Genomic DNA, 57,437 nt, shown 5'->3' on the forward strand with positions numbered 1-57,437 from the left:
CGCCAGCCGGACCATGCTCATGGACCTCGAGACCCTCGACTGGGACGACGAGCTGCTCGCCCTCTTCGGGATCCCGCGGTCGATGCTGCCGAGGATCTGCTCCTCGAGCGCGCCCGAGGCGTACGGCAGGACCCTGGCGAACGGGCCGCTCGGCGGCGAGGTGCCGATCACCGGCATCCTCGGCGACCAGCAGGCGGCGATGGTCGGGCAGGTCTGCCTGTCGCCCGGCGAGGCCAAGAACACCTACGGCACGGGCAATTTCATGCTGCTCAACACCGGGACCGAGCTCGTCCGCTCGGACTCGGGCCTGCTGACCACGGTCTGCTACCGGTTCGGCGACGAGCCGGCGGTCTACGCCCTGGAGGGCTCGATCGCCGTCACCGGTTCGGCCGTGCAGTGGCTGCGCGACCAGCTGGGGATCATCTCCGGCGCCGCGCAGTCCGAGTCCCTGGCCCGCCAGGTCGAGGACAACGGCGGGGTGTACTTCGTGCCGGCCTTCTCCGGTCTGTTCGCCCCCTACTGGCGTTCCGACGCCCGCGGCGCGATCGTCGGGCTGTCGCGCTACAACACCAACGCCCACCTGGCCCGGGCGACGCTCGAGGCGATCTGCTACCAGAGCAAGGACGTGGCCGACGCGATGGAGAAGGACTCCGGGGTGCACCTGGAGGTCCTGAAGGTCGACGGCGGCGTCACGGCCAACGAGCTGTGCATGCAGATCCAGGCCGACGTCCTGGGGGTCCAGGTCTCCCGGCCCGTCGTCGCCGAGACGACGGCGCTCGGCGCGGCCTATGCCGCGGGCCTGGCCGTCGGGTTCTGGAAGGACACCGACGAGATGCGCCAGAACTGGAACGAGTCCAAGCACTGGGACCCGGTCTGGAGCGACGAGCAGCGTGCGACCGGGTACGCCCAGTGGAAGAAGGCGGTCCAACGGACGTTGGACTGGGTAGAGGTCGACTAGGTACACCGCATCGGCCTCCCGCTGGAAAGGAAGACCTGTCATGAGATCCGTCGCGCTCTCCCCCGCCGCCCGCACGCGGGCGCTGGAGGACATGGGCCGGGAGGAGCTCGACGTTCTCGTCGTCGGTGGCGGTGTCGTGGGCAGCGGTGCTGCCCTCGACGCCGCCACCCGCGGCCTGCGCGTCGGCCTGGTCGAGGCACGTGACTTCGCCTCCGGGACGTCGAGCCGTAGCTCGAAGCTCATCCACGGCGGCCTGCGCTACCTGGAGATGCTGGACTTCCGGCTCGTCGCCGAGGCCCTCCAGGAACGGGGGCTGCTGATCCAGAAGCTCGCCCCACACCTGGTCCACCCGGTGCCGTTCATCTACCCGCTCCAGCACCACCTCTGGGAGCGGCTGTACGCCGGCACCGGCGTGGCGCTCTACGACACCCTCGGGCTGCTCTCCGGGGAGTCCCGGGGCGTGCCGCACCACCGGCACCTCACCCGGCGCGGCGCACGGAAGATCGTGCCGTCGCTGCGCAAGGACGCCCTCGTCGGCGCCCTGCAGTACTACGACGCCCAGGTCGACGACGCCCGCCACACCATGTTCGTCGCCCGCACGGCGGCGGCCTACGGGGCGCGCGTGGCCAACCGGGCACGGGTGGTCGGGCTGCTCAAGGAGTCCGGCCGCGTCATCGGCGCCGAGGTCCACGACCTCGAGACCGGCGACACGATCAAGGTGCGGGCCAAGCAGGTCATCAACGCCACCGGCGTGTGGACCGACGAGACCCAGGGCCTGGCCGGCGAGCGCGGCCGGTTCCACGTGCGCGCGTCCAAGGGCATCCACCTCGTGGTGCCGCGGGACCGCATCCGCTCGGACTCCGGGCTGATCCTGCGCACCGAGAAGTCGGTGCTGTTCGTGATCCCGTGGGGCCGGCACTGGATCATCGGTACCACCGACACGGACTGGGACCTCGACAAGGCGCACCCGGCCGCGTCGAAGGCCGACATCGACTACCTGCTCGAACACGTCAACTCCGTGCTGGAGCAGCCGCTGACCCACGAGGACGTCGAGGGCGTCTACGCGGGGCTGCGGCCGCTGCTGGCCGGGGAGTCGGAGTCGACGTCGAAGCTGTCCCGCGAGCACGCCGTCGCCACCCCGGTACCGGGGCTGGTCGTCGTCGCGGGCGGGAAGTACACGACGTACCGGGTCATGGCGAAGGACGCGGTCGACGCGGCCGTGCACGGCATGGACGCCAAGGTCCCGGAGTCCGTGACCAAGGACGTGCCGCTGCTCGGCGCCGAGGGCTGGGAAGCGCTGCAGAACTCGGTGCACGTCATCGCCGAGCGCTCGGGCCTGCACCCGGCCCGGATCCAGGACCTGCTGTGCCGCTACGGGTCGCTGATCGACGAGGTGCTCGAACTGGTCGCCGAGGACAAGACCCTCGGCGAGCCGCTCGCGGGGGCGCCGGACCACATCCGCGCCGAGATCGTCTACGCGGCCAGCCACGAGGGTGCCCGGCACCTCGACGACGTCCTCACCCGCCGCACCCGCACCAGCATCGAGACCTTCGACCGCGGCCTCGGCGCCGCGCAGGAGGCCGCGGACCTGATGGCCCCGGTGCTCGGCTGGACCGAGGAGCAGAAGGCCAAGGAGGTCGAGCACTACCGCGGGCGGGTCGCCGCCGAGCGGGAGAGTCAGACCATGCCCGACGACGCCACCGCCGACTCCGCCCGCATGGGCGCACCGGACGTGGTTCCCGTCAACTGATCCCGCGAGACCGTCGCATCATGGTTCCATAACGCGAATTCCGACCGCGCCTTTTCGCGTTATGGAACCATAATGCGCTCTCGGGGGCCGTGGATTCGCGTTGTGGAGCCATACTGCGTGGCCGCATCCTGGCCCCTTCTCGCGGTACGGTGCCCGCCCGACCTGGTGTCCGACGCGAGGAGGCCCCCGTGACCACCATGCTCACCCGCGAGCGCGCGGACCTGTTGGAGTCGCTGCGCCGGCACCGCGGGTTCCTGCGGCAGACCGTGGCGGGCGTGAGCGAGGAGCAGGCCCGCACCCGGAGCACCGTCAGCGCTCTGACCCTCGCGTCGCTGATCAAGCACGTCGCCGACACGGAGCAGGGCTGGGTCGACTTCGCGCTCGGCAAGCCGGGGGCGATGGGCGGCGACGCCGACTTCGACGACGGGTTCGACGCGGACGCGATGCGGGCCGCGATGGAGTCCGGCGAGTTCGTCGACCCCCGGTTCGTGCTCACCGACGCCGACACCCTCCCCGCCCTGCTGGAGCACTACGACCGGGTCGCCGCCGCGACGGACGAGCTGGTCGCCACCGGCGACCTCGACGCCACCCGGCCCCTGCCCAGCGCCCCCTGGTTCGAGCCCGGCGCGGAGTGGTCGCTGCGCCGGGTGCTCCTCCACGTGATCGCCGAGACCTCCCAGCACGCGGGCCACGCCGACATCATCCGCGAGGCCATCGACGGCGCGAAGACGATGGGCTGATCCGCACGGGACCGCCGCGGCGGCAGCGCTCTCGTCCCACTCGCCGCGATCATGGGGCGTGATCCCCTGCACGTGGCCGGCAACATGGTCGATCCGAGCGGCACAGGACCGCGGTGCTGGTAACGCTGTGGTCACACTCGCAGTGATCATGAGACGGGCCTCGGTGAGGAGCGACCTCACCCACCACCATGATCATTCGAGCGCGACGAGGTTGTTGTGCCGGGAGCGCTCCCGGCACGCTCGCAGCGATCATGGGTGACGGGCCGGCGGAGCCGGCCACACCCACGAGATCGAGCCGAGCGGCACAGGACTGCTGCGCCCACAACATTGCGGTCACCCTCGGAGTTGTCCCGGGCGAGACGTCAGGGCCCGATCGGTGCGGGCGTCACCGTGCGGTGGTCGGCGAAGCGCTCCGGTCACGTTCGCTCGCTGCGGCGCGGTCGGTCTGCAGCAGGCCCGCGGCAGCCGCGGCGCGGGTGATGGTCTGGAGGGGGCCGTCGGTCTCGCCGGGGACGGCGCCGGGGGTGAGCAGGACGGCGAGGTCGACGCCGGCCTCGTGCATCGCCGCCGCGCGGGCGGCGACGGTCTCCCCCGTGCCGACCGCGCAGAGCCGGTGCACCGCCTCGTCGGGTACCAGGGCGAGGGCGGCGCGGCGGTCGCCCGCGCGCCACAGCTCGGTGGCGCGGGCGATCTCCGGGAAGACGCCGGCGAAGGAGCCCGCGTGGGTCGGGACCATGGCGTACTGCAGGCAGAGCCGGCGCAGCCGCTCCGTGCCCTCGGGCAGCCGGTCGCCGGCGTAGGCCCAGAAGGACACCATCGCCCACACGCTGCCCGGTTCGCGGCCGGCCTCGCGTTCCCCCTCGCGGACCAGGGCCAGCTCGGCCGCGATCTCGTCGACCGGGCACCAGGTGAGGAACACGCCGTCGGCGACCCGGCCGGCGAGCCGCAGCATCTTCGGGTTCATCGCGCCGACGACGATCGGCGGTGGCTCGGGCGGAAGGAGCGTGGCCCGGAAGCCCTGCGTGCGCGGATGCTCCACGGAGACCCGCTCTCCCGCCCAGGCCGCCCGCAGGACGCGGACGTAGCCCTCGATCGTCGCGAGCGGGCGGTGGTGCGCGCGGCCGTGCCAGTCCTCGGTGACCATCGGGCTGCTCGCCCCCAGTCCCGCGAGGATGCGCCCGGGAGCGGCGGAGGCGAGCGTCGCGAAGCCCATCGCGGCCAGCGCGGGCGAGCGCGGGTAGACCGTGGCGATCCCCGACCCGAGGCGGATCCGCGAGGTGCTCGCGGCCAGCACCCCGAGCATCGAGAAGACCTCGGGCCCGGTCACTTCGCCGACCCACGCGGAGTCGTACCCCGCGTCCTCGGCCGCCCGGACGAGCCGCAGGTACTCGGGGACACCGAGCCCGTCGTCGACGGGCAGGGCGACACCCAGCCTCACGGGAGCACCTGGCGCCGCACGTCCCGGGTGTCGTACCAGGTCGTCACCCCGGTGATCCGCCCGTCCCGCAGGTCGAACACGTCGAGCGCGGAGAAGCCGACGGGCCGGCCGTCGGCGAGCTTCCCCTCGAAGTCGATCTCGGTGACGATCGCCTCGGGGGTCTCGATCCAGCGCGTGACCCGGTCGGAGTGCTCGGCGTAGTCCGCCAGGACCTTCGGGAAGTGCGCGAGCGCCGCCGCCCGCCCCACGACCGGCTTCGCCCCGACCGTGTGGATCTCGACGTCCTCCGCGAAGACCTCGGCGAGGTCCGCGAACGAGTCGGCGTTGATCGCGGCGAAGTAGCCCTCGACCGCTGCCCTGCCCGGGGACCCGGCACTCACGACCCCACCAGCTTCCTCAGCTCCGCCATCGCCCGGAACGACCACTTGGCCAGCGACGGGTCGCCGAACGCCGTGATGTTCCACATGACCAGGTGCTCCAGCCCGGCCTCGCGGTACTCGTACAGCTCCTCGGCGACCTGCTCGGGGGTGCCGCAGAAGGCGTAGTGCCGCACGACCTCCGGCGGGATCGCGTCGATGATCCGCAGGGACTCCTCGCGCGGGATCGTCGTCGGGATGAAGTCGTGGAAGCCCGAGCCCGCCTCGAGGGGCGGCTCGACGCCCAGGTCCCGGAACACCTGCGAGGGCAGCAGCACACAGAGCGCCCGCACCAGCGGCGCCTCGGTCAGCCGCCGGACGGTCTCCTCGTCCGGGCCCATGAGGAGGTAGCCGAGCATCCCCGGGGTGATCTTCGAGGGGTCGCGGTCGGCGTCCTGCGCGGCCTGCTGGATCGTGGTGAGCGCCTTGCCGTAGTCCGGCGCGGTCATCTTGGTGGGCAGCCAGCCGTCCGCCTTCGACCCGGTCAGCCGCAGCATCCGCGGACCGTGCGCAGCGGTCCAGATCTCGGGCGGAGTGTCGCCGAAGGGCGACAGGCCCAGCACCGCCTTGTCCAGCGTGTGGAACTGCCCCTGATAGTCGACCGGACCGTCGGCCTCCCAGAGCAGGCGCATCACGTCGATGCCCTCGGACAGCCTGGCGACGGGCTTGTCGAAGGACATCCCGTACGGCGTGACGTTGAGCTTCTCCCCCGACCCCAGCCCGATGATCGCGCGCCCGCGCGTCACGTGGTCCAGGGTCAACGCCGTGGCCGCGGCCATCGCCGGGTTGCGCCGGATCAGGTCCGTGACGACCACGCCGACCTTGATCCGCTCCGTCTGCGCCCCCACGACCCCCATCATGACCATCGGGTCGAAGTACGTGTGCGGGTTGGCCTGGGCCTTCGCCAGCGGCGTGAGGTCGGGGGTCCACATGGTGTCCGCGTGCCAGCCCATGAGGTGGTCCGGCCACCACACGGCGTCGTACCCCTCGGCCTCGCTGCGCTGCGCGAACCTCACCGCCGCGTCCGCCGGGGGCATGATCTGGCCGGGGACGCCCAACTGCAGGCGGTTCACGTCTCTAGTACCTCCACCCGTCGCCGAAGGTCGGGATCCGGGCGCCGAGGTAGTCCTCGACGCAGGTCAGGGCGGCCCGCGCGGCCCGGTCGGTGCCGATGCCGCGGCTGCGGAAGGTCTCCGAGGCGAACCACAGCCCCTCGACGTTGGGCGCCCGCCAGTGCGGCCGGTACTTCCCCACCAGCCCGGGCATCTGGATCACGCCGAAGCTGGGCTCGAACACCAGGTGCCGGCGCCGCCAGATCGGCTTGGCGAATCCCGGCCACATGACCTCGGCGTCGCGCTCGAACGCCTCCATCGTGGCGCGGCACCACTCGCGGTCCCGGCCCTTGGCGCCGGGGATGATCGCGCCCATCACGTGCAGGTGCGTGCCCTCCGGCGAGCACGACGGGTCCATCGCGGACTGGTCGAACATGAAGCCCGAGCACTGGGTCGACGGCGTCGACGTCCAGGTCGCGAGCTCGCGCGGGTCGAACTGCGTGACCGGCTCCTCGGTGGCCAGGTAGAGCCCCAGCCACGCGATCCGGAACTTGTCCTGCGCCAGGAACTCGATCTGGCTCGCGTACCACTCGGGCAGCGCGGAGCGCGGGACCACGTTCAGCACGGTCCACACCGGCAGCGTGGAGATCACCGCGGGTGCGGTGAGGATCTCCTCCTCGAAGAACTCGTTGGGCAGCACCTTGGGCTCGCGGCCCACCGCCACGCCCTGCACCGCCCCGTTCTCGATGATCACCCGCTCGACCGCCGTCCCCAGCCGCAGCTCCCCGCCGTTCGACGTGATCGCGTCGGCGAGGTCGCGCCAGATCCCGTCCCAGCCCTGGCCGGGCCAGCAGGAGTAGGCCGCGGTGTTGCGCTCCTCGAAGTGCATCTTGCGCACGTAGAGGTTGTCGCTGGCGGAGTGGTCGTACCAGTTGTCGGTCATGCACTCCAGCACGGAGATGAACTCGAACAGGTCCACCACGCCCTGGTCGTCCGTGTACTGGTGGATCCACTCGCGCAGCGAGCGGTCGTCCCAGTCGTCGAGGTCCTCGTACGGCGTCTCGACGAGGGCCTTGATCACCTTCTTGAGCTCGGTCCGATCCGTGTACCGGTCCCGGACGGAGCCCCAGCCCTTGCCGTTCTCCCAGATCGGCATGTCGTTGCTGACCTCGCCGTGGATCAGCTCCTTGCCGACGTGGGAGAACACCTTCGTGATGCCCGACCCGCCGTCCTCGATGAGGTGCCCGCCGAGGTTCACGGTGAACCCCTCGTCCGGCACGGCCATGGCGCGCCCGCCCAGATAGGGGCTGCGGTCGAGCACCACGACCCGCTTGCCCTCCTTGGCCAGGAGCGCTCCCGCGGAGAGCCCGGCGGCCCCGGCCCCGATGACCACGACGTCGTAGCTCGGCATGACACCTCTCTCTACCAACCGACCGTTTGACACGGTGTCACGGCAGGACGGATCACGCAAGCGCCCGCTTCCGGGAACCGGCGTCCGGCTCACCGCGCACGGCGGATCCGCACCGTCCCCGAGACTGCCCGTGCCCCGCCCGTCACGTCCAGCCAGACCTCGCAGTCGACGAGGTCCCCGTCGACGGCCGTGACCCGGCCGCCCGCGACGACCCGGTCGCCGGCGACCACGTTCCCGTGGAACCGGAAGCGCGAGGCGACCACCTGCCCGTACCCCTCGAGCAGGGTGTGGACGTAGCCCAGGTTCAACGGCCCCTGGTTCACCACCCGCGATCCCATGCCCAGCCGCTCGGTCACGGCCGGGTCGAGATGGATCATGTTCGGGTCCCGCAGCAGTGCCGCGGCGATCTTCATCTTCTCCGGGTCGACCGACTCGACCACGCGCTGCGCCAGCAGGTCCCCCACCTTCACGCCCGCACCGCCGAACGACGCGGGAACACGTAGGTCGGCCGGACGGTCACGTGCACCCGCCCGTCCGGACCAGTCAGCTCGATCCGCACCGTGACCAGGTCGAACACGCCCGTCCGCGCGCCGGTCTTGCGGCAGGCGGCCTCGACGACACAGGTCACGGCGTAGTCCACGTCGAGCCGCAGCGGCTCCGCGAAGTCCACCGCCCACTCCCCGAGCATCGGGCCGTCGGCCGAGGACGCGCCGAAGACGGCGAAGACCTCCTCGAGGCTCAGCCCCACGCCCCCCTGCGCCGCGAGGAACGCGAACGTCGGGTGCGCGAGGCCCGGTTCGCCCGGCGGCGCCCCCAGCGCGTCCCGGAGCAGCCAGTCCGCGTAGTGCTCGACGCGTGCGGTGCCTCCGGGCATGCTGTGACCGACGGTGCCGGCGAGCTCCTCCTCGGTGATCACGGGGGCAGCGTACCTACTGGTCGGTTGATAGTCAGCTTCCTCGACGCACCCCGGCGCCGTTGCTACGGTTCGACTGTCAAACGGTCGTTGGACAGATCGGAGGCCGACGCGGATGCCGGACACCACCGTTCCCGACCTGCTCGAGCGCCGCGCGGTGGACGCGGCGGACCAGGGTGTCGTGTTCCCCGACGGCCGCGAGACCTATCCCGAACTGGCCCGGTCGACGCGCCGGCTCTCCGCCGCGCTCTGGGCGCTCGGCGTGCGGGCAGGGGACGCCGTGGGGCTGCTCCTGCACGGCTGCCTGGACAGCTACCGCCTCTGGCTCGCCGCGGCCCGGATCGGTGCGGTCACGGTGCCGCTCAACCCGAGGCTCAAGCCCCGCGAGCTGAGCTACATGATCGAGAACGCCGACCTGCGCCTGCTGGTCACCACCGCCGGGTTCGCGCCGGTGCTGCACGAGGCGCTTCCCGGGCTGGCGGACGGCGCATCGGGCCGGCTCGCGCTCGACGCCGCCCCGCTGCTGCGCGCGGTGGTCGCGCTGGACGAGCCCGCGGTCGGGCTCCTGCACGGGCTGGCCGGGTCCGCGGACCCGGCCTCCTCGGATCTCGACGCGGCCGACGAAGCCCGACGGGCGCTCCGGGCGTCCGACCCGATCCTCATGCTCTACACGTCCGGCACCACCTCGCGGCCACGCGGCTGCGTGCACGATCACGCCTCGCTGGTCGCCGAGGGTGGGGCCGTGGCGGAGCGACTCGGCCTGCGGCCCGACGACCGGTTCTGGGCGCCGCTGCCGATGTTCCACTGCGGCGGGTTCGACGTGGCGATCGCCGCGCTCGCCGGGCGCTGCGGGATGGTGCACGTCGGCACGTTCGAGCCCGGCCGGGCCCTGGACCAGCTCGAACGGGAGCGCTGCACGATCGGCTTCCCCGCCTTCGAGACGATCTGGGTGCCGGTCCTCGAGCACCCGCGCTTTCCCGAGGCGGACCTCTCCGCCCTGCGACTGGTGATCAACGTCGGCGCGCCCGAGCGGATGCGGGCCATGCAGGCCCGGCTGCCGCAGGCCGTGCAGACCTCCTGCCTGGGCATGACCGAGTCGTTCGGGTTCTGCTGCATGGGCTCGCCCGCCGACCCGGCCGAGGTCCGGGCGACCACGAGCGGCGTGCCGCTGCGGCACATGGAGGCACAGGTCGTCGACCCGGAGACCGGGGAGCCCGTACCGCCGGGGGTCCCGGGCGAGTTCCGGTTCCGCGGCGCCTCGCGGCTGGTCCGCTACCACCGCGATCCCGAGACCACCGCGGCCCGGATCGACGCCGACGGCTGGTTCGCCTCCGGCGACCTCGTCGTCGCCGACGAGGCGGGGCGATTGCGGTTCGTGTCGCGGCTCAAGGACATGCTCAAGGTCGGCGGCGAGAACGTGGCCGCCGCCGAGGTCGAGGGCTTCCTCTGCGAGCACCCGGCGGTCGGGCTGGTCCAGGTCGTCGGTGCGCCGGACGCCCGCTACGGCGAGGTGCCCGCCGCGTTCGTGCAGCTCAAGCCGGGCGCGACCGCGACCGAGGAGGAGCTCATCGCCTTCTGCCTCGGCCGGATCGCGACCTTCAAGGTGCCGCGGTACGTGCGGTTCGTCGTCGACTTCCCGATGTCCGGGACCAAGGTGCAGAAGTTCCGCCTCAAGGAGCGGCTGGCCGACGAGCTGAAGGCCGCGGGCATCACCGAGGCCCCGGTCCTCAGCTCCCGGGCCGGGTCGTGACCCGCGGTGCCTCGGTGACGCCGCGCTGCTTCAGCTCGTCGGCGATCCGCTCGCGCAGCAGGTACTTCTTGATCTTCGTGCCGGACATCGGCCACTCCCCCGGCGCGACCCACCGGACGTAGCGCGGTACGCGGTAGGTGGCGATCCGCCCGACGCAGAACTCGATCAGCTCCTGCTCCGTGGCGGTCGCGCCCGGCTTGAGCTGCACGAACGCGGCGGGCACCTCGACGTAGTGGGCGTCGGGGGCGGCGACCACCGCGACCAGGTCCACCGCGGGGTGCCCGAGCAGGTACCCCTCGACCTCGGCCGCGGCCACGTTCTCACCGCCGACCTTGAGCATGTCCTTGAGCCGCGAGCGGAAGGTGAGCCGCCCGTCCGCGTCGGCCACGACGAGATCGCCGGTGTGGAACCAGCCGTCGGCGTCGATCACCTCGGCCGTGCGCTCCGGGTCGCGGAAGTAGCCGTCGAAGGCGGTGGGCCCGCGGAAGAGCAGCTCGCCCTCGGTGTCGGGCGGGAGATCGGCGCCGGTCTCCGGGTCGACGACGCGGACCTCCATCCCCGGCATCGGGTGCCCGCCCGTCGTCACGCGCTTGTCCAGCGGATCGTCCGTGCGGCCGAGCGAGAGGAAGGCCGACGACTCGGTCATCGCCACACAGGACACGTGCACCGCCCTGGGCAGCCGGGAGGCCATGTCGCGCAACCGCTCCGGCACGCCGACGGCCATCACCAGGCGGATGGCGGACAGGTCGAGGTCCGCGAAGTCCGGCCGGTTCAGCACGGGCATCCAGATCGTCTCGAACGCGGCCAGGGCCACGGTGACCCGCTCGGTGGTGAGCAGCTCGAGGGTCGTCGCGGGGTCAAAGTAGCCGGGGTGGACGAAGGCGGCCCGCGCGGCGAGGCAGCTGAGCAGGAACGTGATGCCGCCGCCGTGGAAGAGCGGGATGGCCGTCCAGACCCGGTCCGCGGGGGTGAGCCCCATCCGCTCGCCGATCCCGTCGGCGAGCCGGGTGAGGGCCTCGTGGCTGAGCATCGCGCCCTTCGGCGCGGCCGTGGTCCCCGAGGTGTAGACGACCACCGCGGTGTCCCGGACGCGCACGCCGGGCTGGCGTGCCCCCACCTCCTCGTCCGTCCCGGCCGAGCGGTCGGCCGCCGCGATCGAGTCCGGGTCGTCGAGGACGAGGACGTGGTGCAGCTCCGGCGCGCCCTCCGCCGTCGCCTCGCGGACCAGCGGGACCGAGGCCTGGTCCGTCGCCAGCACCCGCATCCCGGAGTGCACCACGATCTGCCGCAGCTCCACGGCCTTGAACCTGGCGTTGACCGGCACCGAGACCGCCCCGATCTTCGCCGCCCCGATCATCACCGCGACCAGGTCGACCGACGCCGGGAGCAGCGTCCCCACCCGGTCGCCGCGACCGACGCCGAGCCCGAGGAGCCGGCGCGCGTACCGCTGCGCGCGCTCCGCGAGCTCGGCGAAGGTGACCCTTCCGTCCGGGAACACCAGCGCCTCGTCGGCCGGGTGCTCGGCCGCACGCCGGTCGACGAGGTCGCCGAGGGTGGTCGGGGCGATCCAGCGGCGGGGCATCAGCGGTCGAACTCCACGATGCCGCGGATGATCGTGCCCGCGTGCCTGTGGCGCAGGAGGGAGGCGTGCGGATTCACGGGCGGGTCCTCCTCGGGGGATCCTCGGGGCGGACCACCTCGCCGTGGCCCGCGACACATTGTCTACCGACCGACCGGTAGCCGTTTCAAGAGCCGGGTTGACGAACGTTCGCCGGGCCTGTCGGATGGTGATGTGAGTGCATCAACGACGAGCCCCACGGTGGACGGCGCCGCGCGGGACGCCATCGCGCAGGCCGTGGTCGGCCGCGACCGCGAGCTGACCCTGGTGCTGGCGGCGGTGGCCGCCGGCCGCGACATCCTGCTCGAGGGCCCGCCGGGGACGTCGAAGTCGACGATGCTACGGGCCATCACCGAGCACTGGGACGTGCCGTTCGTGCTGGTGGAGGGCAACGCCGAGCTCACCCCCGCCCGGCTCGTCGGGCACCACAACCCCGCCCGCGTCCTGCAGGAGGACTACTCCGCGGAGAACTTCGTGCCCGGCCCGCTGGTCGAGGCCATGCAGCGCGGCGGGTTCCTCTACATCGAGGAGCTCAACCGCGCCCCGGAGGACACGCTCAACGTGCTGCTCGGCGCGATGGCCGAGCGCGCGGTCACCGTGCCCCGCGTCGGCACCCTCACGGCCGGTCCGACGTTCCGGGTACTGGCCTCGATGAACCCGTTCGACAACGTGGGCACCGCCCGGATCTCCGACTCGGTCTACGACCGCTGGTGCCGCCTGGCCGTGGGCTACCAGTCCGCCGAGGAGGAGGGCGACATCGTCGCCCGCCGCACCGGCTGCGAGAACCGGGCCCTGATCGACGACGGCGTGGCCCTGACCCGGGCCACCCGCGTCCACCCCGAGCTGCGCCGCGGCTCGTCGGTCCGCGGGGCGATCGACCTGGTCGCGATCGCGATGGAGCTGCAGCGCATCGACCCGGGCGCGGAGCACAGCCGGGTCGTGCTCGACGCCGCCCTGCTGGCCCTGTCCGCGCGGGTCGGGGTCGACGAGGCCTCCGACGCCACGCCGGAGCGGGTCATCACCGAGATCTGGGAGAACCATTTTTTCTCCGCCCCCGGCGGGCAGCGCCGGGCCCGCACCGCCTGAACCTCGACCCCAAGGACATCGCCGTCGCGCTGCCCACCGCCGACCCCGGTGAGCGACGGACCCTGGCCCCGCTGCGGCGCAAGCCCAAGCGCCTCGACACCGCACCCGAGCTGTTCTCCCAGGGCAAGGGCGCGCCCGTCGTCGCCGAGCTGAACCCCGACCGTTCCGGCGGGCAGGACGAGCTGCCCGCCGGCGGGCAGGGCGTGCTGGTGACCTCGCAGACCGCGCGGCAGCGCGAGCTCGGCGAGCTGCTCGAGGACACCCCGCCCGACCCGGTGGTCGCCTCCATGGCCCAGGCCATCGCGCGCCGGTTGTCGGTGCGCCGCCGGCCCCGCGACGCCCGCGCCGAACGCGGGACCGGCGCGCTCGCGTCGGTGCCCTACGCCTACCGCTCCGACGACATCGACCTCGACAAGACCATCGAGATGCTCGCCGAGCGGCCGGTGCCCGAGGACACCGACATCATCGTGCGGGAGCGGATGAGCTCGCGGCGGGCCGCGGTGCTGATCGTCGACGTGTCCGGATCCATGCGCGGGGAGAAGGTCCGCATCGCCGCGGCCACCGTCGCCGCGCTGTCCGCGGACCTGTCCGGGGCCTCCGACCAGCTCGCCCTGGTGGCGTTCTGGTCCGACGCCGCGGTGCTCAAGCCGCTCACCACCCCGGCCACCCCCTCGACGCTGCTCGACCAGCTGCTGCGCATCCCGGCCCGGGGGCTGACCAACGTCGGGTTCGGGCTCTCGGTCGCGCACACCGAGCTCGCCCGCTCCGCCGCCCGCCGGCGCACCGCCATCCTGCTCACCGACGCCGTGCACAACGCCGGCCCCGACCCCCGCGACCTCGCCCGCCGGTTCGGTGAGCTGCACGTCCTGCTCGAGACCGACGGCGAGCACGACCTCCCCCTCGGCCGCGACCTCGCCCGCCTCGGCCACGGCACCCTGCACCCGGTGCACACCCACCGCGACGTCGCCCCCGCCCTCAACCGCATCCTCAACCGCTGAAGGAGAAGAACACCCGATGAGCCCCGTGATCGTCGTCGCCACCATCTCGCCCAAGCCCGGCGAGGAGCAGGCCGTCCGGGAGGCGTTCCTCGCCGCCATCCCGAAGGTCCACGAGGAGCCGGGCTGCGGGAAGTACGCCCTGCACGAGAGCACCGGCGACTCGACCGACCTCGTGTTCGTGGAGCGCTGGGAGTCGGCCGAGGCGCTCAAGACCCATGGCGCCGCACCGGCCCTCGCCGAGGTCGGCGCCGCGCTGAAGGGCCGGCTCGCCCGCCCGCTCGACGTGAAGACCTTCACGCCGATCCCCGCCGGCACCCCGGAGCAGGGCACGATCTAAGTAGCCTCCCGGTGTGACTGTCAGCAGCTCCCTGATCGGCCTCCCCGAGATCGTCGCCGCCGCCGAGCGCATCGCCGGGCACGTCGTCCGGACGCCGACGGTGGCGAGCCCGGGCCTGTCGGCCCTGCTCGGGGTGCCGGTCACCACCAAGCTGGAGCTGCTGCAGCGCACCGGGTCGTTCAAGGCCCGCGGCGCCACCGCGAAGCTGCTGTCGCTCACGCCGGAGGAACGGGCCGCGGGCGTCGTCGCGGTCAGCGGCGGCAACCACGGCCTCGCCGTCGCCGAGATGGCGGCCGCGCTCGGCGTCGAGGCGGCGGTGGTGATGCCGGAGTCGGCGTCGTCGCGCACGGTCGCGGCGTGCCGGGCCACCGGCTCGGACGTGCAGCTCACCCCGGACATCGCCGGGGCCTTCGCGCTGGCCGCGGAGCTGCAGGCGGCAGGCCGGACGATGGTGCACCCCTTCGACGACCCGGTGGTCGTCGCGGCCCAGGGCACCGTGGGCCTGGAGCTGGCCGACGACGCCGGCGAGCTCACCGACGTCCTGGTCAGCATCGGGGGCGGCGGGCTGATCTCCGGCGTCGCGGCCGCGCTGCGCGCCCGCCGGCCCGACCTGCGGGTGTGGGGCGTGGAGACGACCGGCGCCGAGGCCATGTCCGCAGCCGTCGCCGCGGGCGGGCCGACGCCGGTCGCGCTGTCGTCGATCGTGACCTCGCTCAGCGCCCCGTCGGCCTCCCGGCTGACGTACGAGCACGTCACGGCGCTGGTCACGGACATCCTCGTGGTCCCCGACGGCGAGGCCGTGCGCGGGACCCTCGACCTGGCCGCGCACGCCAAGCTCTGGACCGAACCGGCCGCCGGGTGCCTGGTCCCGGCCGCGCGCCGGGTCCTCGACCGCGTCGGGCCGGGCGCCCGCCTCGGCCTGGTGGTGTGCGGCGGCAACGCGACCTTCGCCGACGTGGAGGCCTGGGCGGACCGGTTGGGCGTCCGGGACTGACCGCCGCGACCGAGCGACGGTGTCGATCGACGGGACTGATCGACGGGGCCCGCGCGTTCCAGACGGCGTGGACACGCAGGTCGTGGTGATCGGCGCCGGGCAGGCCGGGCTCTCGGCCGCCTGGGGGCTGCGCCGGGCCGGGCTCGAGCCCGGGCCGGGGTTCGTGGTGCTCGACGCCGAGGAGGCGCCGGGCGGGGCCTGGCGGCACCGCTGGGACACGCTGCGGGTGGCCGGCGACGCCTTCTCCGCCCACCGCATCCACTCGCTTCCCGGGCTGGACTTCGCCCCGGAGGACCCCGACCGGCCCGCGAACCAGGTGGTCCCGGAGTACTTCGCGGCCTACGAGCGGGAGTTCGACCTGCAGGTCCGCCGGCCCGTGCGAGTGGCCGCGGTGCGGTCGGTGGGCTCGGATCTCGCGGTGGAGGCGGAGCCGACCACCGGTGTCGACCCGGACGCCGGGACCTGGACCGCGCAGGCCCTCGTCAACGCCACCGGCACCTGGACCCGCCCCTTCGTTCCCGCGTACCCGGGCGCCCGGGACTTCCGCGGCCGGCAGCTGCACGCCGTCGACTTCCCCGGGCCGGAGGCGTTCGCCGGGCAGCGCGTCGTGGTCGTCGGGGGCGGGACCTCGGCCGTGCAGTTCCTGCTGCAGATCGCGCCGGTCGCCGCCGCGACCACCTGGGTCACCCGCACACCGCCGCGCTGGCGCGAGGGCCCGTTCGACGACGTCGCCGGCCGCGAGGCGGTCGCCCTCGTCGAGGAGCGGGTGCGCGCGGGGCTGCCGCCGCGGCCGGTGGTCAGCGTGACCGGCCTGCCGCTCACCCCGGCGTACCGGGCGGGGATCGAGAGCGGTGTGCTCGACCGGCGACCGATGTTCGCCCGCATCACCCCCGACGGCCTGGCCTGGGCGGACGGCACCACCGAGCCGGCCGACGTGATCCTGTGGGCCACCGGCTGGCGGCCGGCGATCGGGCACCTCGCCCCCCTGCACCTGCGCTCGCCACACGGCGGGATCGCGCTCGACGGCACCCGCGCCGTCGCCGATCCACGTGTGCACCTCGTCGGTTACGGGCCCTCGGCCAGCACCGTCGGCGCCAACCGCGCGGGCCGGGCGGCCGCGCACGAGATCGTGCGGCGGCTGCGGGAGCGGGCCGCCGCCTAGGTTGCGCGACGATCCCGGCGCAACATCCGGTACTCCCGGATCACCAGCGCCGTGATCGCCAGGTCGAGTGCGGCGAGGAAGGGCAGCAGCACCGAGCCCGTGTGCACCGCGCGGATGATCTCGTACACCACGAACACCAGCAGGACGACGACCGCGACCGGGTAGGCGGGCAGCCACCTGCGCAGCAGCGCCACCACCAGCGCCAGCTTCACCACCCCGTGCAGGGCCAGGTAGAGCACGGCGAAGGTGCGGTCGCCGGACACGAACTCCGAGGTCCCGGCGACGAAGTGCCGGGCCAGCGTGCCGTCGGCCGGGCCGAGCAGGTCGTGGGCGAGGACCTCGGCGACGATCCGGTGCACGGCCGCGCCGGACACCACGACCAGCACGATCGCGCCGATCAGCTCCGCCGCGCCGTCGATCCCCTTGACGAGCAGGGCGAGCTTGAACAGCCGGTCAGTGCGGGACCCGGCGACCGTGCCCTGCTCGTCGGGGCTCACCGGGTGATCCCGGTGTGGCCGAGCGAGTAGCGCCCCGGCTGGGGCCACACGCACAGCCCGTGCGGGCCGTTGCCGACGTCGATCTTGCGGAGCAGGCTGCCGTCGGCCGTCGAGAGCACGTACACCTCGCGGTCGTAGCGGCCCGACAGCCACAGCTGCGAACCGTCGGCGGACACGTTGCCCATGTCGGGGCTGCCGCCGCCGGGGATGTGCCAGGTCGTGACCAGCGCACCGGTGTAGGCGTCGAGCACGCTGATCGAGCCCTCGTGCCGGTTGGTGACGAAGAGCCGCGTCGCGTCCCGGGAGAGGTAGAGGCCGTGGGCGCCGTGCCCGGTCGGGATCTCGCGGATCACCCGGGTGGCCGCGCCGTCGAGCACCCAGAGGCCGTTCTGGTCGTGGTCGGCGACGTAGAAGACCGAGCCGTCCGGGGCGAGCTTGATGTCCTGCGGGCCCATGTGGGTGTTGCGGGTCGGCATGTCGATCGTGCGCAGCAGGGTGCGGCGCGCGACGTCGACCACCGCGACCCGCCCGGCGAACTCGCAGGTGAACACCGCGGTGCGGCCGTCGGGGGTGAAGTCGGCGTGGTCGATGCCGGCGCATTCCGGGGTGGGCAGCTCCCCCTGCTGCACCCAGGTGTGCGGGTCGTAGAAGACCAGCCGCTTCTGGGCCTCGGCGACGGAGATCGCCGAGCTCCCGTCCGGGGTGAAGTACATGTTGTACGGATCCTGCACCGGGATCGGCGCGCCCGGCTTCCCCGTCACCGGATCGAAGGGCACCACCTTGTTGAGGATGTCGTCGGTGGCGTAGAGCGTGCGCATGTCCCAGGAGGGCACGACGTGCTGCAGCTCCCCGCCCGGCCGGTAGGTCGCGACGGTCGCGAACGTGGCCGGGTCGATCACGCGGACCTCGCCGGACTTGGTGTGCGGCACGTAGACCAGGGGTTTCGCGGCCTTCGCGGCGTCGGAGAGCATGTTCGCCCCTGCGTCGGCGTAGACGTTGCGGGCGTTGGTGACCGGGGGCATGCCGGGCAGCGCCTCGCCGGCCGCGGCCGGGGCGGGCGTGGTGCCGGCTCCGGGCGGCGGGGCGGCGGTCGGCACCGACGTGGGCGGGGACGCGGACGTCCCGCCGCCGCTGCAGGCCGTGACCAGCGCCGTCAGCCCGACCACCGCCGCCGCGGCGAGCCGCCCCCGCACACCCATCACGCACGTTCCCCCGTCGCTCGGACCGCCCCGGTCGGACAGCCTGCCCGCCGGGCCGGGGCACCGCCAGGGTCCGCGGCCCCTGGCAGCCCGATCAGGTCCGCGAACGCTACCGGTACGGACACGGACGACCGTAAGCTCGTTAGCGATGCTCAGGAATCATGTCGCGCCCGGCCGCTACAAGTGGGTCGCGCTCTCCAACACCACCATGGGCGTGCTGATCGTCACGATCAACATGTCGATCCTGCTGATCGCGCTGCCGGACATCTTCCGCGGCATCGGCATCGACCCCCTCGCCCCCGGCAACATCTCGTTCCTGCTGTGGCTGATCATGGGCTACCTGGTGGTGACGGCGGTGCTCGTCGTCAGCTTCGGCCGGCTCGGCGACATGTTCGGGCGCACGCGGATGTACAACCTGGGCTTCGCCGTGTTCACCGTGTTCTCGATCCTGCTCGCGGCGACCTGGCTGCAGGGTCCGGCCGGCGCGATCTGGCTGATCGTGATGCGGGTGCTGCAGGGCGTCGGCGGGGCGCTGCTGCTCGCCAACTCCACGGCGATCCTCACCGACGCCTTCCCCGACCACCAGCGCGGGCTCGCCCTCGGCGTCAACTCGGTGGCCGGCATCTCCGGCTCCTTCGTCGGGCTGGTGGTCGGCGGCGTGCTGGCCCCGGTGAACTGGCACCTGGTGTTCCTCGTCTCGGTGCCGGTGGGCGTGCTCGGCACCGTCTGGGCGTACGTGATGCTGCGCGAGGTCGGCGAGCGGCGGCACGCGCGGATCGACTGGTGGGGCAACCTGACCTTCGCCGTCGGGCTGGTCGCCGTGCTCGTCGGGATCACCTACGGCATCCAGCCCTACGGCGGGCACACCATGGGCTGGACCGACCCCCTCGTGCTCGGGCTGATCCTCGGCGGTGCGGCGGTGCTGGTCGTGTTCGCCGTGATCGAGACGCGGGTGGCCGAGCCGATGTTCGCGCTCGGGCTCTTCCGGATCCGGGCCTTCACCGCCGGCAACCTCGCCAACCTGCTCGCCGCGCTGGGCCGCGGCGGCCTGCAGTTCATCCTGATCATCTGGCTGCAGGGGATCTGGCTGCCGCGGCACGGCTTCGCCTTCGAGCAGACGCCGCTCTGGGCGGGGATCTACATGGTCCCGTTGACGATCGGCTTCCTCGTGGCCGGCCCGGTCTCGGGGATCCTGTCCGACCGGTACGGCGCGCGGGCCTTCGCCACCGGCGGCATGATCGCGGCCGCGGCCAGCTTCCTGCTGCTCGACCTGCTGCCCGTCGACTTCCCGTACTGGGCGTTCGCGCTGATCCTGGCGCTCAACGGGCTGGCCAACGGGCTGTTCGGCTCCCCGAACCGGGCCGCGATCATGAACAGCCTGCCCGCCCGCAGCCGAGGCGCCGGCGCAGGCATGATGACGACCTTCCAGAACGCCGCCACGGTCCTGTCGATCGGCATCTTCTTCTCGATGCTGATCCTCGGGCTGTCGCGGAGCCTGCCGGGCGCGCTGTTCACCGGCCTGACCGGCCAGGGCGTGCCGACGGCCGTCGCGCAGCAGATCTCGGCGCTGCCGCCCGTCGCGACGCTGTTCGCGGCCCTGCTGGGCTACAACCCGATCCAGACGCTGCTCGGCCCGCAGGTGCTCGGCGCACTCACCCCGGAGCAGGCGGGCTATCTCACCGGCCGGGCGTTCTTCCCGGACCTCATCTCCGGTCCCTTCGCCGACGGCCTCGACCTCGCCCTGGGCTTCGCCGCCGCGGCCTGCCTGGTCGCCGCCGTCGCGAGCCTGCTGCGCGGCGGGAAGTACGTGCACACCGAGCCGGCGGCCGAGCCCGCCACGGACCGGGCCGCCGCCTGAGCGTCGTCGGGGCCGTGGGTGCCGGGTGCCGCACGCGGGGCACCCGGCACCCACGGGGTCAGTCGGTGCGGACCTCGGAGCCGTCCTGCGCCCAGCGGGTGTGGAAGGCGCCCTCGGCGTCGATCCGCCGGTAGGTGTGGGCGCCGAAGTAGTCCCGCAGGCCCTGGATGAGGTTGGCCGGGCCGCGCTCGCGGCGGTAGCCGTCGTAGTAGCTCAGGGACGACGAGAAGGCCGGGATCGCCACGCCCTGCTCGGTCGCCACGGTCACGACCCGCCGCCACGCGTCCTGCGCGTTCGCCACGGCCTCGGTGAAGTACGGGACCATCAGCAGGTTGTCGAGGTCGGGGTGCTCGGCGTAGGCGTCGCGGATCCGGTTGAGGAACTGCGCGCGGATGATGCAGCCGCCGCGCCAGATCGTGGCCATGTCGCCGAGCTTGAGGTCCCAGCCGTTCTCGATCGACGCCGCGCGCATCTGGGCGAAGCCCTGCGCGTACGCCACGACCTTCGACGCGTAGAGCGCCTGCCGGATGTCCTCGACCAGCTGCTCGTCGGCCTTCTGCGCGGGGGACGGGCCGGCCAGGGTGGTCGACGCGGCCTTGCGCTCGTCGCGGAGCGCGGACAACGTCCGGGCGAACACGGCCTCGGTGATGCCGGTCAGCGGGACGCCGAGGTCCAGCGCGTCCTGCGACGTCCAGCGGCCGGTGCCCTTCTGCTCGGCCTGGTCGACGATGACGTCGACGAGCGGGCGTCCGGTCTTCTCGTCCGTCTTGGCCAGGACCTTGCCGGTGATCTCGATGAGGAAGGACTCGAGGTCCCCGGTGTTCCACTCCTCGAAGATCTTCCCGATCGCCGGGGCATCGAGGCCCGCGACGTGGGTGAGCAGGTCGTACGCCTCGGCGATGAGCTGGATGTCGGCGTACTCGATCCCGTTGTGCACCATCTTGACGTAGTGCCCGGCGCCGCCGGGGCCGACGTGCACACAGCACGGCGTGCCGTCGACCTTGGCGGAGATCGCGGTGAAGATCTCCTCGACCTCGGCGTAGGCCTCGGGGTCGCCGCCGGGCATGATGCTCGGCCCGAGCAGCGCGCCCTCCTCGCCGCCGGACACGCCGACGCCCATGAACCGGATCCCGTTCGCGGCGCACTCCTCGGTGCGGCGCACGGTGTCCGGGAAGTGCGAGTTGCCCGCGTCGATGATGATGTCGCCCTCGTCGAGCAGCGGAGTGAGCTCGGCGATGACGGCGTCGACCGGCTTGCCCGCCTTGACCATCACGATGATCCGCCGCGGCCGCTCCAGCGCGTTCACGAAGTCCTCGACGGACTCGGTGGCCGTGAAGTCGCCCTCGCTCCCGTGCTCGGCCATGAACTGCTCGGTCTTCGCCGTGGTGCGGTTGTGCACGGCGACCGCGACGCCGCGGCTCGCGATGTTGCGGGCGAGGTTCGCGCCCATCACCGCCAGCCCGGTGACGCCGATCCGGCTCTTCTCCGCCATGCGCTCGCTCCCTCGGTGTGGTGTCGCTCGTCGCTACCGGTGACTGCCGCCGGCAGGCGGCCGCGCGCTCCGCGCCGCCCGCTCCCGGAGGCCCATCCTGCCCCCCGGGGCGGGGCCGGGGCGACCCGCGGCACCCCCGAGGACGTGTGATCCGCTACTCGGCGGAGTGGGGCTCGGCCAGGCCGGCGCGCCACAGGGTGAGCACCCGCGCGGCGACGCGGTGGTGCGCGGCGAGCGCCTCGGGCGGCGGCGTGCCGAGCACGGCGCCGTCGGCACCCCAGCGGTGCAGCACGTCGGTGTCCGTGCCGTGGTCGGTGTCGAGCAGCACGTGGACCAGGGTCATGTCGGGGACCAGCACGGCCGGCGCCTCGGCGGTCCCGGTGGCCGGCGGGTCCAGCACGGGCGACTCCGGCACGGGTGACTCCGGCCCCCACCACGGCCCGGCGGCCCCGCCGGGCGCGGGCGGCAGCAGCCGCGTCCCCAGCTCGCGGGCGGCGGCGCCGAGCACGGTGACGTCGCCCGGGTCGACGGTCACGTACACGAGGTGCGGGCTGAGGTGCTGCTCCGTGCGGCACGCGGTCCGGCACACGGGATCGAGGGCGACGACGAGGTGGTGACCGCACTCCAGCACGAGGCCCGGCGGCAGCGGGCTCGGGCGGTTCGACCCGGCCACGGTCGCGAGGCCCGCGACCACGGAGGAGACCAGCCGGGCCCATTCGCCCGGCGCGTACGGCAGCGCGCGGCGCACCCCCGTCCCCGCATCCACCCGCTCCACCTCCTGGTCACCCAGCGTGGCGAGCCACGGGTCCCGTGGCCATACGCGGAAATGCGTAAGCAGCCCTGCGGAGGCGCGTTCCCGAGGCGGCGAACGGCCGGTCCCGGGTGGTGCTTCCGCTCACGGCGGGTCCCGGGAACACCACAGGGGGTGGCCCGTCGGCTAGATGTTCGTCGACTCCGGGGGCACGCCGTCGGGCAGCGGCGCGGCGTGGTCCGCGCCGGTCGTCGCGGGCGCCCCGCCGTCGAGGTCGAGGGTGTACGAGGTCATCGACAGCGAACCGTAGGTGTAGCCGTCGACCAGTACCTCGGCGCCGTGCCCGGCCGCCGCGCCCAGCCCGGCGAGGTAGAGCACCGGGACGAGGTGGTCCGGCGTCGGCACCGCGTCCGCCCAGTCCCGGGCCTCCCGCAGCCGCAGCACCTCCGCCGGCTCGCCCGTGAGCACGGTCCGTGCGGCGTCGTCGAACCGCTGCGCCCAGTCGAAGCCGGACTCGGGGCGGCGGGCATCCATGCCGGCGAGGTTGTGCACGACGTTGCCGCTGCCCAGCACCAGGACCCCGCGCTCGCGCAGCGGGGCGAGCCGCGCGCCGAGGTCCAGGTGGTACTCCAGGGGTTTCGTCGCGTCGATCGACAGCTGGACGACGGGCACGTCCGCCCCGGGGAAGACGTGCGCGAGGACCGACCAGGTGCCGTGGTCGAGACCCCAGCTGTCGACGTCGGCACCCACCCACGTCGGCTTCACGATCTCCGCGACCTCCTCGGCGAGCTCCGGCGCCCCGGCGGCCGGGTAGTCGACCGCGAACAGGTCCGGCGGGAAGCCGAAGAAGTCGTGGATCGTGCGGGGCCGCGGCATCGCGGTCACGGCGGTGGCGTTGATGTACCAGTGCGCGGAGATCACCAGCACCGCCCGCGGCCGGGGCAGCGCCTCGCCGAGGGCGCGCCAGGACTCGGTCCAGCGGTTGCGCTCCAGGGCGTTCATGGGGCTGCCGTGCCCGACGAACGCCGCCGGCATGGGGGTTGCCGCCGCCGTGCTCATGGTCGGGATCCTAGAACGCGGGCCAGGGGATGGCGGGCCCGTAGCCCGAGGGCTCGGGGAACAACGGCACCGCCAGCATGAGGTCGACGCGGTCGGTCAGCGCCTGGATCTCCGAGAGCGTGACGTGCGGGCCCAGCTCCTCGCCGAGGTTCCCGGCGAGCTCGGCGCGCAGCTTCGACAGCGCCTCGATCTCCGCGTCGCTGAGCTCCTCACCGACCCAGCCCCAGAGCACCGTGCGGAGCTTGTCCTCCACGTGCATCGTGAGCCCGTGGTCGACGCCGTAGACCCGGCCGTCGTCGCCGGCCAGCACGTGCCCGCCCTTGCGGTCGGCGTTGTTGACGACGACGTCGAACACCGCCATCGCCCGCAGCCGCGGGTCGTCGGCGTGGACCAGCACGGCGGGAGAGCCGTCGTCCCCCCGCGCGCGCAGCACGCCCCGCCAGCCCCGCGGGACCTTCTTGGGCGAGCGGATGTCGACCAGGTCCTCGGTGGTCCCCGTCTCCACCCAGGCCTGCACCATGCCGGGGCCGAACGGGCCCTCGCGCAGCACGGTCGGCGGCACGACGTGCCAACCGGCGGCCTCGGAGATCAGGAAGCTGGCGACCTCGCGACCCGCCAGCGTGCCGTCGGGGAAGTCCCACAGGGGGCGCTCGCCCCGCACCGGCTTGTAGACGCACTGCAGGGTGCAGCCGTCGGCCGAGACGGTGCCGAACAGGGTGGCGTTGGAGGCGTCGACCATCCGCCCGGTGACCTCGATGCGTCCCCTGCGCAGGACGTCGAGCACCGCGGGATCGCGCAGGTCGGAACCGGTCAAGCGCGTTTACTCGCCCGCGCCGGAGACGTCCCCCATGGGGGAGCGCTGGTGGTAGCCGTTGAGCCGCACGCACACGTGCCCCTGCGGATCGAGCGGCTCCGCGCACAGCGGGCACGGGGCGCGCCCGGCGGACACGACCTTCTCGGCCCGGTCGGCGAACTCGCGGGCCTGCACCGGGGACAGGAACACCCGCAGCGCGTCGGGGCCCTCCTCGGTGTCGTCGAGGACGACGGACTCGTCGACCTCCTCCTCGGTCACCGCGAGCAGCTCGACCACGATGGACCGCGAGTCCGCGTCCCACCCGAGGCCCATCGTGCCGACCCGGAACTCCTCCTCGAGCGGCACCGCCAGCGGGTCGTTGTCCGCGGACTCGACCTCCTGCCCGGTGTCGACCTCGGTGCCGAACCGCCGCGCGATCTCGGCGAGCAGCGCCTCGATCCGCTCCGCGAGCACCGAGACCTGCTGCTTCTCGAGCAGCACGCTGATCGTCCGCGCGTCCTGGATGGCCTGCAGGTAGAAGGCGCGGTCGCCGGGCTCGCCGACGGTGCCCGCGACGAAGCGCTCGGGCTGGCGGAAGACGTGGATGACGCGTGACATGGCGAAACCCAGAGTAGGCCAACCCCGCGAGCGTGGCACCCCGGTGTGGCCGACGAGCCGATCAGGCCCCCGTGGAGCCGCCGACCACCGCGTCGGAGGAGGGTTCGGCGGCGGTTTCGGGTGTCCCGTCGCCCCGTCCCTCGGTTCCTTCCTCGGGCGGGGGCGGCACCAGCGACGCGACGTCGCCGCCGACGTCGTTGACCCGCGCGACGAACGGCCTGGTCTTCGTGTAGGTCACGACGGACACCGAGCACGTGTCGACGACGATCCGCTGGAAGTTGTCGAGGTGGCTGGCGAGTGCGTCGGCCAGCACCGACTTGATCACGTCGCCGTGGCTGCACGCGACCCAGACCGCGTTCGGGCCGTGCGCCTCCGCGATCCGCCGCTCGTGGTGCCGGACCGCCGCGACCGCGCGGGCCTGCATGCCGGCGAGGCCCTCGCCGCCGGGGAACACCGCCGCCGACGGGTGGGCCTGGACGACCTTCCAGAGGTCCTCCTTGGCCAGCTCGGAGAGCTTCCCACCGGTCCAGTCGCCGTAGTCGACCTCGGAGAGGTCCTCCTCCACGACCGGGGTCAGGCCGCGGGCCTCGGCCAGCGGGGTGACGGTCTGCCGGCAGCGCAGCATCGGCGAGGTGACGATCTCGGCGATCGGCAGTGGCGCGAGCCGCTCGACCACCGCCGCCGCCTGCTCGCGGCCCTTGTCGTCCAGCTCCACGCCGGGCGTCCGGCCGGCGAGCGTCCCCGCGGTGTTGGACGTTGACCGGCCGTGCCGGAGCAGGATCAGGGTGGTCACGACGATCGAGCCTACGTGCCGCCGTGGTCCGGCCAGGTGGTGGTCCGGCTACGTGGCGGACACCGCGCCGATGCCCAACGCGGCCATCAGGGCCACGCCGAGGGCGATCCGGTAGGCGACGAAGACGTAGACGCTGTTGCGCTCGACGAACCTCAGCAGCCAGGCGATCACGGCGTACCCGACCACGAACGCGATGACGGTGGCCACCACCATCTGCGGGACCGTCGTGTCGCCCGCCGTGACGTCCTTGAGCTGGAACACCCCGGCCGCGACGACCGCGGGGATGGCGAGCAGGAACGAGTAGCGCACGGCCGCGGCGCGCTCGAGCCCGAGGAACAGACCGGCGGTGATCGTGCCGCCGGACCGGGAGACGCCCGGGATCAGCGCCAACGCCTGCGCGAACCCGAGCAGGATGCCGTCCTTGACGGTGAGCTGCTCGATCGTGCGGCGCTGCGCCCCGTACCGCTCGGCCAGGCCCAGCAGGATGCCGAAGACGATCAGCGTGGTCGCGATCAGCCAGAGATTGCGCGCCACCGTCTCGATCGCGTCCTGGAACAGCACGCCGAGCACGCCGATCGGGATCGTGCCCAGGATGACCAGCCAGGCGACCCGGTAGTCCGGGTTCAGCCGGGCCTCCGGGTCGCGCAGCCCGCGGAACCAGACCGACACCAACCGCCAGATGTCCTTGGCGAAGTAGATGAGGACGGCCAGCTCGGTGCCGAGCTGGCTGACGGCGGTGAACGCCGCGCCGGGGTCGTTGCCGAAGAACAGCCCGGACACGATCCGCAGGTGCCCCGAGGAGGAGATCGGCAGGAACTCCGTCAGCCCCTGCACCAGGCCCAGCACCACGACCTCGAGCCAGCTCATCGGACGTCTCCCCGGGTCTCGGTCACGGGGCGTCACGGTAGCGAGGGCGGGGTCGGCCGCCGCGGACCCACCCCCTGGTGGCAGGCTCACCGGGGTGCTGCGCAGGAGGGTCGGGGGGTCGGGGCTGCAGGTGTCCCGGATCGGGCTGGGCACGATGACCTGGGGCGAGGACACCGACGCCGACGGCGCGGGCGAGCAGCTCCTCGCCTTCGTCGAGGGCGGCGGCACGCTCGTCGAGACCGCGGACGTCTACGGCGACGGCACCGCCCAGGAGGTCCTCGGCGCGCACCTCGAGGCCGGCCTGGTCGACCGGGACGACCTCGTGATCGCCGCCCGCGGCGGCCCGCCCGACGGCGCGCTGGGCCGGCAGGCCGCGCGCGGCGCCCTGCTGCACGGCCTCGACGCCACCCTGCGCCGGCTGCGCACCGACCGGCTCGACCTGTGGCAGCTGCCCGGCTGGGATCCCCAGGTCCCGCTCGAGGAGACGCTGTCGGCGATCCAGGTGGCGGTGCTGAGCGGCAAGGTCCGCTACGCGGGGCTGGTCGCGCCCGCCGGCTGGCAGCTCGCCACGGTCGCCGAGCGGGCCCGCGCCCTCGGCAACGTCGTGCTCCCGGTGTCGGCGCAGGCGGAGTACTCGCTGCTGCACCGCGGCCCCGAGGCCGAGCTGCTGCCCGCGGCCCGGCACCACGGGCTGGGGCTGCTCGCCTGGGCCCCTCTCGGGCGGGGGGTGCTCACCGGCAAGTACACCGACGGCACGCCCGCCGACTCGCGCGCGACCTCACCCGTGCTGGCCGCCTACGTCGAGGCCCGGCGCAACGAGCGCAGTGCGCGGATCGTGCAGTCCGTGCTCACCGCCGCGGACGGGCTCGGGACCTCGCCGCTCGCGGTCGCGCTGGCGTGGGTGCGGGACCGGCCCGGGGTGGCCGCGGCCGTCGTCGGGGCCCGCGACGCCGCCCAGCTCTCCGCCTCCCTGGCCACCGAGTCGGTGTCCCTGCCGCCGGAGATCCGGGCCGCGCTCGACGACGTCAGCGCCGGGCCCTGACCGCTCCGCGACGGCCCGGCCGAACCTGGTCGGACCCTGGCCCCCGCGCGCGACACCCTCGTATGGTGGTCGTGTAACCCCAGGTTCACCGGGGGTCGCGAAGCACGGCGGGAGGTGACCGGTGGCAGGTACCGGTGCGGTGGAGGCAGTCGATCCCGAAGGGAATCCCCACGTGGAGGGGGACTGGGAGTACCGCCCCCTCCGGATCGACGGTGACGTGCCCCGGCTGACGGCCGCGGTGCGCCTCGCGATCCAGGCCGAGTACGCGGGATGGGAGCTGTCCCGGGTCCGGCTCTACCCCGGCGGGGTGCGCAAGGTGTGGCTGCGCCGCCGGCGCACGGGCCAGATGCTGCCGGAGCTGTCCTACTAGGGCCGGCCCGTCTCCCAGTCCACCGACGGGGGCGCCCCGGCCCCCTTGGGCCCCGGCACCCCGCGGAAGCCGTAAGGTGCGGGCTCGCGCCCGGGCTGCACGAACCAGCACTCCCCCGGTTCTCCGCGCTCCAGCACCGACTCGATCGCGGTGGCCACGTCCTCGGCGGTGAGCAGCGGGAAGTCGCCGAACTGGTCCTTGGCCCGCGCGATCAGCGGGGTGTCGGCGAAGCCCGGGCACACGGCGTTGACCACGATCCCCTCCGTGGCCAGGACCGGCGCCGCCGAGCGGACGTAGCCGACCACGGCGTGCTTCGAGGCCGTGTAGAGCGCGTCGCCCGGCATCGGGACCAGGCCGGCGAGCGAGGCCGTGGCCACGATCCGGCCGCCCCCGGCCCGGCGCAGCGCCGGGACCGCGGCCGTGAGCCCGAAGACCACGTGGTCGACGTTCACGCCCATGATCGCCCGGTAGCCGGCGAGATCCAGGTCGGCGGTCCCGGACTGGCCCGACGTGATGCCGGCGTTGAGCAGCACCACGTCGAGGTGGCCCTGCACCTCCTCGGCGGCGGCGACCAGCGCGGCGACGGCGTCGGGGTCGGTGACGTCCGCGATCCGGGCCGTGCCCCCGACCTCACCGGCGACCAGCTCGGCGGCGTCGCCGTCCCGGTCCGCGACGACCACGTGCGCGCCCGCCGCGGCCAGCCGCCGGGACGCGGCCGCGCCGATGCCGGAGGCGCCGCCCGTGACCAGGGCGACCTTGTTCGCGAGATCCATCACGAGTTCCTCAGGCTCTGTCTCATGTTCCTGCTCACGCCGTTCGCAGGAAGCGGTCCAGAACCTTGGCGCCGAACTCCAGCGCGTCGACGGGCACGCGCTCGTCGATGCCGTGGAAGAGCGAGGCGAAGTCCAGGTCCGGGGGGAGGCGCAGCGGCGCGAACCCGAAGCAGCGGATCCCCAGCTGGACGAACGACTTCGCGTCCGTGCCGCCCGAGAGCATGTACGGGACGGTCCGCGCGTCGGGGTCCTCGCTGCGCAGCGCCGCCGCCATCGCCTCGACCAGCGGGCCCTCGAACTCGGTCTCCAGGGCCGGCAGGTCCTGGATCCACTCGCGTTCGACGTCCGGGCCGAGCAGCTCGTCCACCTCGCGGAGGAACGCGTCCCGACGGCCGGGCAGCACCCGGCAGTCGACCACGGCCTCGGCCGTCGACGGGATCACGTTGGCCTTGTAGCCGGCGTTGAGCATGGTCGGGTTCGCCGTGTCGCGGACCGTGGCGCCGACCATGCGCGCGACCGGGCCGAGCTTGGCGAAGGCGCCCTCGATGTCCTCGTCCGGGAACTCCATGCCGGTGAGCTCGCGGATCTGCTCGGCGAAGGCGCGCACCGTGTCCGTCATCACCAGCGGGAACCGGTGGTTGCCGAGCCGGGCGACGGCCTCGGAGAGGACGGTCACGGCGTTCTCGTCGTGCAGGAACGAGCCGTGGCCGGGCCTGCCCTTGGCGCGCAGGCGCATCCAGGCCATGCCCTTCTCGGCCGACTCGATCAGATAGACGCGCCGGTCCCGGCCCAGGGTGAGCGAGAACCCGCCCACCTCGCCGACCGCCTCGGTCACGCCCTCGAACAGGTCCGGCCGGTGCTCCACCAGCCACTGGCACCCGTACGAGCCGCCGGCCTCCTCGTCCGCCACGAAGGCGAACACGATGTCCCGCGGCGGGACGTAGCCCTCCCGCTTGAACTGCCGCGCGACCGCGATGGTCATCGCGACCATGTCCTTCATGTCGACGGCGCCGCGGCCCCAGACGTAGCCGTCCTGCACCGCACCCGAGAAGGGGTGCACCGACCACTCGCTCGGCTCGGCGGGCACCACGTCGAGGTGGCCGTGGATCAGCAGGGCGCCCCGCGACGGGTCGGCGCCCTTCAGCCGGGTGAAGACGTTCGTGCGGCCGGGGGCGCCCGAGTCCAGCACCTCGACCTCGTAGCCGACCTCGGTCAGCTTCGCGGCGACGTACTCCGCCGCCTCCTTCTCCCCCCTGACGGTCTCCGGGTCGCCGGTGTTGGACGTGTCGATGCGGATGAGGTCCGAGCAGAGCTCGACCACCTCGTCCACCGCGCTGAGCGGGCCGGTCATGACGATGTTCCTACCACCCCGCCCCGACACCCATGCCCCTGCGCGGGGTCAGGAACGCCTCCGCTATGCTTCAACGGTCGCACCGGGCAGGGCCCGGGCGGTGCAGGTCCGAGTGGCGGAATGGCAGACGCGCTAGCTTGAGGTGCTAGTCCCCGAGTAGGGGGTGGGGGTTCAAGTCCCCCCTCGGACACAGAGAACGTCTGGCACAGAGGACATCTGGCCCAGGGAACATCTCCTCGATCACGACCCCGGTCCGCCGGACCGGGGTTTCGTCGTTCTCGGGGGTCGCCCGGTGATCGTCGCTTCCGTGCACCGAGCGCGCCCACGTTCCTGATCGGCGATCGGCGGGTGCGTGCACCGGCGGCAGCGGGGACGACCGCCGGCGCACGCATCCGTCGATCAGGCCGGGGCCGGTGTCGGTGCGACGGCGGGGCGGCGGACGGTCCGGCGGAGGAGGCCGGCCAGGAGGACCAGGCCGCCGGGGAGCGTGCTCACCAGCGTCAGGACGCCGTAGGCCACGGCGGCGGACAGCCCCTGGGCCGCGCCGAGGCCGACCGCCCCGAACGCGACGGCGGCCACGGCCTCGCGCGGTCCGAACCCGCCGACGTTGACCGGCAGCCCCATCACGAACAGCGCCAGCACCAGCAGCGGGAGCAGCTGCGCGGTGGGGGCGGTCGCGCCGACCGTCCGGGCGGCGACCAGGAACAGTCCGAGGTATCCGGCGAGCGCGGCGAGCGAGAGCAGGGCGACGCCGGGCCAAGCGCCGCGGGCCAGGAGGCCGCGGCGGGCGTCGGCGAGCAGGGTCCCCAGGCCGCTCCGGACCCGGCGGACCCGCAGCGCGACGACGACGGCCACGCCGAACACGCCGAGCGCGGGGCCCCAGACCTGGACCGGCACGGACAACGCGGAGAGGACGGCCGGTTCGGCGACCAGCACGGCCGTGCCGACCACCACCAGCGCGACCTGCCCCGCGGCCTTCTCCAGCATCACGGCTCGGGCGCCGCGGCCGACGTCGCCGACCGCGCGCCCGTGCTCCACGGCCCGGCCGACGTCGCCGAGGATCCCGGCGGGCAGCACGGAGTTGAGGAACAGCGCCCGGTAGCAGTGCGCCACGGCCGGTCCCAGGCGCAGCGGCATCCCGAGGCGCCGGGCGACGAGGACCCAGCGGGCGGCGCCGCAGAGCGTGGTCGCGGCGCCGAGGGCGAGCGCCGCGGCGACGGCGGGGAGGTCGAGCGCGCGCAGGCCCTCGACCACCGGCCCCGCGCCCAGCCGCCAGATCACGACGGCGAGCAGCACCACCGCCGCGGCGGCCCGCACCCGGGACGCCCCCACCACCGGCCGCACCGCCCGCCACGCACCACCCACGCCACGCGCTATGGATCCATAACGCGCTCCCGCCCCAGGACCCGAACGCGTTATGGATCCATACTGCGACTCAGCCCCAGGGCTCGAGCGCGTTATGGATCCGGACTGCGTTGGCCGGGCCGACACGACCGGGGCGCTCACGACCGCACCCCCTGCAGGATCGCGGCGAGCGCGGTGGCGGAGGCCTCCCAGTCCGGGACCGTCCGCCGCCGCTCGTGGGCGGCGCGGCGGAGGCGGGTCCGCAGGGCCGGGTCGTCGAGCCAGTCCCGCAACCCCGCGGCGAGGTCGTCGACGTGGGGCGCGACGAGGAGGCCGGGCACCTCGCCGGACGGTGTGCCGCCGAGCGCCTCCCGCACCCCGCCGACATCCGTGGCCAGCACCGGGATCCCGCGTGCGAGCGCCTCCAGCACCACCATCCCGAAGGCCTCGGCCCGCGAGGGCAGGACCAGTAGGTCGGCGGCGGCATAGGCCTCGTCCAGGGCCGCGCCGGTGAGCGGGCCGTCGAGCCGGACGCGGTCGGCGAGGCCGTGCCCCTCCAGTGCGCGCCGGACGAGCGAGACGTGCCCGGGCGCCCGGCCCAGCGGCCCCACCAGCCGGCAGGTCCACGGCCGCGCCGCGACCTGCGCCAGCGCCCCGACCAGCAGGTCCTGTCCCTTCGTCGGGGTCACCGAGCCGACGCAGAGCAGGCTCGTGCCGCCCGAACCCGCGGCGAGGGGCGCGGGATCCGCGCCGGGCGTGACCACCGGGACCGCGGGCAGGCCGTGCAGCGCGGCGAGCCGCCCGGCCGACCACGCGCTGGTCGCGACGACGGCCGCGGCGGACCGCAGCACCGCCCGCTCCCGGTCGGCGAGCGCGGGGTCGGCGCCGGCCTCGTCGGCGAGCGGGAGGTGCACCAGCACCACGAGCCGCAGCCGTCCGGCCTCCGGGACCACGACCTCGGGGACCCCGCAGGCGACCAGCCCGTCGAGCAGGACGACCGCCCCGTCAGGGAGCGCGGCGAGCGAGGCCGCGAGCGCCGCCCGGTCGCCCGGCGACGGCGCGGGCCACGTCCCGCCCGCCGCGATCTCCTGCACCCCCGCGAGCCGGGCCAGCACGCGGCGGTCGTAGACGTTGCCGCCGCTGGGCCGCTGCGGGTCGTCGACGTCGGCGGGCAGCACGGCGGCCAGCACCGGTGCGGCCACGGTCACGGGAGGGACCGCTCGTAGGTCGCCCACGCCACGTGGGACTCGTGCAGCGTCACCGCGATGCCCTCGAGGCCTCGGGCCCCCTCCCCCAGCTCGCCGGCGGCGACCCGCTCGGCCAGCCGGTCGGCGACGACCTTCGCCAGGAACTCCGTGGAGGTGTTGCGGCCGGCGAAGGCGGGGTCGTCGTCGAGGTTGCGGTAGGTGAGCTCGCCCAGCACCGCCTGCAGGGCGGCGGTGGCCAGCCCGATGTCGACGACGAGGTCGTCGGCGTCGAGATCGGCGCGCCGGAAGGTCGCGTCGACCACGAACGTGGCGCCGTGCAGCCGCTGCGCCGGTCCGAAGACCTCGCCGCGGAAGCTGTGGGCGACCATCATGTGGTCGCGGACGGTGATCCCGAACAACTGCTCCTCCTCGCGGTGTCAGTAGGTGACACGGTGCAGGAGGCCGGACGGTTCACCGCCGTCGGCGAGAATCCGCGGCAGGTCCGCGGGCAGCTCGGCGAACGCCCCCTCGCTCGTGACCAGGGCGTCGTACCGCGGATCGGCCAGCAGGCGCAGCGCGAGGGCGATCCGGTCGCCGAAGGTCCGCCGCGTGCGCCGGGCGGCGGACACCATCCCGACCTGGCTGCTGCGGATCGTCAGCCGGCCGGGGTGGAAGGCCTCGCCCAGCGGCACCCGCACCGGGCGGTCGCCGTACCAGGACATCTCGACGACCTCGCCCTCCGGACCGAGCAGCTCCAGCGACCGCGCGAGCCCCGCCTCGGTGGCGCTGGTGTGCACCACGAGGTCGCAGCCCTCCGCCGCCTCCTCGGGCGGGACCCACGGCACCCCGAGCGCGTCGGCGACCGCGGCGCGGGCCGGCAGCGGGTCGACGAGCTGCACCCGCACGCCCGGGAACCCCGCGAGCAGCGCGGCGACGCAGCAGCCGACCATCCCGCCCCCGACGACGGCGATCCGGTCGCCGACCAGCGGCGCGGCGTCCCACAGCGCGTTGACCGCGGTCTCCACGGTCCCGCCGAGCACCGCACGCTCCGGCGGCGTCCCCTCCGGCACCGGCGTGACGGCGGAGGCCGGGACCACGAAGCGGGTCTGGTGCGGGTACAGGCAGAACACCGGGCGGCCGGCCAGCGCGGCCGGGCCCTCCTCGACCACCCCGACGTTGAGGTAGCCGTACTTCACCGGTGCCGGGAACTCGCCCTCCTGGAACGGCGCCCGCATCCCGGCCCGCTGGCTCTCCGGCACACCGCCGCGGAACACCAGTGCCTCGGTCCCCCGGCTCACCCCCGTGTACAGCGTGCGGACCAGCACCTCGTCCGGCCCCGGCCCCGCGACCTCGACCTCGTGCAGGGAGACCCGACCCGGCGCGTCGAGCCAGAGCGCATGCTCAGCCATGCCCGGCTCGATCTCTGCGGGGTCGGTAGCACAGGAACATCAGGTCGCCGATCTGCCGGGCGTGGGTCAACCGCATGCGGGAGGCGGGGCCCTGCGGGAACGCGGCCGGGTTGACGAACCGCGGGGCGTCACGCTGCCCGACGAAGAACGGCGCGTAGACCACGTGGAGCTCGTCGACCACGTCGGCGGCGAGGAACAGGGTGTGGACGGACCCGCCGCCCTCGACCAGCAGCCGTTCGACGCCCCGCTCCCGCAGGTCCGCGAGCATCCGCGGCAGCGCGAGCGGGTCGCCCGCCCCGACCACGGTCGCGACGCCGCCGAGCTTCGAGCGCACCTCGTCCGCCGTGGCGTCGCAGGTGTAGACGAGTCGTTCGGTGTCGCCCGCGGTGAAGAACCGGGCCCCCGCGTCGACCTTGCCGCAGCGGGTCAGCGTGACCTTGGCGGGCGACGCGGGCCGGCCCGCCGCGACGCGGGCCGCGCGCCGCTCGGCGGAGCGGACGAGCAGCCGCGGGTCGTCCGTGCGGATGGTGTTGGCCCCGACCAGCACCCCGTCGGCCCAGGCCCGCACCTCGTCGACGCGGTCGAGGTCCTCGTCGTCGGACAGGATCAGCCGCGCCTCGGCGACGTCGTCGATGTAGCCGTCGAGGGACACCGCCGCGGAGGCGATCACGTACGGACGGTCCATCACGTCCCGCATCGTGCCGTCTCGGGAAGCCCGCGTGCCAGCGGCGAACCGGGACTGCCCCGGACGGCGCAGTGCACCTGCACCGGCCGGTAGCGTCGGGAGGGTGCCCGATCCGCAGCGGCGCACCCCGGCCGACCTGGACGTGCGCCCCGACCCGGCGCTGTGGCCGTTCCTCTCGCGGGAGCGCCGCCGCGCCCGGGCGACCGTGCCGTGGGACGGCGACGCCACCCTCGGGCACGTGGTGCAGAGCCTCGGCATCCCGCTCACCGAGGTCGGCGCGCTGCGGCTCGACGGCCGCCCGGCCGCACCGCGCGACCGCCCGGTGCCGGGGACCGAGGTCGCGATCCTGCCCGTGGACCGGCCGCAGGACGTGCCGGGCGCGACCGGTTTCCTGCTCGACGTGGGGCTGGGGACCCTGGCCCGCCGGCTGCGGGTGCTCGGGATCGACGCCGCCTACCGCAACGACGCGGACGACGCCGAGCTGGTCCGCGACGGCGCCGCGCAGCGCCGGATCGTGCTCACCCAGGACCGAGGCCTGCTGATGCGCCGCGCCCTCTGGGCCGGCGCGCACGTGCGGGGCGACCGCCCGGACGACCAGCTCGCCGACGTGCTCGACCGGTTCGCCCCGCCGCTCGCCCCGTCGACCCGGTGCACCGCCTGCAACGGCGAGCTCGCGCCCGTCGCCGCCGAGGAGGTGGCCGACCGGCTGGCGGCCGGGACCCGGCGCACCTACGCCGAGTTCGCCCGCTGCCGCTCCTGCGGGCGCGTGTACTGGCACGGCGCCCACGGGGAGGGCCTGGAGCGGATCGTGGGGGCGGCGCGCGCGGTGGTGGCGCGCCGCCGCCCCTGAACGATCACGTCGTCGGGTTCCGGGTCCGCCGCAGCAGCCAGGTCACCACGGCCGCGGAGACCATGCAGATCCCGACGACCCACAGCCCGACCTTGTTGTTGCCGGTGGCGTCGGACAGCGCACCCGTGACGTACGGGGCCACGAACCCGGACAGGTTCCCCAGCGAGTTGATCAACGCGATGCCGGCCGCGGCCGCGGCGCCGGTCAGGTACGCCGTGGGCAGCGACCAGAAGCCGGGCAGCGCCGCCAGCACGCCGCAGGCGCAGAGCGTCACGGCGACCATCGCCAGCCACGGGTTCGCCAGGTAGAGCGCGATCGGGATGGCCACGCCGCCGACCAGCGCGGGCACGGCCACCCGCACCGTCGGGTTCGTCGAGCGCCGGGTCCACACGATCATGACCACCAGCCCGACGACGTACGGGATCGCGTTGATGAGCCCCTGCTGCACGGTGGTGAAGTGGGTGCCGTACTGCGCGGAGAAGTTCTTGATGATCGTCGGCAGGAAGAAGCCGAGCGCGTAGAGGCCGTAGACCACGCCGAAGTACACCCAGGACAGGGCGAGCACCCGCGGGCTCCTCAGCGCGCCGAGCACCGACCGCGGGCCGGCCTCGGAGACCGCACGGCCCTCGGCGGCGAGCGCGCGCTCCAGAGCGTCCTTCTCCTCCTGCGGCATCCACTTCGCGACCGCGGGCCGGTCGGTGAGCGCGAACCACACGACGAAGGCGAGCAGCACCGACGGGATGCCCTCCAGCAGGAACATCACCCGCCAGCCGGAGAGCCCGAACAGCCCGTCGCCGTGCTCGATGATCAGCGACGACACGATCGCGCCCAGCGCGGTGGAGATCGGGATGGCGGTCATGAACCACGCCGTCATCCGGGCCCGCTGCGCCGCCGGGAACCAGTACGTGAGGTACAGGATGATCCCGGGGAAGAAGCCCGCCTCGGCCACGCCGAGCAGGAAGCGCAGCACGATCAGCACGGTGGCGTTGGGCGTGAACGCCATGAGGGTGGCGATGATCCCCCAGGTCACGAGGATGCGGGCGATCCACCGGCGGGCCCCGAAGCGGTGCAGCATGAGGTTGCTGGGCACCTCGAGCAGCAGGTAGCCGATGAAGAACACCCCGGCGGCCACGCCGAAGAGCGTGGCCGACAGGCCCAGCTCCTCGTTCATGCCGTTGGGCCCGGCGAACCCGATGTTCACGCGGTCCAGGTAGTTCACGAAGTACAGCAGGATCAGGAGCGGGACGAGCCGGCGGCCGGCCCGGCGCACACCGGAGCGGACCAGCCGCTCCTCGGTCCCGACGGCGGTGTCGGAGCTCATGCGAGGGTTCCTTCCCAAGGGGTCGGGTCAGACGACCTTGCCGGGGTCGAGGATGCCCCGGGGATCGTGTGTCTGCTCGACGGAGCGGTGCAGGTCCGGCACGGTGGGGGGTGTCAGAGAGCCGCGAGCGCGTCCGCCGCCGCGGCCCGGAACCGCGCGACGGCGGCGAGCTTGACCTCCTCGTAGCCGCGGACCTCGTCGGCCAGCTCCGCGATCCCGACGACCCGCTCCACGTTCCCCGGGGTCAACGCGTCGAGAGCCGACCGCACCAGCGCCTGGTACTCCCCGACCAGCGCCCGCTCGGTGCGCCGGACGCCGGCGTAGCCGAAGACGTCGAGCGGGGTCCCGCGCAGGCCCTTGGCCGCGCGCAGGCCGCGGAAGGCGAGCTCGGCGGTCCGCCCGGACAGCCGGATCTTGTTCCTCATCCCCATCGCGCGGAGCACCGGCGGGTGCAGCAGGACGGAGACCGCGGCGTCGGGGCCGAACTCGGCGTCGCGACGCGCCTTCTCCACGGGGTCGAGGTGCAGCCGCGCGACCTCGTACTCGTCCTTGTAGGCCAGGAGCTTGTGCAGCCCGCGGGCGTACGCGAGCGCGACCCGCTCGCCCGCCGCGCCGGCCTGGTCCGCGGCGATCGCCGCGACCCGGCGGACCTCCTCGGCGTAGCGGGCGGCCAGGGCCTCGTCCTGGAAGCCGGTGAGGTCCTCGACCCGGACCGCGACGGCCTCGTCGAGGCCCTCCGCGAGAGCCCGCGACCGCGCGGACACCTCCACCGTCGCCCGGGCCGGCGGCAGCGCGGCGGCCATCACGGCCTCGCGGTCGAGCACCGCGGCCCGGCCCCACCGGAACGCGGCGAGGGTCGTCTCCACGGCCGCCCCGTTGAGCCGGATCGCCTGCTCGACCGCCTCGGCGCTCACCGGCAGGCAGCCGTGCTGGTAGGCCGCGCCGAGCAGCAGCATGTTGGTGGGCATGTGGTCGGCGAAGAGCGCCTCGGCCAGGCCCTGGGCGTCGACGTGCACGTTCTGCCCGCCGGTCGCGGCGGCGATGCGCTCCAGCGCGTCGTCGGGCGAGCCCGGCAGGACCACGCGCCCGGTCACCATCGCGGCCGTCGGCACGATCGCGCTGTTCACCACGGCCACGGTGTGCCCCGGCCGCGCGACGGCGAGGTTGGCCGCGTCGGCCGCGCCGAGCAGGTCGAAGCCGACCAGCACGTCGGCGGTCCCCCGGGAGGCCCGCAGCGAGCCCCGGACCGGCTGCTTGGCGATCCGGACGTCGGACACGACCGGGCCGCCCTTCTGGGCCAGCCCGACCTGCTCCAGCCCGGCGGCGAACCGGCCGTCGAGGTGCGCGGCCATCTGCAGGATCTGCGACACCGTGACCACGCCGGTCCCGCCGATGCCGGGCATCCGGATCAGCGTCTCGGCGCCGTCGAAGCGCGGCTCGGGCTCGACGAGCGCGACCGGCAGCGGCGGGACCTCCCTCCGGACCGGCGCGCCCGGCTCGACCAGCAGGAACGACGGGCAGTCGCCCTTGAGGCAGGAGAGGTCGGAGTTGCACGACGGCTGGTGGATCCGGGTCTTGCGGCCGAACTCGGTCTCCACCGGCTGCACCGAGAGGCAGGTCGACTTGTCCCCGCAGTCGCCGCAGCCCTCGCACACCCGCTCGTTGACGACGACCTTCTCCGCCGGGGTGGGGAGCTTCCCGCGCTTGCGCAGCCGGCGCTCCTCGGCGGCACAGCGGTCGTCGTGGATCAGCACGGTCACGCCGTCGACGGCGGCGAGCTCGGCCTCGGCCGCGGCGAAGTCGTCGCGGTGCCGCACCGAGGCGATCGGGTCGAGCGCGACGCCGCGGTACTTTCCGGGGTCGTCCGTGGTGACCACGATCCGCCGGACGCCCTCGGTGGCCAGCAACGTGGTGATCTCCGGGACCGACAGCCGCCCGACGGCCTGCTGCCCGCCGGTCATCGCGACGGCGTCGTTGTAGAGCAGCTTGAAGGTCATGGTGGCACCGCCGGCCACCGCCGCCCGCACGGCCAGCGAGCCGGAGTGGTGGAAGGTGCCGTCACCGAGGTTCTGCACGAAGTGCCGGTCGTCGGTGAACGGGGCGAGGCCGAGCCACTGCGCGCCCTCGCCGCCCATCTGGGTCAGCCCGATCCGGTGGCCGCGGCCCTCGCCGTTGATCGCGATCATGGCGTGGCAGCCGATGCCGACGCCGACCAGCGTGTCGTCGCCGGTGCGGGTCGAGGTGTTGTGCGGGCAGCCGGAGCAGAAGTAGGGGGTGCGGGCCGCGGACGACCCGGCGCCGGCGAGCGGCAGCCCGATCCGGGAGGGCTTCTTCGGCTCGATCGCCGACAGGTGCACCGCCGCCGCGCGGGGCAGTCGGTCGTGGCCGATCCGCGACGCGATCGCGCGCGCCACGTCCTCGGCGCCGAGCTGGCCCCGCGCCGTCAGGAGCGGACGGTCCCGCTCGTCGCGGCGCCCGATCACCAGCGGCGCGTCCGGCACGCGGTACAGGGCCTCCTTGAGGTGCCCCTCCAGGAACGGCACCTTGTCCTCGACGACGAGCACCTCCGCGAGCCCCGCGGTGTACGCGGCGAGCTCCGCGGCATCGGCCGGGAAGGGCATCGCGAGGCGGATCAACCGGACGCCGAGGTCGTCGAGCGCGGCCTCGCCGAGCCCGAGGTCCTCCAGCGCGCGCTGCACCACGGCGTAGCCGGTGCCGCTGGCGAGGATGCCCAGCCTGGCCCGCCGTGCGGTGAAGGTGACCCGGTTGAGCCCGGTCTCGCGGGCGTAGGCACGGGCGAGGTCGAGGCGGCGGGTCAGCATGTCGTGCTCGGCGTCGAGCGCGGCGGGGCCGACGAGCGCGCCGACCGGCGGGCGGGGCCGCGCGGGCGGCACCGGGATCCCGAGGCGCAGGCCCTCGACGTCGACGGTCGCCGAGGCGTCGGCGATGTCGGCGACGATCTTGAGCCCGGTCCACAGCCCGGTCGCCCGGGACAGCGCCACGGCGTGCAGGCCCAGCTCGACGATCTCGGGCACGGTGCCCGGCGCGAGCAGCGGCATCGCCAGGCTCTGCGCCATCGGCTCGCACGAGCTGGGCACGGTCGAGGACTTCGACGCCGGGTCGTCGCCGATCAGCGCGACCGCGCCACCGAGCGTGGCGGTCCCCGCGAGGGTGCCGTGCCGGATCGCGTCGGCGGCCCGGTCGAGGCCGGGATTCTTGCCGTACCAGAACCCGACGACGCCCTCGTGCCGACGGCCGGGCACCTCCCCGAGCAGCTGGGTGCCGGCGACCGCGGTGGCGGCCAGCTCCTCGTTCACGCCCGGCTGGAACACCACGCCCGCGGGGTCGAGGAACCGCCGGGACCGCAGCAGCTCGGAGTCGAGCCCGCCGAGCGGGGAACCCTGGTACCCGGACACGAACACCCGGGTGTCCAGCCCGCGGGCGGCGTCCAGGCGCCGCTGCTCCAGGGTCAGCCGGACCAGTGCCTGGATCCCGGTGAGGAGGACCCGTCCGCGCTCGGCGGCGTAGCGGTCGTCGAGGGTCACGGTGGTGTCGATGCTCAAGCTCGGCTCCCGTCGCTCCCGGGGCGCCGGTTCCCGGCGCGCGTGGCGTCGAGCACACCGGAGTGATCGGGGGACACGCAAGCAAGTCGCGCGAACTGCCCTCCAAGACGCAAAACATCTCGGGCTAGGCTCGATCCCAGCGGAATTCTTTGCGTGAGGAGGCCACGTGCCCGAGGTCGACGCCATCGACTCCATCGACCACCGGCTGCTCGCCCTGCTGCAGGAGGACGGGCGCCGCACCTACTCGGACATGGCCGGGATCGTCGGCCTGTCGGTGGCGGCGGTGAAGCGCCGCGTCGACCGGCTGCAGGAGCTCGGGGTGATCACCGGCTTCACCGCGCAGATCGACCACGCCAAGCTCGGCTGGGGCGTCGAGGCCTTCACCGAGCTGCGCTACGCCGGGACCACCGGGGTCGCCGACATCGTCGCCACCGCCAGCACCGTGCCCGAGGTGCAGTCGATCTTCACCATCGCCGGGGACCCCGACGCGCTCGTCCGGGTCCGCGTCCGCGACGTCGCCCACCTGCAGGAGGTCATCGACACCCTGCGCACCGCCGGCACCGTCACCGGCACGAAGACCCTGCTGGTGCTGGGCGCGTGGAACCGCGGGGCCTCCTGACCCGCGACCCGGCGGCCCCTTGACCCGTCCGCGGGCCGCCGACGACGATCACGCCCGACCGCCCGAGGAGGCCCCGTGACCGAGCCGACCCCCGCACCGACCACCTTCACGATCACCGGCCGCGACGGCACGGAGGTCACCGCCTACCGGTGGGAGCCGGCGGGCACCCCGCGCGGGATCGTGCAGCTCACCCACGGGATGGGCGAGCACCTGCGCCGTTACGACCGGCTGGCCGGGGCGCTGACGGAGCGCGGGTTCGTGGTGCAGGGGCAGGACCACCGCGGGCACGGCGCCACCGCCGGCGCCCCGGAGCGGCACGGCGTCCTCGGCACCACCGGCTGGACCGGCCTGGTCGACGACATCGGGATCCTGCTCGACGCCGGCCGGGCCGCCTTCCCCGGCCTGCCGGTCGTCCTGCTCGGGCACAGCATGGGCTCCTTCGCCGCCCAGCAGTGGGTGCTCGACCACTCGGCCGAGATCGACGGGCTGGTCCTCTCCGGCACCGCCGTGATCGACCTGCTGGAGCCGAACCTCGACCTCGACGGCCCCATCGACCTGTCCGGCTTCAACGCGCCCTTCGCGCAGCGCACCGGCTACGAGTGGCTCTCCCGGGACGAGGCCGAGGTCGACGAGTACGTGGCCGACCCCGCGTGCGGTTTCGGGCTCGACGTCCCCGGGGCCAAGGCCATGTTCGCGGGCGGCCGGACGCTGGCCGACCCCGCCCGCGTCGGGAACATCCGGCCGGACCTCCCGGTCCTGATCACGGTCGGCGACGCCGACCCCGTCAACGGCGGGCTCGCGCTGCTGCACCCGCTCTCCGAGAGGCTCGCGGCGGCGGGGGTCGAGGACGTGACGGTGCGGATCTGGCCGGGCGCCCGGCACGAGGTGTTCAACGAGACCAACCGCGCGGAGGTCGTCGCCGACCTGCTGGAGTGGCTCGACCGGGTGGTTCCGCCCGCCTGATCGGCCCGATTCCGGCCCGGCGTGTGACATTCCCGGCCGTTCCGGCGATTCCCCTGTCGTTCACCTGACGACGGAGGAGCCCGGATGGCCGACCCGCACGCCCGCGAGCCCGTTCGCGAGCCCCTGGTGTGCCTGCACGGGCTCGGCGGCAGCGCCCGCGCCTGGGACCGTGTGCTGCCCGGGCTGCGGGCGCGCCACGAGGTCCGGGCCGTGCCCCTGCGGGGCCACGTGGGCGGCGACCTCTTCCCGGTGCGGGTCCGCCCGACCGTCCCGGCGCTGGTCGACGGCGTGGAGGCCGCGCTCGACACGGCCGGGATCACGCGGGCGCACCTGGTCGGCAACTCGCTCGGCGGCTGGCTGGCCTTCGAGCTGGCCGCGCGCGGCCGGGCGCTCTCGGTGGTCGCGCTGTCCCCGGCGGGCGGCTGGCTGCCGGACAGCGACGAGGTCCACCGCGTCTGGCGGCTGCTGGTGCCGGCGCACGACATGGCCCGCCGCACCGAGCGCCACCTGGACCGGGCGGTGCGGCTCGCCCCCGCGCGCCGGGCGTTGCTCCGGCTCGGCGTGGAGCACGGGGACCGCCTGGAGCCGGCCGAGGCCGCGGACTTCCTGCGCGACAACGCCCGGTGCCGCTTCCTGCGCCCGCTGCTGCGGTCGGCGATCGACTACGACTTCACGGTTCCGGCGCCGGACGTACCGGTGCGGATCGCCTGGTCCGCGCAGGACCGGCTGCTGCCCGCCCCGCGCTACGCCGAACGGTTCCGCACCCTGTTCCCCGACGCCGAGCGGGTCCGGCTGCCCGGGGTCGGGCACGTGCCGATGTACGACGACCCGGCGCTGGTGGTGCGCACGATCCTGGAGGTCACCGCGCCCGACCGGGTCCCCGGCCGCGTCGGCCACCCGGTGCCGGCCGGTCCCTGAGCGGCCCGGGTCTCAGCCGAGCAGCGCCTCCGGGACCTCGACGACCCGGCTGCGCAGGTACTCCCCCAGCCCCTTGGCCTGCGGGTCCGGCCGGGTGGAGGAGGCGACGCCCTCGCCGAGGAGGCCGTGCACCACGATGTTGAGCGCCTGCAGGTTGGGCAGCGCGTGCACCTCGATCGGCAGGTCCGCGGCCTCCGGCCCGAGCAGCTCCCGCGCCTTCTCGACCGTCAGGAACCCGCGGAGCCACGCGTAGCCCTCGTCCGTGCGCGCCCAGACGCCGATGTTCGCGTCGCCGCCCTTGTCCCCCGAACGCGCTCCGCACACCGTGCCGAGCGGGACCGACCGCGTGGGGCCGCCGGGTCGGCGGTGTTCGCTCTCTGCCGCCGGGGACCCGGCGGTCGGCTCGTTCGCCGTCGCGGCGACGACCGGCGGGTCCGCCACGACCCGCCGCTCCCCGCCCGGCAGGACGACGGTGTGCGTGACCGCCTCCCGCGGCACGGCAGCCGGCCGGTACACGCCGTAGGCGGACTCCGCGGTCGGCGGCGTGGTCGTGTGGAAGCCCGCGTAGCCGCCCAGGGCGAGCTCCATCGTCGCGTTGGAGAAGGCCCGCCCGACCTTCCGCGGGTCGGGGTCCTTGACGGTGATCCGCAGGTGCGCCGTGGCCCGCTCGTTCGCGGGCGCGTCGGGCGTGTCGAACCGCAGCAGCCGGACGTCGACGTCGGCGAACCGCGCCCGCCCGCCCAGCACGTCGAACAGCAGCTCCTCGGCGAACGCCGCCTTGGCCTCGACGTCCAGCCCGGTCAGCACCAGGGTCATGGTGTTGCGGTAGCCGCCCGCCTCGTTCAGCGCGACCTTGAGCGTGGGCGGCGGCGCGCTCCCGCGGACGCCGGAGATCGCGACGCGGTGCTCGCCCTCCTGGTCCAGCCGGATCGTGTCGAAGTGCGTGGTGCAGTCCGGGCCCGGGTAGGCGGGCGCCGCGATCTCGTAGAGCAGCTGCGCGGTGACCGTGCCGACGGAGACCAGCCCGCCGGTGCCCGGGTGCTTGGTGATCACCGACGACCCGTCCGCGGCGACCTCGGCGATCGGGAAGCCCGGGTAGCGGCGGTCGGTGATCTCGTCGAGGAAGGCGTAGTTGCCGCCGGTGGCCTGCGGGCCGCACTCGATCACGTGCCCGGCGACGACCGCGCCCGCCAGCGCGTCGAAGTCCTCCCGGCCCCAGCCGTGCCACCACGCCGCCGGCCCGACGACGAGCGACGCGTCCGTGACCCGGCCCGTCACCACCACGTCGGCCCCCGCCGCGAGGGCCTCGGCGATCCCCCAGCCGCCCAGGTAGGCGTTGGCGGACACCGGCTTGCCCTCGACCGGCGGCGCGATCGCGCCGAGCGCGCCGCGCAGGTCGTCGCCCTCGACGTACGCGACCTTCGCCCCGGTGCCGAGGGCGTCGATCGCGGCGGCCAGCCCGGCCGGATTGAGCCCACCCGCGTTCGAGACGACCCTGATCCCCTTCTCCAGGCAGGTCGCCAGCACGTCCTCCATCTGGGTCAGGAAGGTTCGCGCATAGCCCGCCGCGGGGTCCTTGGCCTGGGCCTTCGCCAGGATCAGCATGGTGAGCTCGGCGAGGTAGTCCCCGCAGAGCACGTCGATGCCCTCCCCACCCGCCCCGACGCCCTCGACCATCTCCCGCGCCGCGCGCAACCGGTCGCCGTAGAACCCGGAGCAGTTCCCGATGCGAACGGGGCGCGTCATGCAGAACCTCCCACGAACAGTCCCGGCTCCCGGCCGGTCCCGGGCTCGCCGGCGAACGCCTGGCCGATCTCCACCCACTCCTGCGCGGCCGGGCCGGTCACGACGAGCGCGAGGTCGTCCCGGTGGCGCCGCTGCGTGATGAGCAGGGCGAAGTCCAGCGCGGTCCCGGTGATCCGGTCGGTCGCGTCCTCCGGGCCCCAGGTCCACAGCGACCCGTCGGGGGCGTCGAGCTCCACCCGCACCGGTGCGGCCGGCAGCTCGCGGCCGTGGAGCGCGTAGCTGAACGCCCGCGCCCCCACCCCGATGTGGGCCACGTGCCGCAGCCGGGCGCTGGGCTCGCGGACCACGCCGAGCGCGTCGGCCACGTCCTGCCCGTGCGCCCAGGTCTCCATGATCCGGGCGGTGAGCGACGACGCCGCGCTCATCGGCGGTCCGAACCACGGCACCCGCAGCCCGGGCTCGAGGCCCCGGAACGCCTCGATCAGCCGCTCCCGGGACAGGTCGAACCAGCGCAGCAGCTCACCGCCGGACAGGTCGCGGAACCGCGCGGCCACCGCGTCGGGGTTCACGCCGCCCTCGGCCTCGATCCGCTCCAGCTCGGCACGGAAGGCGTCGGGGTCCGTGGCGGACTGCAGGGTGACGTCGTCGAAGTACGCCAGGTGGGAGACCTGGTCGGCGATCGTCCACCCCTCGGCGGGGGTGTCGCGGGCCCAGCCGTGGTGGTCCAGCGGCGCCAGGAGCGCGCGCAGCTCCGCCGACTCGGCGGCGAGGTCGTCGGCCAGCGCGGCCATCGAGACGGGCATCGCTATCTCCCCTTCCACACCGGGGTCCGCTTGTCGCGGAACGCGGCAGGTCCCTCCTGGGCGTCCGCCGACCGGTAGACCGGCGCCCAGATCTCCTCCGCACGCTCGTACGCCTCCGCGCGGGTGCACTCCGCGGAGAGGTACGCCGTACGCTTCGCCGCCCGCACGGACAACGGCGCGTTGGCCGCGATCCGCCGGGCGAGCTCCTGTGTGCGCCCCCGCAACTCTGCCCCGGGGACGACCTGGTTGACCAGGCCGACCTCGCGGGCGCGGGCGGCGTCGAGGGGGTCGCCGGTCAGCAGGATCTCCAGCGCGACCCGCGGCGGGACCAGCCAGGACAGCGGCGCGGCCCACGGCGAGCCGCGCCCCACCTTCACCTCGGTGACCGCGAACCGGGCGTGCTCGGCGGCCACGACCAGGTCGCACTGCTGGGCCAGCAGGAACCCCCCGGCGTAGGCCACCCCGTTGACCGCGGCGATCGTCGGCTTGGGGACCTCGACGTTGCGCCCGAACTGCGGCAGGAAGTCCGGCGGCGGGATCTCCAGGGAGGTCTCCGCCATCTCCTTGAGGTCACCGCCGGCGCAGAAGGCCTTGTCCCCGGCCCCGGTCAGCACCAGCACCGCCGCGGAGTCGTCGGCGACGAACCGGTGCGTGCCCTCCCAGAGCCCCTCGCGAACGTCCCTGCTCAGCGCATTGCGGGCCGCGGGCCGGTCGATGGTGAGCCAGGCGACCCCGTCCACGACCTCGTAGGTCACCACGTCGGTCAGGGTCTCGCTCACGGGAACCTCTTCCTCAGCTCGGGGCGGTTCAGCTTGCCGCTGCCGGTCCGCGGCAGGGCGTCGACGATCTCGATGCGCCGCGGCTTGTGCATGCCACGCAGGTCGGGGTTGGTGGCGCACCACTCGGCGATCTGCTCGGCCGTGACGCCCGGGTGCTTCGGCACGACGACCGCGGTCACCTGCTCCACCCAGCGCTCGTGCGCCGTCCCGATGACCGCCACCTCGGCGAGGTCGGGATGGTCCGCCAGGTGCTCCTCGACCATCTGCGGGAACACGTTCTCCCCTCCGGAGACGATCATGTCGTCGATCCGGTCCACGTAGTACAGGTAGCCGTCGGCGTCGACGGACACGAGGTCGCCGGTGCGGAACCAGCCGTCGGCCCACTTCTCCGGCGCCTCGAGATGCCAGTACCCCGGCGTCACCGCGTCGCCCTGCACCCAGAGCTCGCCGACGCCCTCGTCGCCGGGCCGCAGGTCGGGCCCGCCGGCCGTGTCGTCGGCCCCGCCCACCCGAACCAGCCTCGTGCGCACGACCTGCTCCAACGGCTTGCCCATCGAGTCCGGTCGGCGCGGGTCGCCGGCGGCGTAGGACACCACGAGCCCGCTCTGCTCGGTCTGCCCGTAGATCTCGACGCCCCGGATCCCGGTGCCCGCCTCCAGCCGCTCGATCGCGGCCGTGGGCGTGCGGGAGCCGCCGAACATGCAGATCCGGAAGGAGTCGAGGACGACGGGGTTCGCGGCGGTCCGGTTGCCGACGTCGATCATCATCGTGGAGATCAGGCCGCCGTAGGTGGGCCGCAGCCGTTGCGCGAGGTCGAGCCACACGGTGACGTCCCAGCGCGGCATGAACGTGATCTGCCCACCGCGGAGCAGGATCGGCAGGCTCGCCAGCTGCAGCCCGCCGACGTGGAACAGCGGCATGCAGTTGAGCACGTGGTCGGCCGAGGTGAGCTGGTAGAGGTCGATCACGCCGTCGACCTGTGCGGTGGTGTTGCGGTGGGTCTGCCGCACGCCCTTCGGCACCCCGGTCGAGCCGGAGGTGTACATGAGCAGCGCGTCGTCGCGGTCCAGCCGCGGGACGACGTCGTGGACGGGCTCGTGCGCGGCCAGCACCCGGGCGAAGCCCCCGTCGGGCCCGGTGGTGAGGATCTCCGGCCCACCCCCGCCGAGGAGGGTCTTCAGCCGCTCGACGTCGCCGGGCGGCGCCACGAGCCGGGTCACCCCGGAGTCCTCGATCGCGTGCCGCAGCGGGGCGTCGGGGAACAGGTAGTTGAGCGGGACGCCGACCGCACCCGCCTGCCACGTGCCGAGCAGCCCGATCAGGTACTCCAGGCAGTTGGGCAGGAAGAAGCCGATCCGCTCGCCGGGCTCGACCCCGGTCGCCCGCAGGTACGCCGCGAAGCGCCCGCCCCGCTCGGCGAACTGGGCGTACCCGATCTCGGTGTCGTCGAGCCGGAGGGCGACCTGGCCCGCGTGGTCGGCCGCGGCGCGCCGCAGCAGGCCGGCGATGTTCACGACGCCTCCTCCTCGACCACGGCCAGCACCTGACCCGTCTCGACCTGGTCCCCGGCCCCGACGTGGAGCTCGCCGACCACGCCGTCGACGGGTGCGGTCACGGTGTGCTCCATCTTCATCGCCTCCAGCACGACCAGGGCCTGGCCCGCGGTGACGGTGTCGCCCGGGGCGGCGAGCACCCGCAGCACGGCACCCGGCATGGGCGCGAGCAGGGACCCGGCGTGGGCGACGGCGTCGGGGTCGGCGAAGCGCGGCACCTCGGCCAGGGCGGCGGACCCGTCCGGGCCGTCGACGAACGACCAGCCCGGGACGCGGTGCACGGTGTACCGCCGCCGCACCCCGCCGACCTCCAGCTCGACGGCGTCGGGCGTCGCCTCGGCGCGCCGCACGTCGAGCAGCGCGCCGTTCACCGAGGCCGTCAACCAGCCGCGCCGGAACGTGTACGCGACCTCCAGCTTCTCGTCGCCGAGGGTGTAGGCGACCCGCTGCGGCATCCCGCCGACGTTGCGCCACCCGGACGGCAGGTTCCGCAGCACCGGCGCCGCGACCCTGTTCCCCGCCTGGGCCGCCAACGCCGCCGCGAGGGCCCGTGGGTGGCCGCTCGGCCGACCGTCGCCACTCACGAGCGCGGAGTGCCTGGTCAGGTAGCCCGTGTCGGTGCGGCCGGCGAGGAACTCCTCCTCGCGGAGGATGTCGACGAGCAGGTCCCGGTTGGTGGTGACGCCGTGGATCTCGGCCCGCCGCAGCGCCCGGGCGAGCGTGCGGGCGGCCTCGGCGCGGGTGCGGCCGTGGGCGATCACCTTGGCCAGCATCGGGTCGTAGTGCGGGCTGACGACGGAACCGTCCTCGACACCGGTGTCCACCCGCACCCCGGGCAGGTCCGGGATGCGGAACCGGTGCAGCGTGCCGGTGGCGGGGAGGAAGCCGGCGGGGACGTCCTCGGCGTAGAGCCGCACCTCGATCGCGTGCCCGTCGAGCACGGCGCCGGTCACCTCGGGCGGCAGCGGCTCGCCCTCGGCCACCCGCAGCTGCAGCGCCACCAGGTCCAGACCGGTCACCAGCTCGGTGACCGGGTGCTCGACCTGCAGCCGGGTGTTGACCTCGAGGAAGAAGAACTCCATCCGGGGCGCTCCGCCCCCCGGAGACCCCCCGGAGGCATCCACGACGAACTCGACGGTCCCGGCGCCGGTGTACCCGATCGCCTTCCCTGCGGCGACGGCGGCGGCCCCCAGCTCGGCCCGCAGTGCGTCGTCGACCGCCGGCGACGGGCTCTCCTCGACGATCTTCTGGTAGCGCCGCTGGATCGAGCACTCGCGCTCGAACAGGTGCACGACCTCGCCGTGGGTGTCGCCGACGATCTGCACCTCGACGTGGCGGGGGTCGACCACGAACCGCTCCAGGAACACCGTCCCGTCGCCGAACGCCGACGCCGCCTCCCGCCGCGCGCCCTCGACGGCGGCGGCCAGCTCCGCCGGTTCGTGGACCACCCGCATCCCGCGCCCGCCGCCCCCGAACGCGGCCTTGACCAGCACCGGGAAGCCGATGTCCGCGGCGACCGCGCCGAGGTCGGTGTCGGGCCCGACGGTCGCCCCGGGAAGGACGGGCACGCCCGCCTTCTCCATCAGCGCCTTGGCCTCGAGCTTGGAGCCCATCGACGCGATGGCCTCGGGGGTGGGCCCGACGAAGGTCAGCCCCGCGGCCGCACAGTCCCGCGCGAACCCGGCGTTCTCGGACAGGAACCCGTAGCCGGGGTGCACGGCGTCGGCGCCGGTCGCCCGCGCGGCCTCGATCACGAGGTCGCCGCGCAGGTAGGTGTCCGACGGGGCGGCACCGGGGAGCCGCACCGCCTCGTCGGCGAGCCGGACGAACGGGGCGTCCGCGTCGGGGTCGGAGTACACCGCGACGGTCGCGATGCCGAGGGCGTGGGCGGTGCGCATCACGCGGGCGGCGATCTCCCCGCGGTTCGCGACAAGGAGCTTGTGAATCATCGAAGGCCTTTCGGGGGGCCGTCGGGGGCCGACGCCTGTCCTGGGGGTCGTTGGGGGGCGGAACCCCCCGACCGTCCGTTCACATCCGGAAGACGCCGAAGCCGCGGCGGCCGGCGACGGTCTGGGAGTGCACGGCGGACAGCGAGAGGCCGAGCACGGTGCGGGTGTCGCGGGGGTCGACGATGCCGTCGTCGTAGAGCTTGGCGGTGACGAAGAAGCTGTGCGACTCGGCCTCGATCTGCTGCTCGATCGCGCGGGTGCGGGCCGCGTCGGCCTCCTCGTCGAACGGCCTGCCCTGCGACGCCGCCGACGCCCGCCCCACGATCGACATGACCCCGGCGAGCTGCGCGGCACCCATCACCGCGAGCTTCGCGCCGGGCCAGGCGAACATCAGCCGCGGGTCGTAGGCGCGGCCCGACATCCCGTAGTTGCCCGCCCCGAACGACGACGCCATGTTGATCGTCAGGTGCGGGACCTGGCTGTTGGTCACGGCGTTGATCATCTTGGCGCCGTCCTTGATGATCCCGCCCTGCTCGTAGTCCCTGCCCACCATGTAGCCGGTGGTGTTCTGCAGGAAGACCAGCGGCGTGTCGGTCTGGTTCGCCAGCAGGATGAACTCGGACGCCTTCTTGGCCTCCTCGCTGAACAGCACCCCGCGGTGGTTGGCGAGGATGCCCACGGGATAGCCGTGCAGCGAGGCCCAGCCGGTGACCAGCGACGTGCCGTAGAGCGGCTTGTACTCGTCGAAGTCCGAACCGTCGACGGTGCGGGCCAGGATCTCGCGCGGGTCGAACGGAACCTTCGGGTCCGGCGGGACGATGCCGAGGATCTCCTCCGGGTCGTAGCGCGGCGGCTGCGGGTTCGGCGCCGGCGCGGGCCCGAGCTTGTGCCAGTTGATCCGGGACAGGATCTGGCGGCCGAGCCGGATGGCGTCGTGCTCGTCGGCGGCGAAGTAGTCCGAGAGCCCGGAGATCCGCGAGTGCATCTCCGCGCCGCCGAGCGACTCGTCGTCGGACTCCTCGCCGGTGGCCATCTTGACCAGCGGCGGGCCGCCGAGGAAGACCTTGGCCTGCCGGTCGACCAGCACCGCGTAGTCGCACATGCCGGGCACGTAGGCGCCGCCGGCCGTGGAGTTGCCGAAGACCAGCGCGACCGTGGGGATGGCCAGCGAGGACAGCTCGGTGAGCTCGTGGAAGATCCGCCCGGCGGGCACGAACAGGTCCGCCTGGGTGGGCAGGTCGGCCCCGCCGGACTCCACCAGGTTGATCACCGGGAGCCGGTTGACCCGGGCGATCTCCAACGCGCGCAACGTCTTCTTCAGCGAGTAGGGGTTCATCGCCCCGCCGCGCACGGTCGGGTCGTGCCCGATCACCACGCACTCCACCCCGGACACCACGCCGATGCCGGTGAGCACGGAGGCGCCGACGGTGAACTCGGTGCCCCACGCGGCGAGCGGGGACAGCTCCAGGAACGGGCTGTCCGGGTCCAGCAACAGCTCCAGCCGCTCGCGCACCAGGAGCTTGCCGCGGTCGCGGTGCCGCTGCGCGTAGCGCTCGCCGCCGCCGGCGATCGCGAGCTCCAGCTGCTCGTTCAGCTGGTCGATCACCTCCAGCTGGGCCTTGCGGTTGCTCGCGTAGGTCTCCGACGAGACGTCGAGCAGGGACTTCAGGACGGGCATCACTGTCCCCCGTAGTGGTCCGCGTGCGTCTCGCGGACGACGTTCTTCTGGATCTTCCCGGTCGAGGTCCGTGGGAGCTCGTCGACGACGATCACGGACTTGGGCACCTTGTAGCCGTCGAGCCGGTCCTTGAGGGCGACGCGCAGCGCCTCCGGGTCGAGCGTCTCCCCCGGCTTCGCCACCACGACGGCGGTGATCGCCTCGCTCCACCGCTCGTGCGGCAGACCGACCACCACGACCTCGGCCACCTTCGGCTCGGCGTCGTAGACCGCCCGCTCGACCTCGATCGACGCGACGTTCTCGCCGCCCGTCTTGATCACGTCCTTGGAGCGGTCGGCGAACCAGAGCACGCCGTCCTCGCCGAAGCGCCCCACGTCGCCGGAGTGGAACCAGCCGTGCCGGAACGCCTCCGCGGTCGCCTCCGGGTTGCGCAGGTACTCCTGCATGGTCGACGGACCCCGGTAGACGATCTCCCCGGTCCCGCCGCGCGGCAACAGGGTCCCGTCCTCGGCCATGATCGCGACCTGCACGCCGGTCAGCGGGGTGCCGACGGCGCCGACGTGGCTGAGCTGGTGCTCGGGCCGGAACAGCGTGGTGATCGGCGACATCTCGGTCTGCCCGAAGAGCAGCGCGAAGTCGCAGCCGAAACCGTCCAGACACGCCTTGATCTGCGCCTCGGGCATGGGCGCCATGGCGTAGACGGCCCGCCTGAGCGAGGACAGGTCCCGGGAGCCGAACGACGGGTGCTCCAACGCCGCGCGGTACATCATGGGCAGCCCGAACACCTGGGTGATCTTCTCGCGCTCGATGGTGTCGAGGAAGCGCTCGGGCTCGAAGCCGCGGTGCACGTGGATCGTGGCCCCGACGGTGATCGCGGGCGTGCAGAAGGCGTTGAGCTGGGCCGTGTGGAACATCGGCATCATCGCGACGAAGCGGTCGGCGGCGTTCCAGCCCGAGTCCAGCGCCGCGGACATCGACTCGAGGTGGATCGCCAGGTGGGTGCCCACCACGCCCTTCGGGAACGACGTCGTCCCGGACGTGTAGAGGTAGCTCAGCGGCGCCCGGTCCGGGATCTCGACCTCGACCGGCGAGTCGTCCGGGGACTCGAGGTCGGTGAGCGTCGTCGGGCCGTCCCCGACGACGTACGTCTCGGGCAGCTCCAGCTCGGCCAGCCCCGCCACCAGCCGGCTCTCCGCCACGATCCCGCGGGCCCGGGAGTGGTCGAGGACGTACGCCACCTCGTGCGGCCGCCAGCCGAGGTTGACCGGCACGCACACCACGCCGGCCTTGGCGCAGGCGTAGTACACGGCGAGGAACTCGGCACTGTTCGCCGAGGCCAGGGCCAGGGCGTCGCCCACCCGGTAGCCGCGCGCGAGCAGCCCGCGGGCCAGGCGGTTCACCCAGGCGTCGAACTCCGCGTAGGTCCAGCGCCGGTCCCCGTCGACCACGGCGAGGTGGTCGGGGCGGGCGAAGGCGGAGCGGGTCAGCGCGTCGCCGACGTTGACCCGTTGGATCAGGTTGACGGACATGGGCGCTTCCTAGTAGGACCGCGGGAGGCCCAGGCTGTGCTGGGCGACGAAGTTGAGGATCATCTCCCGGTTCACCGGGGCGATCCGCAGCAGCCGGGCCAGCCCCCAGTACGGCAGCAGCCCGAACTCCTGCGCCACGCCGTTGCCGCCGTGGGTCTGCATCGCGGCGTCGAGCGCCGCCAGCGCGGCCTCGGCCGCGGCGTACTTCGCCATGTTCGACGCCTCACCGGCCGGCAACCCGTTCGCGTGCAGCCACGCGGCCTTGCGGGTCATCAGCGCGGCCAGCTCGGTCTCGATCTTGGCCTTGGCCAGCGGGTGCGACACGCCCTGGTGGGCGCCGATCGGCCGGTCCCACACCTGCCGGTCCTGCGCGTACCGGGCGGCGCGGTCCAGGGCGTAGCGCGCGATGCCGACGCACAGCGCCGCACCGGTGATCCGCTCGGGGTTGAGCCCGTGGAACACCTGCCGGAAGCCCTGCCCCTCCTCCCCGACCAGCGCCGACGCCGGCAGCCGCACCTCGTCGAAGTGCAGCGTGAACTGCTTCTCGGGGAGCATCACGTCGACCGGGAGCACGGTCTTCTGCAGGCCCGGGGCGTCGGTGGGGACCAGGAACAGCGACAGCCGGCCCTCGTCGCCCGTGCGCGCGACCAGCAGCAGCGCCTCGGCCTCGTCGACGCCGGAGATGTAGTACTTCTCCCCCGTCACGACCCACTCGTCCCCCACGCGGCGGGCCCGCGTGGAGAGCTTGTGCGTGTTGGACCCCGCCTCGGGCTCCGTGATCGCGAAGACCACCTTCTGCCGGCCGCTCGCGAGTCCGGGCAGCCACTCCTTGCGCTGCTCCTCGGAGCCGTACTCGGCGATCACCTCGGCCGAGATGGCGTGCGTGACGAGCAGCAGGAGGATCGGCGCGCCCCGCGCCGCGATCTCCTCGCACACCAGGGCGAGCTCGACGAGGCCACCGCCGCCCCCGCCGTACTCCTCCGGCACGTTGACCCCGGCGAACCCGGCGTCGCCCAGGGCGTGCCACAGCTCGGTGCACTCGGTGCCCGTGCGCGCGTGCTCGACGTAGTAGGCGCCCCCGTAGGGCGCCGCGACGGCCCCGACCGCCGCCCGCAGGTCGCGGTGCTCGTCGCTCTCGGCGAAGTCCACTCCGACTCCCGTCGCTCCGGCGGAACCTGGATTGTGATTCCTGGTTCACTCGTGGCGGACCCTACCGTGCGGCTGCCATGCTGACCAGATGCCGACCGTCCCCACCACCGCCGCCGCCGCAGGAACGACCGCCGGCGGGCGCAGCCGGCGGGACCCGGAGCGCCGCGAACGGATCCTGGCCGCCGCCGCGCAGCTGGCCTCGCGGCGCGGTTTCCACACCGTCGGGATGGCCGACATCGGCGCCGAGGCCGGGATCGTCGGGTCCGGCGTCTACCGGCACTTCGACAGCAAGACCGCGATCCTGGTCGCCCTGCTCGACCGCGTGATGGCCCGGCTGCAGGAGGGCGCCGGGGCAGTCCTGGCGGGGCCCGGCGACGAGCGAGCCCATCTGTCGGCGCTGGTCAGGGACCACATCCGGGTCGCGATCGAGGACCGGAGCGTGCTCGCCGTCTACCACCGGGAGGTGCACACGCTGCCCGAGGAGGACCGGCGGCGGCTGCGCCGGCTGCAGCGGCACTACCTCGAGGACTGGGTCCACGTGCTGTCCCCGCTGCGCCGCGACCTCGCCGACGGCGAGCTCCGGCTGGCCGTGCACGCGGCCATCGGCGCGATCCAGTCCACCCTGTTCTTCCGCAGCGGACTGGCCCCCGAGCGACTCGCCGAGCTGCTCGACGGAATGGCCCACGCCTGCCTCGGCGTCGAGCCGGCGACCGATCCCGGGCCGGAGCCCGCGGACGCGGCCATCGAGTGAACCGAGAATGACTGCTTCCTTGCCATCGTGACGACGATCACGGCATGCTGGCCCGCATGCTGCCCCTCCAGCCGCACGGCGCGGCGTTGCCCGACCCCGCCTCGATCGACGTCGAGACCCTGCGCGGGCGGCGGGCCGTCCACCGGTGGGAGCGCACCTCGGTCGGCGACCTGTTCGAGCGGTTGACCTGGAGCTACCCGGACAAGGTCGCGATCACGGCCGTCGACGGGGCCTGCGGCGAGGAGCAGTTCGCCGAGGTCACCTACCGCGAGGCGGACGACACGGCGAACCGGGTCGCCCGGGCGTTGGCCGCAACCGGCCTCTCCCCCGGCGACCGGGTGTTGCTGATCTGCGAGAACTCCGTCGAGGCGCTGCTGGCGAAGATCGGGATCGCGAAGGCCGGGATGGTCGCGGTGCCGCTCAACCCGAGCCTCGCGCCGGACGTCCTCGAGCACCTGGTCGGGTTGACCGAGCCGCGGTTCGCGTTCGTCGACGCGGAGCTGTGGCCCCGCGTCGAGCAGGTGTTCGCGGTGACGGGGCTGACCGTGGGGGCCACGATCACGGTCGGCGGCGGGCCGGTGGCGGGCAGCCCGGCGTTCGGCGCGTTCGTCGCCGGCGCGTCCGCCGAGGAGCCCGAGGTCGAGATCCACGGCGACGACATCTGGCAGCTGCTGTTCACCTCCGGCACCACCGCGATGCCGAAGGGTGTGATGCTCTCCCACAGCTACGCGCACCTGGCGGCGCTGAACTTCGCGCTGTCGCTCACGCGCGGCCTGCGGCACGACTCGGACCTGCGGCTCTGCACGTTCCTGCCGATGATCTACCACATCGGCGAAGAGATCTTCCCGTTCGGCGTCTTCGTCTCCGGCGGCTCGTTCGCGCTCGGCCGCCGCCCCGCCGCCGGGCCGGTCGCCGAGGCCGTGGCGACGACCCGGGCCACCGCCCTGTGGGCGGGGTCCCCGCAGTTCGTCACGGCGCTGGCCGACGAGCTGCAGGCCCGGCCCGACCTGGACGTCTCGGCCCTGACGATCCTCGTCTACGGCTGGGGCGCGCTCTCGCCCGCGGTCCTGGAGCGACTGGCGACGCACGCCGCACCCGGGTTCGTCACGCTCGGGATCTTCGGGCAGACCGAGGCCATCGCCTGCCACCGGTTCTGGCCCACGCGCTGGCCCGAGGTCCACGCCCGCACCGCACCGGCCGTCAACTACGTGGGGGTGCCGAGCGGGATGCTGGCCTCGGACGTGGTCGACGAGCTGGGCGAGCCGGTCCGCGACGGCGAGCCGGGCGAGGCCGTCTACCGCTCCCCGATCATGACCGCCGGCTACTACCGCAACCCCGCCGCCACCCGGGAGGCCTTCCGCGGCGGCTGGTTCCACTCGGGCGACTCCGCGACCGTCGACGAGGACGGCCTGCGGGTCATGGTCGACCGGTACAAGGACATCGTGAAGTCCGGCGGGGAGAACGTCTCGAGCATCCGGGTCGAGGCCGTGCTGCACGAGCACCCGGACGTGCTGCGGGCCGCGGTGATCGGGCTGCCGCACGCGCACTGGGGCGAGGCGGTGACCGCCGTCGTCGTGCCGAAGGACGGGCGCAAGCCCGCGGCCGAGGACCTGATCGCGCACTGCCGCACCCGGCTGGCGGGCTACGAGACACCCAAGGCCGTGGTGTTCGCCGAGTCGTTGCCCGACACCGTCGGCGGCAAGGTGCTCAAGTACAAGCTGCGCGCGGCCCACGCCGACCTGTACCAGTGGCCCGCGCCGTGAGGCGCGGGACACTAGGCCGGTGGACTTCACCGAGGACGACGACCACCGGCTGATCCGCGAGGCGGTCCGGGACCTCTGCGCGCGGTTCCCGGACGAGTACTGGAGCGAGCGGGACTCGACCCACACGTTCCCGTGGGAGTTCTACGCCGCGATGGCCGAGGGCGGCTGGATCGGCATCGCCATGCCGGAGGAGTACGGCGGCGGCGGGCGCGGGATCACCGAGGCGTCGATCGTGCTGGAGGAGGTCGCCGCGTCCGGGGCCTGCATGAACGGCGCCAGCGCGATCCACATGTCGATCTTCGGGATGCACCCGGTCGTGCTGCACGGCAGCGACGACCTGCGCCGGCGGGTGCTCCCCGACGTCGCCTCCGGGAAGCTGCACGTGGCGTTCGGGGTGACCGAGCCCGACGCCGGGCTCGACACCACCAACGTCACCACCCGCGCCGTCCGCGACGGCGACGCCTACGTGGTGCACGGGCGCAAGGTCTGGACGTCGAAGGCCCTGGAGTCGGACAAGGTCCTGCTCCTCGTGCGCACCACCCCGCGCGCCGAGGCCGCGAAGCCGACGCAGGGCATGACGCTGCTGGTCGCGGATCTGAAGGACCCGGCCGTCGCGATCTCGCCGATCGACAAGCTGGGGCGCAACGCCGTCGCCTCCTGCGAGGTGGTCTACGACGGGCTGCGGGTGCCCGTGGAGAACCGGGTGGGCGAGGAGGGCGCGGGCTTCCGCTACCTGCTCGACGGGCTCAACGCCGAGCGTGTGCTCATCGCCGCCGAGGCGCTCGGCATCGG

At 73.8% G+C, this 57,437-nt stretch carries 52 protein-coding genes and 1 tRNA gene (2 of these 53 only partly in view); 20 read left to right on the forward strand and 33 right to left on the reverse strand.

Annotated elements, in window-relative coordinates; genetic code table 11:
• The 3 genes from glpK to LWC35_RS17370 form a co-directional block, all read left to right on the forward strand.
• Positions 1–958, forward strand: the 3' portion of a protein-coding gene (gene glpK, locus LWC35_RS17360) for a glycerol kinase GlpK (protein WP_232871189.1). The gene continues 560 nt to the left of window position 1, outside the view; the window shows 958 of its 1,518 coding nt (coding positions 561–1,518); the start codon falls outside the window, past its left edge; its stop codon occupies positions 956–958.
• Between the two features lie 40 nt (positions 959–998).
• The gene (locus LWC35_RS17365; RefSeq protein WP_232871190.1) at positions 999–2,708 is read left to right on the forward strand and encodes a glycerol-3-phosphate dehydrogenase/oxidase; all 1,710 of its coding nucleotides are present in this window, start codon (positions 999–1,001) and stop codon (positions 2,706–2,708) included.
• A gap of 197 nt (positions 2,709–2,905) precedes the next feature.
• Positions 2,906–3,448 (forward strand): DinB family protein, encoded by a 543-nt coding sequence (locus LWC35_RS17370; RefSeq protein WP_232871237.1) that lies wholly within the window; start codon positions 2,906–2,908, stop codon positions 3,446–3,448.
• 385 nt (positions 3,449–3,833) lie between these two features.
• Here the strand turns inward: LWC35_RS17370 and LWC35_RS17375 are convergent, their stop codons facing one another.
• From LWC35_RS17375 to LWC35_RS17400, 6 genes are all read right to left on the reverse strand, one after another.
• Positions 3,834–4,886 carry an LLM class flavin-dependent oxidoreductase gene (locus LWC35_RS17375; RefSeq protein WP_232871191.1) on the reverse strand — a complete coding sequence of 351 codons (1,053 nt, stop codon included), beginning with the start codon at positions 4,884–4,886 and terminating at the stop codon, positions 3,834–3,836.
• On the reverse strand, positions 4,883–5,266 hold the full coding sequence (locus LWC35_RS17380; RefSeq protein WP_232871192.1) for a nuclear transport factor 2 family protein: 384 nt from the start codon (positions 5,264–5,266) through the stop codon (positions 4,883–4,885). Before LWC35_RS17380 ends, LWC35_RS17375 begins: the two co-directional genes overlap by 4 nt.
• On the reverse strand, positions 5,263–6,375 hold the full coding sequence (locus tag LWC35_RS17385) for an LLM class flavin-dependent oxidoreductase (protein ID WP_232871193.1): 1,113 nt from the start codon (positions 6,373–6,375) through the stop codon (positions 5,263–5,265). The genes LWC35_RS17380 and LWC35_RS17385 overlap by 4 nt, the downstream gene beginning before the upstream one ends.
• Before the next feature lie 4 nt (positions 6,376–6,379).
• The gene (locus LWC35_RS17390; protein ID WP_232871194.1) at positions 6,380–7,765 is read right to left on the reverse strand and encodes a phytoene desaturase family protein; all 1,386 of its coding nucleotides are present in this window, start codon (positions 7,763–7,765) and stop codon (positions 6,380–6,382) included.
• Between the two features lie 89 nt (positions 7,766–7,854).
• Positions 7,855–8,235 carry a hotdog family protein gene (locus LWC35_RS17395; protein ID WP_232871195.1) on the reverse strand — a complete coding sequence of 127 codons (381 nt, stop codon included), beginning with the start codon at positions 8,233–8,235 and terminating at the stop codon, positions 7,855–7,857.
• Entirely contained in the window at positions 8,232–8,681 is a 450-nt protein-coding gene (locus LWC35_RS17400; protein WP_232871196.1) for a hypothetical protein, read from the reverse strand. Before LWC35_RS17400 ends, LWC35_RS17395 begins: the two co-directional genes overlap by 4 nt.
• A 112-nt stretch (positions 8,682–8,793) precedes the next feature.
• Here LWC35_RS17400 and LWC35_RS17405 point away from each other — a divergent pair, with 112 nt between their 5' ends.
• Complete coding sequence (locus LWC35_RS17405) at positions 8,794–10,428, forward strand: AMP-binding protein (protein ID WP_232871197.1); 1,635 nt, start codon at positions 8,794–8,796, stop codon at positions 10,426–10,428.
• Here LWC35_RS17405 and LWC35_RS17410 read toward each other — a convergent pair.
• Positions 10,406–12,010, reverse strand: coding sequence for a class I adenylate-forming enzyme family protein (locus LWC35_RS17410; protein WP_232871198.1), 1,605 nt, complete (start codon positions 12,008–12,010; stop codon positions 10,406–10,408). The two genes, LWC35_RS17405 and LWC35_RS17410, sit on opposite strands and share 23 nt — an antisense overlap.
• A 237-nt stretch (positions 12,011–12,247) precedes the next feature.
• On the opposite strand from LWC35_RS17410, the gene LWC35_RS17415 reads away from it, so the two are divergent.
• From LWC35_RS17415 to LWC35_RS17440, 5 genes are all read left to right on the forward strand, one after another.
• Entirely contained in the window at positions 12,248–13,132 is an 885-nt protein-coding gene (locus LWC35_RS17415; RefSeq protein ID WP_232871199.1) for an AAA family ATPase, read from the forward strand.
• A 209-nt stretch (positions 13,133–13,341) separates the two neighbouring features.
• Positions 13,342–14,130, forward strand: coding sequence for a vWA domain-containing protein (locus LWC35_RS39320; RefSeq protein ID WP_308194571.1), 789 nt, complete (start codon positions 13,342–13,344; stop codon positions 14,128–14,130).
• A gap of 16 nt (positions 14,131–14,146) precedes the next feature.
• The gene (locus LWC35_RS17430; RefSeq protein ID WP_232871200.1) at positions 14,147–14,467 is read left to right on the forward strand and encodes a putative quinol monooxygenase; all 321 of its coding nucleotides are present in this window, start codon (positions 14,147–14,149) and stop codon (positions 14,465–14,467) included.
• Between the two features lie 13 nt (positions 14,468–14,480).
• A complete protein-coding gene (locus LWC35_RS17435) occupies positions 14,481–15,461 on the forward strand; it encodes a pyridoxal-phosphate dependent enzyme (protein WP_232871201.1) in 981 nt (326 codons plus the stop codon).
• 67 nt (positions 15,462–15,528) lie between these two features.
• Positions 15,529–16,623 (forward strand): NAD(P)-binding domain-containing protein, encoded by a 1,095-nt coding sequence (locus LWC35_RS17440; RefSeq protein WP_232871202.1) that lies wholly within the window; start codon positions 15,529–15,531, stop codon positions 16,621–16,623.
• Here the strand turns inward: LWC35_RS17440 and LWC35_RS17445 are convergent.
• Both LWC35_RS17445 and LWC35_RS17450 read right to left on the reverse strand, forming a co-directional pair.
• The gene (locus tag LWC35_RS17445; RefSeq protein WP_232871203.1) at positions 16,620–17,120 is read right to left on the reverse strand and encodes a DUF2127 domain-containing protein; all 501 of its coding nucleotides are present in this window, start codon (positions 17,118–17,120) and stop codon (positions 16,620–16,622) included. The two genes, LWC35_RS17440 and LWC35_RS17445, sit on opposite strands and share 4 nt — an antisense overlap.
• Entirely contained in the window at positions 17,117–18,319 is a 1,203-nt protein-coding gene (locus LWC35_RS17450; RefSeq protein WP_232871204.1) for a YncE family protein, read from the reverse strand. The genes LWC35_RS17445 and LWC35_RS17450 overlap by 4 nt, the downstream gene beginning before the upstream one ends.
• 148 nt (positions 18,320–18,467) lie before the next feature.
• Between LWC35_RS17450 and LWC35_RS17455 the strand changes: the two genes are divergently transcribed.
• Positions 18,468–20,177 (forward strand): MFS transporter, encoded by a 1,710-nt coding sequence (locus LWC35_RS17455; RefSeq protein ID WP_232871205.1) that lies wholly within the window; start codon positions 18,468–18,470, stop codon positions 20,175–20,177.
• 58 nt (positions 20,178–20,235) lie between these two features.
• Here LWC35_RS17455 and gnd read toward each other — a convergent pair whose 3' ends face one another.
• The 7 genes from gnd to LWC35_RS17490 all read right to left on the reverse strand — a co-directional run bounded on the left by gnd (position 20,236) and on the right by LWC35_RS17490 (position 26,550).
• Positions 20,236–21,669, reverse strand: coding sequence for an NADP-dependent phosphogluconate dehydrogenase (gnd, locus tag LWC35_RS17460; RefSeq protein WP_232871206.1), 1,434 nt, complete (start codon positions 21,667–21,669; stop codon positions 20,236–20,238).
• A 154-nt stretch (positions 21,670–21,823) separates the two neighbouring features.
• Positions 21,824–22,435, reverse strand: coding sequence for a hypothetical protein (locus LWC35_RS17465; protein WP_232871207.1), 612 nt, complete (start codon positions 22,433–22,435; stop codon positions 21,824–21,826).
• Positions 22,436–22,606: 171 nt separating this feature from the next.
• On the reverse strand, positions 22,607–23,479 hold the full coding sequence (gene ygiD / locus LWC35_RS17470; protein ID WP_232871208.1) for a 4,5-DOPA-extradiol-dioxygenase: 873 nt from the start codon (positions 23,477–23,479) through the stop codon (positions 22,607–22,609).
• 10 nt (positions 23,480–23,489) lie between these two features.
• Positions 23,490–24,218: an SCO1664 family protein gene (locus LWC35_RS17475; RefSeq protein ID WP_232871238.1), complete on the reverse strand. Its 729-nt coding sequence runs from the start codon at positions 24,216–24,218 to the stop codon at positions 23,490–23,492.
• A gap of 81 nt (positions 24,219–24,299) precedes the next feature.
• Positions 24,300–24,890, reverse strand: a complete 591-nt coding sequence (locus LWC35_RS17480; RefSeq protein WP_232871209.1) for a DUF3090 domain-containing protein — start codon at positions 24,888–24,890, stop codon at positions 24,300–24,302.
• Positions 24,891–24,951: 61 nt separating this feature from the next.
• Positions 24,952–25,683 (reverse strand): histidine phosphatase family protein, encoded by a 732-nt coding sequence (locus LWC35_RS17485; protein WP_232871210.1) that lies wholly within the window; start codon positions 25,681–25,683, stop codon positions 24,952–24,954.
• A 48-nt stretch (positions 25,684–25,731) separates the two neighbouring features.
• Positions 25,732–26,550, reverse strand: a complete 819-nt coding sequence (locus LWC35_RS17490) for an undecaprenyl-diphosphate phosphatase (protein ID WP_232871211.1) — start codon at positions 26,548–26,550, stop codon at positions 25,732–25,734.
• A 94-nt stretch (positions 26,551–26,644) separates the two neighbouring features.
• Here LWC35_RS17490 and LWC35_RS17495 point away from each other — a divergent pair, with 94 nt between their 5' ends.
• Together LWC35_RS17495 and LWC35_RS17500 are read left to right on the forward strand one after the other, a co-directional pair.
• The gene (locus LWC35_RS17495; RefSeq protein WP_232871212.1) at positions 26,645–27,592 is read left to right on the forward strand and encodes an aldo/keto reductase; all 948 of its coding nucleotides are present in this window, start codon (positions 26,645–26,647) and stop codon (positions 27,590–27,592) included.
• Positions 27,593–27,731: 139 nt separating this feature from the next.
• A complete protein-coding gene (locus tag LWC35_RS17500; protein WP_232871239.1) occupies positions 27,732–27,962 on the forward strand; it encodes a DUF5703 family protein in 231 nt (76 codons plus the stop codon).
• Here LWC35_RS17500 and LWC35_RS17505 read toward each other — a convergent pair.
• Positions 27,959–28,735, reverse strand: coding sequence for an SDR family NAD(P)-dependent oxidoreductase (locus LWC35_RS17505; protein WP_232871213.1), 777 nt, complete (start codon positions 28,733–28,735; stop codon positions 27,959–27,961). The genes LWC35_RS17500 and LWC35_RS17505 overlap by 4 nt on opposite strands.
• 34 nt (positions 28,736–28,769) lie before the next feature.
• Positions 28,770–30,086: a M20/M25/M40 family metallo-hydrolase gene (locus tag LWC35_RS17510; protein WP_232871214.1), complete on the reverse strand. Its 1,317-nt coding sequence runs from the start codon at positions 30,084–30,086 to the stop codon at positions 28,770–28,772.
• Positions 30,087–30,192: 106 nt separating this feature from the next.
• Between LWC35_RS17510 and LWC35_RS17515 the strand changes: the two genes are divergently transcribed.
• Positions 30,193–30,276, forward strand: a tRNA-Leu gene (locus LWC35_RS17515).
• Positions 30,277–30,485: 209 nt separating this feature from the next.
• On the opposite strand, the gene LWC35_RS17520 is transcribed toward LWC35_RS17515, so the two are convergent.
• From LWC35_RS17520 to LWC35_RS17540, 5 genes are all read right to left on the reverse strand, one after another.
• Positions 30,486–31,421, reverse strand: coding sequence for a lysylphosphatidylglycerol synthase domain-containing protein (locus tag LWC35_RS17520; RefSeq protein WP_232871215.1), 936 nt, complete (start codon positions 31,419–31,421; stop codon positions 30,486–30,488).
• 167 nt (positions 31,422–31,588) lie between these two features.
• Positions 31,589–32,638, reverse strand: a complete 1,050-nt coding sequence (locus LWC35_RS17525) for a glycosyltransferase family 4 protein (protein WP_232871216.1) — start codon at positions 32,636–32,638, stop codon at positions 31,589–31,591.
• On the reverse strand, positions 32,635–33,036 hold the full coding sequence (locus LWC35_RS17530) for a 6-pyruvoyl trahydropterin synthase family protein (RefSeq protein ID WP_232871217.1): 402 nt from the start codon (positions 33,034–33,036) through the stop codon (positions 32,635–32,637). Before LWC35_RS17530 ends, LWC35_RS17525 begins: the two co-directional genes overlap by 4 nt.
• Before the next feature lie 18 nt (positions 33,037–33,054).
• Positions 33,055–34,026 (reverse strand): zinc-dependent alcohol dehydrogenase, encoded by a 972-nt coding sequence (locus LWC35_RS17535; protein ID WP_232871218.1) that lies wholly within the window; start codon positions 34,024–34,026, stop codon positions 33,055–33,057.
• Complete coding sequence (locus LWC35_RS17540; RefSeq protein ID WP_232871240.1) at positions 34,019–34,711, reverse strand: RibD family protein; 693 nt, start codon at positions 34,709–34,711, stop codon at positions 34,019–34,021. The genes LWC35_RS17535 and LWC35_RS17540 overlap by 8 nt, the downstream gene beginning before the upstream one ends.
• Before the next feature lie 103 nt (positions 34,712–34,814).
• On the opposite strand from LWC35_RS17540, the gene LWC35_RS17545 reads away from it, so the two are divergent.
• Entirely contained in the window at positions 34,815–35,561 is a 747-nt protein-coding gene (locus LWC35_RS17545) for a Mut7-C RNAse domain-containing protein (RefSeq protein WP_232871219.1), read from the forward strand.
• Between the two features lie 4 nt (positions 35,562–35,565).
• On the opposite strand, the gene LWC35_RS17550 is transcribed toward LWC35_RS17545, so the two are convergent.
• Positions 35,566–36,882, reverse strand: coding sequence for an MFS transporter (locus tag LWC35_RS17550; RefSeq protein ID WP_232871220.1), 1,317 nt, complete (start codon positions 36,880–36,882; stop codon positions 35,566–35,568).
• A 113-nt stretch (positions 36,883–36,995) separates the two neighbouring features.
• Complete coding sequence (locus LWC35_RS17555; protein WP_232871221.1) at positions 36,996–40,445, reverse strand: indolepyruvate ferredoxin oxidoreductase family protein; 3,450 nt, start codon at positions 40,443–40,445, stop codon at positions 36,996–36,998.
• A gap of 166 nt (positions 40,446–40,611) precedes the next feature.
• Between LWC35_RS17555 and LWC35_RS17560 the strand changes: the two genes are divergently transcribed.
• The 3 genes from LWC35_RS17560 to LWC35_RS17570 all read left to right on the forward strand — a co-directional run bounded on the left by LWC35_RS17560 (position 40,612) and on the right by LWC35_RS17570 (position 42,945).
• Positions 40,612–41,064 carry an Lrp/AsnC family transcriptional regulator gene (locus LWC35_RS17560; RefSeq protein WP_232871222.1) on the forward strand — a complete coding sequence of 151 codons (453 nt, stop codon included), beginning with the start codon at positions 40,612–40,614 and terminating at the stop codon, positions 41,062–41,064.
• 75 nt (positions 41,065–41,139) lie between these two features.
• Positions 41,140–42,027 carry an alpha/beta fold hydrolase gene (locus tag LWC35_RS17565; RefSeq protein WP_232871223.1) on the forward strand — a complete coding sequence of 296 codons (888 nt, stop codon included), beginning with the start codon at positions 41,140–41,142 and terminating at the stop codon, positions 42,025–42,027.
• 84 nt (positions 42,028–42,111) lie between these two features.
• Complete coding sequence (locus LWC35_RS17570) at positions 42,112–42,945, forward strand: alpha/beta fold hydrolase (RefSeq protein WP_232871224.1); 834 nt, start codon at positions 42,112–42,114, stop codon at positions 42,943–42,945.
• Between the two features lie 12 nt (positions 42,946–42,957).
• Here the strand turns inward: LWC35_RS17570 and LWC35_RS17575 are convergent, their stop codons facing one another.
• The 8 genes from LWC35_RS17575 to LWC35_RS17610 all read right to left on the reverse strand — a co-directional run bounded on the left by LWC35_RS17575 (position 42,958) and on the right by LWC35_RS17610 (position 54,131).
• Positions 42,958–44,691, reverse strand: a complete 1,734-nt coding sequence (locus LWC35_RS17575; protein WP_232871225.1) for an acyclic terpene utilization AtuA family protein — start codon at positions 44,689–44,691, stop codon at positions 42,958–42,960.
• A complete protein-coding gene (locus LWC35_RS17580; protein ID WP_232871226.1) occupies positions 44,688–45,494 on the reverse strand; it encodes a TIGR03084 family metal-binding protein in 807 nt (268 codons plus the stop codon). Before LWC35_RS17580 ends, LWC35_RS17575 begins: the two co-directional genes overlap by 4 nt.
• A 2-nt stretch (positions 45,495–45,496) precedes the next feature.
• Positions 45,497–46,273, reverse strand: coding sequence for an enoyl-CoA hydratase/isomerase family protein (locus LWC35_RS17585; RefSeq protein WP_232871227.1), 777 nt, complete (start codon positions 46,271–46,273; stop codon positions 45,497–45,499).
• Positions 46,270–47,787 (reverse strand): class I adenylate-forming enzyme family protein, encoded by a 1,518-nt coding sequence (locus LWC35_RS17590; RefSeq protein ID WP_232871228.1) that lies wholly within the window; start codon positions 47,785–47,787, stop codon positions 46,270–46,272. The genes LWC35_RS17585 and LWC35_RS17590 overlap by 4 nt, the downstream gene beginning before the upstream one ends.
• Positions 47,784–49,775, reverse strand: coding sequence for an ATP-binding protein (locus LWC35_RS17595; RefSeq protein WP_232871229.1), 1,992 nt, complete (start codon positions 49,773–49,775; stop codon positions 47,784–47,786). Before LWC35_RS17595 ends, LWC35_RS17590 begins: the two co-directional genes overlap by 4 nt.
• Positions 49,776–49,854: 79 nt before the next feature.
• The gene (locus LWC35_RS17600) at positions 49,855–51,453 is read right to left on the reverse strand and encodes an acyl-CoA carboxylase subunit beta (protein WP_232871230.1); all 1,599 of its coding nucleotides are present in this window, start codon (positions 51,451–51,453) and stop codon (positions 49,855–49,857) included.
• Positions 51,453–52,982 carry an AMP-binding protein gene (locus LWC35_RS17605; protein ID WP_232871231.1) on the reverse strand — a complete coding sequence of 510 codons (1,530 nt, stop codon included), beginning with the start codon at positions 52,980–52,982 and terminating at the stop codon, positions 51,453–51,455. Before LWC35_RS17605 ends, LWC35_RS17600 begins: the two co-directional genes overlap by 1 nt.
• Before the next feature lie 9 nt (positions 52,983–52,991).
• Positions 52,992–54,131, reverse strand: coding sequence for an acyl-CoA dehydrogenase family protein (locus tag LWC35_RS17610; RefSeq protein ID WP_232871232.1), 1,140 nt, complete (start codon positions 54,129–54,131; stop codon positions 52,992–52,994).
• A gap of 88 nt (positions 54,132–54,219) precedes the next feature.
• On the opposite strand from LWC35_RS17610, the gene LWC35_RS17615 reads away from it, so the two are divergent.
• The 3 genes in view from LWC35_RS17615 to LWC35_RS17625 are tightly spaced (at most 56 nt apart) and all read left to right on the forward strand, a layout consistent with a single transcriptional unit that may run on beyond the window.
• Positions 54,220–54,882: a TetR/AcrR family transcriptional regulator gene (locus tag LWC35_RS17615; RefSeq protein ID WP_232871233.1), complete on the forward strand. Its 663-nt coding sequence runs from the start codon at positions 54,220–54,222 to the stop codon at positions 54,880–54,882.
• 56 nt (positions 54,883–54,938) lie between these two features.
• On the forward strand, positions 54,939–56,645 hold the full coding sequence (locus LWC35_RS17620) for an AMP-binding protein (RefSeq protein WP_232871234.1): 1,707 nt from the start codon (positions 54,939–54,941) through the stop codon (positions 56,643–56,645).
• 19 nt (positions 56,646–56,664) lie between these two features.
• Positions 56,665–57,437, forward strand: partial view of an acyl-CoA dehydrogenase family protein gene (locus LWC35_RS17625; protein ID WP_232871235.1) — the 5' portion only. It continues 394 nt past the right edge of the window; only the first 773 of its 1,167 coding nucleotides appear in the window; the start codon lies at positions 56,665–56,667; its stop codon lies off the right edge, out of view.

It is taken from the genome of Pseudonocardia kujensis, from assembly GCF_021283305.1.
Lineage (GTDB): Bacteria > Actinomycetota > Actinomycetes > Mycobacteriales > Pseudonocardiaceae > Pseudonocardia > Pseudonocardia kujensis.

Bases quoted from the DNA above. Each gene is read 5' to 3' on its own strand.
- LWC35_RS17365 (WP_232871190.1), top strand. From the start codon at position 999: ATGAGATCCGTCGCGCTCTCCCCCGCCGCCCGCACGCGGGCGCTGGAG.
- LWC35_RS17370 (WP_232871237.1), top strand. From the start codon at position 2,906: ATGCTCACCCGCGAGCGCGCGGACCTGTTGGAGTCGCTGCGCCGGCAC.
- LWC35_RS17390 (WP_232871194.1), bottom strand. From the start codon at position 7,765: ATGCCGAGCTACGACGTCGTGGTCATCGGGGCCGGGGCCGCCGGGCTC.
- LWC35_RS17405 (WP_232871197.1), top strand. From the start codon at position 8,794: ATGCCGGACACCACCGTTCCCGACCTGCTCGAGCGCCGCGCGGTGGAC.
- LWC35_RS17410 (WP_232871198.1), bottom strand. From the start codon at position 12,010: ATGCCCCGCCGCTGGATCGCCCCGACCACCCTCGGCGACCTCGTCGAC.
- LWC35_RS17430 (WP_232871200.1), top strand. From the start codon at position 14,147: ATGAGCCCCGTGATCGTCGTCGCCACCATCTCGCCCAAGCCCGGCGAG.
- LWC35_RS17450 (WP_232871204.1), bottom strand. From the start codon at position 18,319: ATGGGTGTGCGGGGGCGGCTCGCCGCGGCGGCGGTGGTCGGGCTGACG.
- LWC35_RS17455 (WP_232871205.1), top strand. From the start codon at position 18,468: ATGCTCAGGAATCATGTCGCGCCCGGCCGCTACAAGTGGGTCGCGCTC.
- gnd (WP_232871206.1), bottom strand. From the start codon at position 21,669: ATGGCGGAGAAGAGCCGGATCGGCGTCACCGGGCTGGCGGTGATGGGC.
- ygiD (WP_232871208.1), bottom strand. From the start codon at position 23,479: ATGAGCACGGCGGCGGCAACCCCCATGCCGGCGGCGTTCGTCGGGCAC.
- LWC35_RS17475 (WP_232871238.1), bottom strand. From the start codon at position 24,218: ATGGTCGACGCCTCCAACGCCACCCTGTTCGGCACCGTCTCGGCCGAC.
- LWC35_RS17480 (WP_232871209.1), bottom strand. From the start codon at position 24,890: ATGTCACGCGTCATCCACGTCTTCCGCCAGCCCGAGCGCTTCGTCGCG.
- LWC35_RS17490 (WP_232871211.1), bottom strand. From the start codon at position 26,550: ATGAGCTGGCTCGAGGTCGTGGTGCTGGGCCTGGTGCAGGGGCTGACG.
- LWC35_RS17505 (WP_232871213.1), bottom strand. From the start codon at position 28,735: ATGGATCTCGCGAACAAGGTCGCCCTGGTCACGGGCGGCGCCTCCGGC.
- LWC35_RS17510 (WP_232871214.1), bottom strand. From the start codon at position 30,086: ATGACCGGCCCGCTCAGCGCGGTGGACGAGGTGGTCGAGCTCTGCTCG.
- LWC35_RS17535 (WP_232871218.1), bottom strand. From the start codon at position 34,026: ATGGCTGAGCATGCGCTCTGGCTCGACGCGCCGGGTCGGGTCTCCCTG.
- LWC35_RS17540 (WP_232871240.1), bottom strand. From the start codon at position 34,711: ATGGACCGTCCGTACGTGATCGCCTCCGCGGCGGTGTCCCTCGACGGC.
- LWC35_RS17550 (WP_232871220.1), bottom strand. From the start codon at position 36,882: ATGAGCTCCGACACCGCCGTCGGGACCGAGGAGCGGCTGGTCCGCTCC.
- LWC35_RS17570 (WP_232871224.1), top strand. From the start codon at position 42,112: ATGGCCGACCCGCACGCCCGCGAGCCCGTTCGCGAGCCCCTGGTGTGC.
- LWC35_RS17575 (WP_232871225.1), bottom strand. From the start codon at position 44,691: ATGACGCGCCCCGTTCGCATCGGGAACTGCTCCGGGTTCTACGGCGAC.
- LWC35_RS17580 (WP_232871226.1), bottom strand. From the start codon at position 45,494: ATGCCCGTCTCGATGGCCGCGCTGGCCGACGACCTCGCCGCCGAGTCG.
- LWC35_RS17595 (WP_232871229.1), bottom strand. From the start codon at position 49,775: ATGATTCACAAGCTCCTTGTCGCGAACCGCGGGGAGATCGCCGCCCGC.
- LWC35_RS17600 (WP_232871230.1), bottom strand. From the start codon at position 51,453: ATGCCCGTCCTGAAGTCCCTGCTCGACGTCTCGTCGGAGACCTACGCG.
- LWC35_RS17605 (WP_232871231.1), bottom strand. From the start codon at position 52,982: ATGTCCGTCAACCTGATCCAACGGGTCAACGTCGGCGACGCGCTGACC.
- LWC35_RS17615 (WP_232871233.1), top strand. From the start codon at position 54,220: ATGCCGACCGTCCCCACCACCGCCGCCGCCGCAGGAACGACCGCCGGC.
- LWC35_RS17620 (WP_232871234.1), top strand. From the start codon at position 54,939: ATGCTGCCCCTCCAGCCGCACGGCGCGGCGTTGCCCGACCCCGCCTCG.